The sequence below is a fragment of the Streptomyces sp. NPDC001851 genome (assembly GCF_040297165.1).
GTDB lineage: Bacteria > Actinomycetota > Actinomycetes > Streptomycetales > Streptomycetaceae > Streptomyces.
On sequence record NZ_JBEOYR010000006.1, the window covers coordinates 194,414 to 250,897 of the forward strand.

General features: G+C 70.9%; 51 protein-coding genes, 2 tRNA genes and 2 pseudogenes (1 of these 55 running past the window's edge). 30 read left to right on the top strand and 25 right to left on the bottom strand.

Going from position 1 to position 56,484, the window contains the following annotated elements; translation table 11 throughout:
* Positions 1-552: 552 nt before the first annotated feature.
* Positions 553-1,254: a DUF5324 family protein gene (locus tag ABT171_RS10900; protein ID WP_351242092.1), complete on the bottom strand. Its 702-nt coding sequence runs from the start codon at positions 1,252-1,254 to the stop codon at positions 553-555.
* Between the two features lie 280 nt (positions 1,255-1,534).
* Here ABT171_RS10900 and ABT171_RS10905 point away from each other — a divergent pair, with 280 nt between their 5' ends.
* Both ABT171_RS10905 and ABT171_RS10910 read left to right on the top strand, forming a co-directional pair.
* Positions 1,535-2,065, top strand: coding sequence for a peptidylprolyl isomerase (locus ABT171_RS10905; protein WP_351242094.1), 531 nt, complete (start codon positions 1,535-1,537; stop codon positions 2,063-2,065).
* 107 nt (positions 2,066-2,172) lie between these two features.
* Positions 2,173-3,060, top strand: coding sequence for a rhomboid family intramembrane serine protease (locus tag ABT171_RS10910; RefSeq protein ID WP_351242096.1), 888 nt, complete (start codon positions 2,173-2,175; stop codon positions 3,058-3,060).
* A 257-nt stretch (positions 3,061-3,317) separates the two neighbouring features.
* Here ABT171_RS10910 and crgA read toward each other — a convergent pair whose 3' ends face one another.
* A complete protein-coding gene (gene crgA, locus ABT171_RS10915) occupies positions 3,318-3,572 on the bottom strand; it encodes a cell division protein CrgA (RefSeq protein ID WP_351242098.1) in 255 nt (84 codons plus the stop codon).
* Between the two features lie 102 nt (positions 3,573-3,674).
* Here crgA and ABT171_RS10920 point away from each other — a divergent pair, with 102 nt between their 5' ends.
* From ABT171_RS10920 to ABT171_RS10945, 6 genes are read left to right on the top strand one after another with little or no spacing between them, the layout of a single operon-like run.
* On the top strand, positions 3,675-4,463 hold the full coding sequence (locus ABT171_RS10920; RefSeq protein WP_351242100.1) for a DUF881 domain-containing protein: 789 nt from the start codon (positions 3,675-3,677) through the stop codon (positions 4,461-4,463).
* Between the two features lie 25 nt (positions 4,464-4,488).
* A complete protein-coding gene (locus tag ABT171_RS10925) occupies positions 4,489-5,154 on the top strand; it encodes a class E sortase (protein ID WP_351242102.1) in 666 nt (221 codons plus the stop codon).
* A gap of 52 nt (positions 5,155-5,206) precedes the next feature.
* Positions 5,207-5,368 carry a hypothetical protein gene (locus ABT171_RS10930; RefSeq protein ID WP_208875658.1) on the top strand — a complete coding sequence of 54 codons (162 nt, stop codon included), beginning with the start codon at positions 5,207-5,209 and terminating at the stop codon, positions 5,366-5,368.
* Complete coding sequence (locus ABT171_RS10935; protein WP_351242104.1) at positions 5,365-6,003, top strand: aminodeoxychorismate/anthranilate synthase component II; 639 nt, start codon at positions 5,365-5,367, stop codon at positions 6,001-6,003. Before ABT171_RS10930 ends, ABT171_RS10935 begins: the two co-directional genes overlap by 4 nt.
* Positions 6,000-7,067 carry a class E sortase gene (locus ABT171_RS10940; RefSeq protein ID WP_351242106.1) on the top strand — a complete coding sequence of 356 codons (1,068 nt, stop codon included), beginning with the start codon at positions 6,000-6,002 and terminating at the stop codon, positions 7,065-7,067. Before ABT171_RS10935 ends, ABT171_RS10940 begins: the two co-directional genes overlap by 4 nt.
* 37 nt (positions 7,068-7,104) lie before the next feature.
* On the top strand, positions 7,105-7,860 hold the full coding sequence (locus tag ABT171_RS10945) for a class E sortase (protein ID WP_351242108.1): 756 nt from the start codon (positions 7,105-7,107) through the stop codon (positions 7,858-7,860).
* Between the two features lie 92 nt (positions 7,861-7,952).
* On the opposite strand, the gene ABT171_RS10950 is transcribed toward ABT171_RS10945, so the two are convergent.
* The 8 genes and pseudogenes from ABT171_RS10950 to ABT171_RS10990 form a co-directional block, all read right to left on the bottom strand.
* Positions 7,953-8,087, bottom strand: a complete 135-nt coding sequence (locus ABT171_RS10950; protein WP_351242109.1) for a hypothetical protein — start codon at positions 8,085-8,087, stop codon at positions 7,953-7,955.
* 191 nt (positions 8,088-8,278) lie between these two features.
* Positions 8,279-8,562: pseudogene (locus ABT171_RS10960) on the bottom strand (IS630 family transposase); the annotation flags it as partial.
* A gap of 763 nt (positions 8,563-9,325) precedes the next feature.
* Complete coding sequence (gene pknB / locus ABT171_RS10965) at positions 9,326-11,317, bottom strand: Stk1 family PASTA domain-containing Ser/Thr kinase (RefSeq protein WP_351242113.1); 1,992 nt, start codon at positions 11,315-11,317, stop codon at positions 9,326-9,328.
* Between the two features lie 190 nt (positions 11,318-11,507).
* A complete protein-coding gene (locus ABT171_RS10970) occupies positions 11,508-12,971 on the bottom strand; it encodes a peptidoglycan D,D-transpeptidase FtsI family protein (RefSeq protein WP_351242115.1) in 1,464 nt (487 codons plus the stop codon).
* Positions 12,968-14,407, bottom strand: a complete 1,440-nt coding sequence (locus tag ABT171_RS10975; RefSeq protein ID WP_351242117.1) for an FtsW/RodA/SpoVE family cell cycle protein — start codon at positions 14,405-14,407, stop codon at positions 12,968-12,970. The genes ABT171_RS10970 and ABT171_RS10975 overlap by 4 nt, the downstream gene beginning before the upstream one ends.
* A gap of 27 nt (positions 14,408-14,434) precedes the next feature.
* On the bottom strand, positions 14,435-15,991 hold the full coding sequence (locus ABT171_RS10980) for a Stp1/IreP family PP2C-type Ser/Thr phosphatase (RefSeq protein ID WP_351242119.1): 1,557 nt from the start codon (positions 15,989-15,991) through the stop codon (positions 14,435-14,437).
* 132 nt (positions 15,992-16,123) lie between these two features.
* The gene (locus ABT171_RS10985) at positions 16,124-16,654 is read right to left on the bottom strand and encodes an FHA domain-containing protein FhaB/FipA (protein WP_351242121.1); all 531 of its coding nucleotides are present in this window, start codon (positions 16,652-16,654) and stop codon (positions 16,124-16,126) included.
* A 10-nt stretch (positions 16,655-16,664) separates the two neighbouring features.
* Positions 16,665-17,534: an FHA domain-containing protein gene (locus tag ABT171_RS10990; RefSeq protein ID WP_351242123.1), complete on the bottom strand. Its 870-nt coding sequence runs from the start codon at positions 17,532-17,534 to the stop codon at positions 16,665-16,667.
* A 455-nt stretch (positions 17,535-17,989) separates the two neighbouring features.
* On the opposite strand from ABT171_RS10990, the gene ABT171_RS10995 reads away from it, so the two are divergent.
* A tRNA-Leu gene (locus tag ABT171_RS10995) sits at positions 17,990-18,073 on the top strand.
* Between the two features lie 196 nt (positions 18,074-18,269).
* On the opposite strand, the gene ABT171_RS41880 is transcribed toward ABT171_RS10995, so the two are convergent.
* Positions 18,270-18,614, bottom strand: coding sequence for an ATP-binding cassette domain-containing protein (locus ABT171_RS41880; RefSeq protein ID WP_503074735.1), 345 nt, complete (start codon positions 18,612-18,614; stop codon positions 18,270-18,272).
* A 4-nt stretch (positions 18,615-18,618) separates the two neighbouring features.
* Here ABT171_RS41880 and ABT171_RS11005 point away from each other — a divergent pair, with 4 nt between their 5' ends.
* From ABT171_RS11005 to ABT171_RS11020, 4 genes are all read left to right on the top strand, one after another.
* On the top strand, positions 18,619-18,762 hold the full coding sequence (locus ABT171_RS11005) for a hypothetical protein (RefSeq protein WP_351242125.1): 144 nt from the start codon (positions 18,619-18,621) through the stop codon (positions 18,760-18,762).
* Between the two features lie 311 nt (positions 18,763-19,073).
* Positions 19,074-20,498 carry a DUF2252 domain-containing protein gene (locus ABT171_RS11010; protein ID WP_351242127.1) on the top strand — a complete coding sequence of 475 codons (1,425 nt, stop codon included), beginning with the start codon at positions 19,074-19,076 and terminating at the stop codon, positions 20,496-20,498.
* Positions 20,499-20,556: 58 nt separating this feature from the next.
* A complete protein-coding gene (locus ABT171_RS11015; RefSeq protein ID WP_351242129.1) occupies positions 20,557-21,360 on the top strand; it encodes a hypothetical protein in 804 nt (267 codons plus the stop codon).
* Between the two features lie 28 nt (positions 21,361-21,388).
* Positions 21,389-21,718 (top strand): rhodanese-like domain-containing protein, encoded by a 330-nt coding sequence (locus ABT171_RS11020; protein ID WP_351242347.1) that lies wholly within the window; start codon positions 21,389-21,391, stop codon positions 21,716-21,718.
* Positions 21,719-21,884: 166 nt separating this feature from the next.
* Here ABT171_RS11020 and ABT171_RS11025 read toward each other — a convergent pair whose 3' ends face one another.
* The 6 genes from ABT171_RS11025 to paaA form a co-directional block, all read right to left on the bottom strand.
* The gene (locus tag ABT171_RS11025) at positions 21,885-23,027 is read right to left on the bottom strand and encodes an acyl-CoA dehydrogenase family protein (RefSeq protein ID WP_351242349.1); all 1,143 of its coding nucleotides are present in this window, start codon (positions 23,025-23,027) and stop codon (positions 21,885-21,887) included.
* Positions 23,028-23,197: 170 nt separating this feature from the next.
* Complete coding sequence (locus ABT171_RS11030; RefSeq protein ID WP_351242131.1) at positions 23,198-24,262, bottom strand: 2Fe-2S iron-sulfur cluster-binding protein; 1,065 nt, start codon at positions 24,260-24,262, stop codon at positions 23,198-23,200.
* On the bottom strand, positions 24,262-24,789 hold the full coding sequence (gene paaD, locus ABT171_RS11035; protein ID WP_351242133.1) for a 1,2-phenylacetyl-CoA epoxidase subunit PaaD: 528 nt from the start codon (positions 24,787-24,789) through the stop codon (positions 24,262-24,264). Before paaD ends, ABT171_RS11030 begins: the two co-directional genes overlap by 1 nt.
* Positions 24,783-25,514: a 1,2-phenylacetyl-CoA epoxidase subunit PaaC gene (gene paaC / locus ABT171_RS11040; protein ID WP_351242135.1), complete on the bottom strand. Its 732-nt coding sequence runs from the start codon at positions 25,512-25,514 to the stop codon at positions 24,783-24,785. The genes paaD and paaC overlap by 7 nt, the downstream gene beginning before the upstream one ends.
* Complete coding sequence (gene paaB, locus ABT171_RS11045) at positions 25,511-25,798, bottom strand: 1,2-phenylacetyl-CoA epoxidase subunit PaaB (protein WP_014673816.1); 288 nt, start codon at positions 25,796-25,798, stop codon at positions 25,511-25,513. The genes paaC and paaB overlap by 4 nt, the downstream gene beginning before the upstream one ends.
* Positions 25,795-26,832 (bottom strand): 1,2-phenylacetyl-CoA epoxidase subunit PaaA, encoded by a 1,038-nt coding sequence (gene paaA / locus ABT171_RS11050; protein ID WP_351242138.1) that lies wholly within the window; start codon positions 26,830-26,832, stop codon positions 25,795-25,797. The genes paaB and paaA overlap by 4 nt, the downstream gene beginning before the upstream one ends.
* Positions 26,833-27,548: 716 nt before the next feature.
* Here paaA and ABT171_RS11055 point away from each other — a divergent pair.
* The 3 genes from ABT171_RS11055 to ABT171_RS11065 are packed head-to-tail and all read left to right on the top strand — an operon-like array spanning position 27,549 to position 30,360.
* Positions 27,549-28,301, top strand: coding sequence for a DUF5819 family protein (locus ABT171_RS11055; RefSeq protein WP_503074749.1), 753 nt, complete (start codon positions 27,549-27,551; stop codon positions 28,299-28,301).
* A complete protein-coding gene (locus ABT171_RS11060) occupies positions 28,298-29,608 on the top strand; it encodes an HTTM domain-containing protein (protein ID WP_351242142.1) in 1,311 nt (436 codons plus the stop codon). The genes ABT171_RS11055 and ABT171_RS11060 overlap by 4 nt, the downstream gene beginning before the upstream one ends.
* A complete protein-coding gene (locus tag ABT171_RS11065; protein WP_351242144.1) occupies positions 29,605-30,360 on the top strand; it encodes a TrmH family RNA methyltransferase in 756 nt (251 codons plus the stop codon). Before ABT171_RS11060 ends, ABT171_RS11065 begins: the two co-directional genes overlap by 4 nt.
* On the opposite strand, the gene paaN is transcribed toward ABT171_RS11065, so the two are convergent.
* On the bottom strand, positions 30,357-32,048 hold the full coding sequence (paaN, locus tag ABT171_RS11070) for a phenylacetic acid degradation protein PaaN (RefSeq protein WP_351242146.1): 1,692 nt from the start codon (positions 32,046-32,048) through the stop codon (positions 30,357-30,359). The genes ABT171_RS11065 and paaN overlap by 4 nt on opposite strands.
* A 160-nt stretch (positions 32,049-32,208) precedes the next feature.
* On the opposite strand from paaN, the gene ABT171_RS11075 reads away from it, so the two are divergent.
* Positions 32,209-33,726 (top strand): 3-hydroxyacyl-CoA dehydrogenase, encoded by a 1,518-nt coding sequence (locus ABT171_RS11075; RefSeq protein ID WP_351242148.1) that lies wholly within the window; start codon positions 32,209-32,211, stop codon positions 33,724-33,726.
* Positions 33,723-34,310, top strand: a complete 588-nt coding sequence (locus ABT171_RS11080) for a TetR/AcrR family transcriptional regulator (RefSeq protein ID WP_351242150.1) — start codon at positions 33,723-33,725, stop codon at positions 34,308-34,310. The genes ABT171_RS11075 and ABT171_RS11080 overlap by 4 nt, the downstream gene beginning before the upstream one ends.
* A 44-nt stretch (positions 34,311-34,354) precedes the next feature.
* On the opposite strand, the gene ABT171_RS11085 is transcribed toward ABT171_RS11080, so the two are convergent.
* Positions 34,355-34,852 (bottom strand): Lrp/AsnC family transcriptional regulator, encoded by a 498-nt coding sequence (locus tag ABT171_RS11085; RefSeq protein WP_351242152.1) that lies wholly within the window; start codon positions 34,850-34,852, stop codon positions 34,355-34,357.
* A 175-nt stretch (positions 34,853-35,027) separates the two neighbouring features.
* Here ABT171_RS11085 and pdhA (ABT171_RS11090) point away from each other — a divergent pair, with 175 nt between their 5' ends.
* The 6 genes from pdhA (ABT171_RS11090) to ABT171_RS11115 all read left to right on the top strand — a co-directional run bounded on the left by pdhA (ABT171_RS11090) (position 35,028) and on the right by ABT171_RS11115 (position 41,954).
* Positions 35,028-36,182 carry a pyruvate dehydrogenase (acetyl-transferring) E1 component subunit alpha gene (gene pdhA / locus ABT171_RS11090; RefSeq protein ID WP_351242154.1) on the top strand — a complete coding sequence of 385 codons (1,155 nt, stop codon included), beginning with the start codon at positions 35,028-35,030 and terminating at the stop codon, positions 36,180-36,182.
* On the top strand, positions 36,179-37,183 hold the full coding sequence (locus tag ABT171_RS11095; RefSeq protein ID WP_351242156.1) for an alpha-ketoacid dehydrogenase subunit beta: 1,005 nt from the start codon (positions 36,179-36,181) through the stop codon (positions 37,181-37,183). The genes pdhA (ABT171_RS11090) and ABT171_RS11095 overlap by 4 nt, the downstream gene beginning before the upstream one ends.
* The gene (locus ABT171_RS11100) at positions 37,183-38,553 is read left to right on the top strand and encodes a dihydrolipoamide acetyltransferase family protein (protein WP_351242158.1); all 1,371 of its coding nucleotides are present in this window, start codon (positions 37,183-37,185) and stop codon (positions 38,551-38,553) included. The genes ABT171_RS11095 and ABT171_RS11100 overlap by 1 nt, the downstream gene beginning before the upstream one ends.
* Before the next feature lie 93 nt (positions 38,554-38,646).
* Positions 38,647-39,546: an NTP transferase domain-containing protein gene (locus ABT171_RS11105; RefSeq protein WP_351242160.1), complete on the top strand. Its 900-nt coding sequence runs from the start codon at positions 38,647-38,649 to the stop codon at positions 39,544-39,546.
* Positions 39,546-40,904, top strand: a complete 1,359-nt coding sequence (locus tag ABT171_RS11110; protein WP_351242162.1) for a molybdopterin molybdotransferase MoeA — start codon at positions 39,546-39,548, stop codon at positions 40,902-40,904. The genes ABT171_RS11105 and ABT171_RS11110 overlap by 1 nt, the downstream gene beginning before the upstream one ends.
* 69 nt (positions 40,905-40,973) lie before the next feature.
* A complete protein-coding gene (locus tag ABT171_RS11115) occupies positions 40,974-41,954 on the top strand; it encodes an NAD(P)H-quinone oxidoreductase (RefSeq protein WP_351242164.1) in 981 nt (326 codons plus the stop codon).
* Positions 41,955-42,028: 74 nt separating this feature from the next.
* Here the strand turns inward: ABT171_RS11115 and ABT171_RS11120 are convergent, their stop codons facing one another.
* Entirely contained in the window at positions 42,029-42,721 is a 693-nt protein-coding gene (locus ABT171_RS11120) for a hypothetical protein (protein ID WP_351242166.1), read from the bottom strand.
* Positions 42,722-42,895: 174 nt separating this feature from the next.
* Here ABT171_RS11120 and ABT171_RS11125 point away from each other — a divergent pair, with 174 nt between their 5' ends.
* On the top strand, positions 42,896-43,441 hold the full coding sequence (locus tag ABT171_RS11125; RefSeq protein WP_351242168.1) for a bacterial proteasome activator family protein: 546 nt from the start codon (positions 42,896-42,898) through the stop codon (positions 43,439-43,441).
* Positions 43,442-43,564: 123 nt separating this feature from the next.
* On the opposite strand, the gene ABT171_RS11130 is transcribed toward ABT171_RS11125, so the two are convergent.
* Positions 43,565-45,193, bottom strand: coding sequence for a protein kinase domain-containing protein (locus tag ABT171_RS11130; RefSeq protein WP_351242170.1), 1,629 nt, complete (start codon positions 45,191-45,193; stop codon positions 43,565-43,567).
* Between the two features lie 343 nt (positions 45,194-45,536).
* Here ABT171_RS11130 and ABT171_RS11135 point away from each other — a divergent pair, with 343 nt between their 5' ends.
* Complete coding sequence (locus tag ABT171_RS11135) at positions 45,537-47,189, top strand: protein kinase domain-containing protein (protein ID WP_351242172.1); 1,653 nt, start codon at positions 45,537-45,539, stop codon at positions 47,187-47,189.
* Positions 47,190-47,272: 83 nt separating this feature from the next.
* Here the strand turns inward: ABT171_RS11135 and ABT171_RS11140 are convergent, their stop codons facing one another.
* Complete coding sequence (locus ABT171_RS11140) at positions 47,273-48,316, bottom strand: phosphotransferase (protein ID WP_351242174.1); 1,044 nt, start codon at positions 48,314-48,316, stop codon at positions 47,273-47,275.
* A gap of 594 nt (positions 48,317-48,910) precedes the next feature.
* On the opposite strand from ABT171_RS11140, the gene pdhA (ABT171_RS11145) reads away from it, so the two are divergent.
* Genes pdhA (ABT171_RS11145) through ABT171_RS11155 form a run of 3 tightly spaced genes read left to right on the top strand, consistent with a single transcriptional unit; the run spans position 48,911 to position 52,497 of the window.
* Positions 48,911-50,119 (top strand): pyruvate dehydrogenase (acetyl-transferring) E1 component subunit alpha, encoded by a 1,209-nt coding sequence (gene pdhA, locus ABT171_RS11145; protein WP_351242176.1) that lies wholly within the window; start codon positions 48,911-48,913, stop codon positions 50,117-50,119.
* Between the two features lies 1 nt (position 50,120).
* The gene (locus tag ABT171_RS11150) at positions 50,121-51,098 is read left to right on the top strand and encodes an alpha-ketoacid dehydrogenase subunit beta (protein ID WP_351242178.1); all 978 of its coding nucleotides are present in this window, start codon (positions 50,121-50,123) and stop codon (positions 51,096-51,098) included.
* A gap of 10 nt (positions 51,099-51,108) precedes the next feature.
* A complete protein-coding gene (locus tag ABT171_RS11155; protein WP_351242181.1) occupies positions 51,109-52,497 on the top strand; it encodes a dihydrolipoamide acetyltransferase family protein in 1,389 nt (462 codons plus the stop codon).
* 119 nt (positions 52,498-52,616) lie between these two features.
* On the opposite strand, the gene ABT171_RS11160 is transcribed toward ABT171_RS11155, so the two are convergent.
* From ABT171_RS11160 to ABT171_RS11170, 3 genes are all read right to left on the bottom strand, one after another.
* Entirely contained in the window at positions 52,617-54,968 is a 2,352-nt protein-coding gene (locus ABT171_RS11160) for a serine/threonine-protein kinase (RefSeq protein ID WP_351242183.1), read from the bottom strand.
* A 2-nt stretch (positions 54,969-54,970) separates the two neighbouring features.
* A tRNA-Pro gene (locus ABT171_RS11165) sits at positions 54,971-55,042 on the bottom strand.
* Positions 55,043-55,196: 154 nt separating this feature from the next.
* Positions 55,197-55,766: a hypothetical protein gene (locus tag ABT171_RS11170; RefSeq protein ID WP_351242185.1), complete on the bottom strand. Its 570-nt coding sequence runs from the start codon at positions 55,764-55,766 to the stop codon at positions 55,197-55,199.
* A 358-nt stretch (positions 55,767-56,124) separates the two neighbouring features.
* Between ABT171_RS11170 and murJ the strand changes: the two are divergent.
* Positions 56,125-56,484: pseudogene (gene murJ / locus ABT171_RS11175) on the top strand (murein biosynthesis integral membrane protein MurJ); it runs 1,208 nt beyond the window's last position.

Consider the following 56,484-nt stretch of genomic DNA (forward strand, 5'->3'; position numbering starts at 1 on the left):
CCGGGGTTTTGTCCGGGTCCTGCCCGGGGGGCGGGTGTTGTGCCGGTCGCGGGGCCCGGCCTTCGCTGGGGTCCTGCCCGAGGGGCGGGTGCCGGGCGGGTGCGCTGTCCGGCCTTGGCCCGGGTCTCGCCTGAGGTGCCGGCGCCGTAACCGAGACATCGCCAGGCCGGGGCCATGCCCGTGAGGGGCAGGTGCCGTGCCGGGCACGGCGTCCGGCCTTGCCCCGGTCTCGCCCGAAGGGCAGGCGCCGTAACCGGCATCGCCCGGCTTGCGCGGGTCCGGCCCGAGGGGCAGGTGCCGGTGGCGGGTGCACCGTCCGGGCTTTCGCCGGGTCCGGCCCGAGAGGCGGGTGTTGCGCTGGTCGCAGGGCCCGGCCTTCGCCGGGGTCCTGCCTGAGCGGCAGGCGTCGTGGCGGGTGCGCCGGCCGGTCCTTTGTCCGGGTCCCGCCCGAGCGGCAGGTGCCGTGACGCCGGGCCCCGGTGAAGCCCAGCAGGGCCCTCCGGTCACCGTGAAGTGGCCGGAGGGCCCTGGCCTGCTGCGGAGCGCCGACCGCTACTGGTCGTCCCGGTCCGCGGCGTCCTCCTCCGCCTGCTTCGCCTGCACCTCGGGGTCCAGCCCCGAGGCACCGCTGCCGTCCACCGAACTGAGCCGGCCGCCCGACTCGGGCACCTCCGTCGCCGCGGGCGGTTCCACCAGCCAGTCCGGGTTGGCCTGCTTGTCCCACCACTTCCATGCCGCGAAGGCACCACCGGCCAGCGCGGTCAGCACCGCCAGCACCTTCACGACCCGGCCGGCCCTGGACCGGCGAGCGTTCCTGCGGGCCAGCTTCTGGATGTCCTCCGCCGAGACCTGACCGCGCAGTGCGGCCAGGGCGGCGGCACCGCGCGAGGCGGCCTCGTCGCGGACCGGACCGGTCGCGGCCACGGCCTGCTCGATCTTCGGACGCGAGTACTCGGCGGCCTGCCGGGCCGCCTTGCGGGCGCGCAGCGCGGCCTCGTGCGCCGCCAGGTCCACCTTCGGCGGCACATGCGCGCGGGCCTGTTCCAGACGTGGGGCGAGCCGGGCGTCGTACTGTTCGCGGGCCTGTTCGGCGGCCTGCGACACCACGGGCGCCAGCCGTACGCGTGCCTCCTGCGCGTAGAGCGCGGCACGCTCCTTGGCCGTGTCGGCGTAGGGCGCCACCACTTCCGCGGCGTGCAGCACGCTGTCCTTTGCCGAGCCGGTCGCGGCGCGCACGCTGTCGATGCGGGTCACGGGTTCCTCCTCCTCGGTGGCGTACGGTATTTCGACTTTCCACCCTTTTACGGATCATGCCTGTCCGCGGTCCACGCGGCATGCGAGGACGGGCATATGGGTGCCGGTCACCCCTATAGGATCGATCCGGGACATATCCGGGCAACCTGAGCCTGCCTCGACCCTGCCACGAAACACCGCCCAGCGCTGCCTTCCGGGCGGAACCCGTGGCCGTCGGACGACGTACGGGCCCGGCCGTGCGAGGATCGGGGAGTCACAGGAAGACAACGGAAGGCAGATCGTGGCCGAGCAGCTTTACGCCACCCTCAAGACCAACCACGGCGACATCGTGGTCCACCTGTTCCCGGACCACGCGCCCAAGACGGTCGCGAACTTCGTCGAGCTGGCCCAGGGTGAGCGCGAGTGGACGCACCCCGGCACGGGTGAGAAGAGCAAGAAGCCGCTCTACAACGGCACGATCTTCCACCGTGTCATCAGCGGCTTCATGATCCAGGGCGGCGACCCGCTGGGCAGCGGCATCGGCGGCCCCGGCTACAAGTTCGGGGACGAGTTCCACCCGGACCTGTCCTTCAACAAGCCGTACCTGCTCGCCATGGCCAACGCCGGTCCGGGCACCAACGGCTCGCAGTTCTTCATCACCGTCTCCCCGACGACGTGGCTGAACCGCAAGCACACCATCTTCGGCGAGGTCACCGACGCGGCCAGCCAGAAGGTCGTCGACGCCATCGCCGGCGTGCCCACCGGCCGCAACGACCGCCCGGTCGAGGACGTCGTCATCGAGTCGGTCGTCGTCGAGAAGCGCGAGGGCTGAGCGCCCCAGCGCATCCCTCGGGGAACCAATCGCCCCGCTCGTCCGTACCAAGGATGAGCGGGGCGGGGCATTGCCGGGGGCAGTCCCACGACGAGCAAGGGGAACAGATGGACGAGGCCGCAGCCGGCACACAGGGCGCCCACCAGGTGCCCATGTGCTACCGCCACCCGGACCGCGAGACCGGCGTGCGCTGCACCCGCTGCGAGCGCCCCATCTGCCCCGAGTGCATGATCAGCGCCTCGGTCGGCTTCCAGTGCCCCGAGTGCGTGCGCGCCGGCAGCGGCACCGGACACGCCCCGACCGCCGCCCAGCCGCGCACGATCGCCGGCGGCACGCTCACGGCCGACCCGCGCCTGCTCACCAAGGTCCTGATCGGGATCAACCTCGCGGTGTTCCTGGCGCAGATCGCCCTCGGCGACCGCTTCACCAACCGGTTCGAACTGATCGGACAGGCCTACGCCCCCCTGCTCCCCGGGGTCCAGGGCATCGCCCAGGGCCAGTACTACCGCCTGCTGACCGCGATGTTCCTGCACGGCGGCTACGCCCACATCCTCTTCAACATGCTCAGCCTGTGGTGGATCGGCGGCCCCCTGGAGGCGGCCCTCGGCCGCGCCCGCTATCTCGCCCTCTACTGCGTCTCGGGCCTCGCCGGCAGCGCCCTCACCTATCTGCTGGCCGCACCCAACCAGCCCTCTCTCGGCGCCTCCGGAGCGATCTTCGGTCTCTTCGGTGCGACCGGCGTGCTGATGCGCCGGCTCAACTACGACCTGCGCCCGCTCGTCGCCCTGCTGGTGATCAACCTGATCATCACCTTCACCTGGGCGAACATCGCCTGGCAGGCCCACATCGGCGGTCTGGTCGCCGGTGTCGTCACCGGGTACGCCATGGTCCACGCCCCGCGCGAGAGGCGGACACTGGTCCAGTACGGCACCTGTGCCGTCGTACTCGCCGCCGTGGCGGTTCTCACGCTGGTCAGGACCGCACAGCTCACCTGATACCGAACCGTTGTCCACAGGCTGTGGCGAATCTTGTGCACGGCGTGCGGGTACAGCTGCGCCCCCTGTCGCTCGGATGCGTTTCCGCAGGTCAGACAGGGGGCGAACAGATGTATAGGGAACGTCGGGCCAGTCACACCGGCGTCAACGCCCGATGAGTTATCCACAGATGGTCGTTCTTTTTCCCCAGGTGTTGTCCCCAGGTACCTCTCCCAGGTGGACAACCTGTGGATAACTCAGTGGACCACTTCCGTGGACTACTTCCACTGCGTGGAGACGCCGAAGCCGGCGGCGATGAAGCCGAAGCCGACCACGATGTTCCAGTTGTCCCACGAGTCGATGGGCAGCGAGCCGTCGGTCACATAGAAGACGACGATCCAGGCCAGGCCGATGACGAACATGGCCAGCATGACTGGTGCGACCCAGGTGCCGCTGTTCAGCCTGATGGCCTGTGCCTGCTTCGCCGGCGGCGGCGTGTAGTCGGCCTTCTTGCGGATACGTGACTTCGGCACGAGGGTCTCTCCTGTCGATGCGCTGCGTGGCCGCGCAGGTAACTGGGTCGGGCGCGTCCGTTAGCGTAGTGCTTCCGTGGCGCCGAAGGAGATAAGAGTACGTTGAGCAATTCTGCCGACTCCCCCGGGACGGGGGCAACGGGCTCCGGCCCAGGCCGCGGCCGGCGCTTCCGTCCGGTGCGGGTGCTCACCGCGGCCGTGTTCGCCCTCGCGGGCCTCATCTTCTTCACCAGCTTCAACACGGCCAAGGGCACGGACATCCGGCAGGACGGCTCCCTGCTGAAGCTGTCGGACCTGATCCAGCAGCGCAGCCGCAAGAACAAGGAACTGGACGAGTCCAACGCGGCCCTGCGCGGGAGCGTGGAGTCCCTCGCCGAGAGCGACGACGGCAGCACCAAGGCGCAGGACCGCAGGCTCAGCGGGCTGGAGAAGAGCACCGGCACCCAGAAGCTCACCGGCCGGGCCGTCACCGTCACCCTCAACGACGCCCCGCCCAACGCCACGGCCAAGCTCCCCGGCTATCCCGAGCCGCAGCCCGACTACCTGGTCATCCACCAGCAGGACCTGCAGGCCGTGGTGAACGCGCTCTGGCAGGGCGGCGCCCAGGGCATCAAGGTCATGGACCAGCGGCTGATCTCCACCAGCGCGGTGCGCTGTGTCGGCAACACCCTGATTCTCCAGGGCCGTGTCTACTCTCCGCCGTACAGGATCACGGCGGTCGGGGACCCGGACAGGCTGCAGCAGGCACTCGCGGCGAGCAAGGCGATCCAGACCTACATGGTGTACGTCAACGTCTACGGCCTCGGCTGGAAAGTCACCGACGACGGGACGGTGACTCTTCCGGGTTACTCGGGCACAGTGGATCTGCACTACGCGAAGCCCGTGCAGTAGCCAGCCGTCCGTCGCGGAGGCGCCGGTGCGCGTGATCGTCCGGACCGTCAGCGAGCTGTGCATCACCGTCGGCGCCCTGATCGTGCTCTTCGTCGCCTACGTACTGTTCTGGACGGGCGTGCGGGCCGACAGCGCCATGAACGACCAGATCGATCAGCTGCACCGGCAGTGGTCGAAGGGGAGCGCGCGGCCGGTCGCCGTGACGAAGCCGGAGCGCCACCGCTACGGCAGCGCCTTCGCGATCATGTACATCCCGCGGCTCGGTTTCACGTGGAACAAGCCGGTCCTGGAAGGCACCGGCCGCGATGTGCTGGCCAGGGGGCTCGCCCACTACCGGGGGACCGCCCGGCTCGGCCAGACGGGCAACTTCGCGGTGGCCGGTCACCGGCGGACGTACGGCGACCCGTTCCTGGACTTCCCGAAGCTGCGGCCCGGGGACGCCGTCGTCCTCACGGACGGGACGACCTGGTTCACGTATCGGATCGACAAAGGCCCCTACAAAACCGTGCCGACGGACGTTGAGGTGATCGACCCTGTGCCACGTAAGTCCGGGTACACGCGTCCCGGCCGCTACCTGACGCTGACCACGTGCGATCCGGAATGGGGCCACAGCCACCGGCTGATCGTCTGGGCGCACCTGGACTCCACGCAGTCTGTGGAGGCAGGCGAACCGGCGGCGCTGCGCCGTTAGTCTGTTGGCGTACGGCGTGCGTCTGGTGCCGTGGGGATACGGAAGGAACGGCATGTACGGCTGGATCTGGCGGCATCTGCCGGGAAACGCCTGGGTGAAGGCGCTGATCTCCCTAGTCCTGATCCTGGCCGTGATCTACGTCCTCTTCCAGTACGTCTTCCCGTGGGCCGAACCGCTGCTGCCCTTCAACGATGTGACGGTGGACAACCAGTGAGTGCGCGGATTCTCGTCGTCGACAACTACGACAGCTTCGTCTTCAACCTCGTCCAGTACCTGTACCAGCTGGGTGCCGAGTGCGAGGTGCTGCGCAACGACGAGGTGTCGACGGCGCACGCCCAGGACGGCTTCGACGGTGTGCTGCTCTCGCCCGGACCGGGAACGCCGGAGCAGGCGGGCGTGTGCGTGGAGATGGTCCGCCACTGCGCCTCGACCGGCGTGCCCGTCTTCGGGGTGTGCCTCGGCATGCAGTCGATGCAGGTGGCGTACGGCGGGGTGGTGGACCGGGCGCCCGAGCTGCTGCACGGCAAGACCTCGCTGGTGGAGCACGAGGGCAAGGGCGTCTTCGCGGGCTTGCCCTCCCCCTTCACGGCGACCCGCTACCACTCGCTGGCCGCCGAGCCGGGCACGGTCCCGGCCGAGCTGGAGGTGACCGCCCGCACCCACGACGGCATCATCATGGGCCTGCGGCACCGGGAACTCCCGGTCGAGGGCGTGCAGTTCCACCCCGAGTCGGTGCTGACCGAGCACGGTCACCGGATGCTGGCCAACTGGCTGGCGGAGTGCGGCGACCAGGGTGCCGTGGCGAGGTCGACGGGGCTGGCCCCGGTGGTGGGCAGGGCCACGGCGTGACCGCACTGCGCCCGGAGCGCGAGACCGATGCCTCGTACGGGGATCAGTCGTACGAGGCTTCCGGTGCGCTTGGTGAATGGGACGCGGCGGGCGCGGGGTACCAGGAGTCGTACCGGCCTGTTCCGGACGACGAGACGATGGCGCTGCGGATCACCGACCCGCCGCCGGGTCCGCGGAGCGGCTCCATACGCGCCTCTGCGGCCGCTGCGGCCCCTTCCGGCTCCTCCGCCACCGGAACCGCGGGCGGAGGGCGTGCGGCCCGCAGAAAGGCCGCCAAGCGGCGCGGTGGGCGCCATGGAGGCGGCGGCCGGGAGGCGGCGCCCGCCGAGGCACCGGAGCCCGGCCGGCCGCTGTCCCGGGTGGAGGCGCGGCGGCGGGCGCGGCGGCGCAAGCCGAGCCCGGCCGTCGTCGCGAGCCGGGCGATCGGCGAGGTGTTCATCACCACCGGTGTGCTGATGCTGCTGTTCGTCACCTACCAGCTGTGGTGGACCAACGTCCGCGCCCACGCGCAGGCGGGCAGTGAGACGCACCAGCTCCAGGACGACTGGGCCAGCGGTAAGCGCAGCCCGGGTGTCTTCGCGCCGGGCCAGGGCTTCGCCATCCTGCACATCCCCAAGCTGGACGTGGTCGCCCCGATCGCGGAAGGCGTCAGCAACCGGAAGGTGCTCGACAAGGGCATGGTCGGGCACTACGGCGAGCCCCCGCTGAAGACGGCGATGCCCGGCGACAGGACCGGCAACTTCGGACTCGCCGCCCACCGCAACACGCACGGTGAGCCGTTCCGGTACATCAACACGCTCAAGGCCGGCGACGCGGTCGTGGTCGAGACACAGGACACGTACTTCGTGTACAAGGTGACCTCGATGCTGCCGGTGACCTCGCCGTCCAACACCAGCGTGCTGAACCCCGTCCCGAGGGGCTCGGGTTTCACCGAACCCGGCCGCTACATCACCCTCACCACCTGCACACCGGAGTTCACGAGCAAGTACCGGCTGATCGTCTGGGGCAAGATGGTCGAGGAACGCCCGCGCAGCAAGGGCAAGCCGGACGCGCTCATCGAGTAGGGCATCGTAGGGCCGAAGCGAGTAAGGGCAAGGAACTGTGGCAGCGACCGCCGACGACACCGAAGAACACACGGACGCGTCCGATCCGGATCCCACCCCGCGCGGCCGGCGTCCCGGCCGTGTCGCCACGGCGGTCAGCGTCCTGGGTGAAATCCTCATCACCGCAGGCCTGTTGCTCGCCCTGTTCGTCGTCTACTCCCTGTGGTGGACGAACGTGATAGCGGATCGCAAGGCGGACAAACGGGCCGACCAGGTCCGCGCACACTGGGCCCACGCCACGGACTCCACTCCGGGTGCGCTGGACACCAAGGACGGCATCGGCTTCCTGCATGTGCCGTCGATGCGCAACGGCGAGGTCCTGGTCGAGAAGGGCACGGGCACAGACGTCCTCAACGACGGCGTGGCCGGCTACTACACGGACCCGGTCAAGGCGACCCTCCCCATGACCGGCAAGCCCGGCAACTTCACCCTCGCCGCCCACCGCGACGGCCACGGCGCGAAGTTCCACAACATCGACAAGATCGAGAAGGGCGACCCGATCGTCTTCGAGACTCGGGACGACTGGTACGTCTACAAGGTCTACTCGGTCCTGTCGGAGACCTCGAAGTACAACGTCAAGGTCCTCTCCCCGATCCCGAAGGAGTCCGGCAGGAAGAAGCCGGGCCACTACATCACCCTGACGACCTGCACCCCCGTCTACACCTCCGAGTACCGCTACGTGGTGTGGGGCGAACTGGTCCGGGTGCAGAAGGTGGACGGCAAGCGGACGCCGCCGGCGGAGCTGGGTGACTGAGTTACTTGCAGCAACTCAGTCACCCAGCATGAAGGAGGCCCGAAGCCGCAACTTCGACTTGCAGCTTCGGGCCCCTTTGCGTCACGTCGTAACTACTCCAAGACCTTCAGCAGCTCCCCGGCGCTCCACTCCTCCAGCATCCCACGGTGCACGGCGGTGATCCCTGCCTCGGCGGCGATGCGCAGAGCCTCAGGGGCGAAGGGGCAGGTCGCCACAAAGAGTGCCACTTAAGCGCTGTGCAGCACCTTGGCGGACCCGACGAACTTCTGCACGTCGGGGCTTGTGATGTTGAGGCAGGGCGCGAACCGCTTGCACTGGGCGGCGAGGCGTCGACCGTCGGCCGTGAGCCTGATGATGCCGACGCCCCGGTCTCCAGGACCGCCCCGCACGACGCCGGTGCATCCGTCACGGCTCAGAACGCCGCCAAACGATCTCGGTGACTCACCTTCCACCGCCAGCGCAGGCAGGCGTGCAGAGCCCGGGTCTGCACGGTGTGTCGGCGCCCTTGTGGGCGGACAGATTGCCCAGGATCACGTAGATCGGGGCGCCGTCCGGGCGGGCGGCACGGACCGACTTCCGCGCGGTAAGCGTGTTGGCGGCACCCTTCCTGCGGCAGTTGACGCCCCACAGAGTGTCCTCGCCGACCGAGTAGCAGCCATGGAAGTAGCGCACTCCATGGGGGCGCCTGCACCACCTGGGCAATCACCGGAACGGTTTCCGCCGGCCTGGCCAGCAGCATCATCGCGCGCCTATAGCGCACCGAAATGGTGCTGCCCGGCGCATGACATCCCCCTGACGGCGTGCACCACGTTTGCACCTCGGAGTACCGCTACATGGTGTGGGGCGAGCTGGTGCGCGCGGAGAAGGTGGAGGCAGGGCATCTACAGGTCGTTGTCTGAATAACGACGCTTGTCCTTGAGGGGAAGTTCGGGGTGAAGATACGTTCCTTCTTGCGTCGAGATCATTCAGAACTGAGAGGACATCATGCGGACGTTTCTAAAAGGCTGCGGCGTTGGTGTAGCGGCACTTGCCCTTACGACTCTCCTCCCAGCCTCGGCTCAAGCTGCCACGCTTACGGCGAGCTGCATGACGACCGGAGCCAACGGCAGCCTGCGTGTCGAAAACTTCTTTGGGGCCACTGATCACATAGCCCTCTCGTTGACGTCGTTTGACTCTCGTTCCGACGGAGCGAGCGCGGCGGTTCGTTTGGTTACGAAGAATGCGCAGGGAAAGACCAGGTACTGGTCGTGGCACGTCAATACCGGTGGGTACGAGAGCATGCAGGACTGGAAGACTCACGCCGATGATGACAGCGGCATCTTCGACGTCGGCGTACAGGTCGGAAGATTCAAGGCAAACAGGCTACTGAACTCTTGTACGGGCTGGTCAACGGCACACTAGGCGTACCTTGCAAGCGAGCCCTGGCATCTACGAGGATGCCAGGGCTCACTTGTAAGGGATGGCATCAGCCGTTGTTGCCGCCGAGGAGGCCGCCGTTGCCGTTCCCGCCGCCGCCGAAGTCGAAGGTGTTCAGGACGATCGGGGTACTCGGATCGGCCTGGGTTCCGGGCGTCGGGTTCTGCTGGATGACCCGTGCCTTGTCGTCGCCCGGCCCGTTGACCTGGAAGTTCGTGTAGCCGTTCTGCTGAAGGATCTGCTCGGCCTCCTTCAGGGTTTTCCCCGTGACGTTCGGGACCTGGCCCTGCGTCTGCTGGCCGCCCTGGAACTTGCCGACGTTGAGCGTGACGGTCGAGTTCTTCGGCACCTGCTGGTTGCCCTGCGGGCTGGTCGAAAGGACCTTGCCGTCCTGGTCCTGGTTGGGCGTGGGAGTGTCGGTGCAGTTGGCGGACAGGCCCTGGTTCTGCAGTTCGCTCTTCGCGTCGTCGCAGGACTTGCCGACGAGGTCGCCGGGAATGGTGACCTTGTCCTCGGGCTTGGCAACCGTGAGGGTGATCGTGGTGCCCTTCTCGACTTCCTTGCCGAGTACCGGGTCCTGTTCCAGTACGGTGCCCGGCTGCTCCGTCGAGACCTTTGTCTCCTTCACGACGTGGAACTGGTATTTGTCGCTCTCCAGCGTCGCCTTGGCCTCCTGGAAGCTTTGGCCAAGGACACTTGGCACGGCAACCTTGGGCGCGCCGGTCGACACGGTCAGGTCGATCGTGCTGCCCTTGTCCACCTTCCCGTTCTTCGGGTCCTGGTCGCAGACGTTGCCCTTCGGCTGGTCGTCGCAGGGCTTCCTGGTGACCGACACCTTCAGGTCGACGTTCGCGGCCATCTTCCGGGCCGTTTTCTCCGGCTGGCCGATGAAGGCCGGCACCGGCACCTTGCCGTCGTCGCCGTTGTGGCTGGTCGCCACCCACTTGCCGATCAGGATCGCGCCGACCAGGACCAGGATGCCCGCGACCACCAGGAGGATCGTGGAGGTGCTGGACTTCTTCTGCGGCCGGCCGCGGCGGCCGGAGCCGTCGTCGTAGCCGAAGCCGCCGTCGTCCGGGTTCATCGGCGGGAGCATGCTCGTGGCGCCCGCGCCGGCGTCGGCGCGCAGGGCCGTCGTCTGCTGGTCGTCGGGGTAGCCGCCGTAGCCCACCGCGCCCAGCGCGGCCGTCGCCGCGACCGGCTGGCCGTCCAGACAGGCCTCGATGTCGGCGCGCATCTCGTCGGCCGACTGATAGCGGTAGTTCGGGTCCTTGACCAGCGCCTTCAGGACGATCGCGTCCATCTCGGGGGTGATCTCGGGGTCGAAGACCGACGGGGGCTGGGGCTCCTCGCGGACGTGCTGGTAGGCCACCGCCACCGGGGAGTCGCCCACGAAGGGGGGCCGTACCGTCAGCAGCTCGTAGAGCAGGCAGCCCGTCGAGTAGAGGTCCGAGCGGGCGTCCACCTGCTCGCCCTTCGCCTGCTCCGGCGACAGGTACTGGGCCGTACCGATCACCGCGGCCGTCTGGGTCATGGTCATGCCGGCGTCGCCCATGGCGCGGGCGATGCCGAAGTCCATCACCTTGACCTGGCCGTTGCGGGTCAGCATGACGTTGGCCGGCTTGATGTCGCGGTGGACGATGCCGTTGCGGTGGGCGTACTCCAGGCCCTGGAGGATGCCGATGGTCATTTCCATGGCACGCTCGGGCAGGAGCTTCCGGCCGGAGTGGAGCAGCTCACGGAGCGTGGAGCCGTCTACGTACTCCATGACGATGTACGGGATCGAGACCCCGTCGATGTAGTCCTCGCCCGTGTCGTAGACCGCGACGATCGCGGGATGGTTGAGCGAGGCGGCCGACTGGGCCTCCCGGCGGAACCGGGCCTGGAAGGACGGATCACGCGCGAGGTCCGCGCGCAGCGTCTTCACCGCCACGGTGCGGCCGAGCCGGGTGTCATGCGCGAGGTAGACCTCCGCCATGCCACCACGGCCGAGCACCTGGCCCAGCTCGTACCGGCCGCCGAGGCGACGCGGCTCTTCCATAGTTCCCTACCAGCCCTCTCCGTCGGTCCCGGCCGCACAGTCGTGTGGCCGGAGGCTGCCGTCCGGGCCTACCGTACCCGGCTCGCTTTGTGTGACCTGGCCAAGCCCGCAACCCGATACAGGACCGGTATCGCAACGTGCGGCGATGTGAAGGAGACGTGACGGGTGTCACTCTCTGGTACCGGCGAGATCACTTCTTGGAGCGGATGACCGCCTGCATGACGTTCTTCGCGATCGGCGCCGCCAGACCGCCACCGGAGATGTCGTCACGGTTGGCGCTCTCGTCCTCGACCACCACGGCCACGGCGACCGGCGCGCTGCCGTCGGGCAGCTTGGCGTAGGAGATGAACCACGCGTACGGGTTGGCGCTGTTCGCCACACCGTGCTGCGCGGTACCGGTCTTGCCGCCCACCGTGACGCCGCTGATCCGGGCGTTCGTACCGGTGCCCTTCTCGACCACCGTCTGCATCATGTCCTGCAGGATCTGCGCGTTCGCCGAGGACAGCGGCCGGCTCATCTCCTTCGGCTCGGTCTTCTCGACGGTGTCGACGTTGGACGACTGGAGCTCGTCGACCATGTACGGCCTCATCAGCTTGCCGTCGTTGGCGACCGCCGACGCGACCATGGCCATCTGCAGCGGGGTCGCGGCGGTGTTGTACTGGCCGATGGAGGACAGCGCGGTCTGCGAGGGGTTCATGTTGTCGGAGAACACCGAAGCGTTGGAGCGGACCGGGGTGAACTGCTCGGAGTCGAAGCCGAACTTCTTCGCTTCCGCCAGCATCTTGTCGTTGCCGAGGTCGGAGCCGATCTTGCCGAAGACCGAGTTGCAGGACCAGCGCAGCGCCTCCTTCAGCGAGGCGTTCTTGCAGGGGATGTTGCCCTCGTTCTTCAGCTGGGTCGTCGTGCCCGGCATGGTCCACGGCAGCGGCGAGTTCGTCTGCTCGGTGTCCGACTTGTACAGCCCGTTCTCCAGCGCCGCCGCCGCGGTGACCACCTTGAAGGTGGAGCCCGGCGGGTAGGTCTCGCGCAGCGCCCGGTTCAGCATGGGTGCGGCCTTGTCGGTGGTCACGCTGGTCCAGTTCTTGCCGTCCGACTGGCCGGCGATGGCGGAGGGGTCGTACGACGGGTAGGAGGCCATCGCGAGGATCTTGCCGGTGGACGGCTCCAGAGCGACCACGGCACCCTTGCCGCCCTGCTGCTTCAGACCGTCGAACGCCGCCTTCTGCGCCGCCGCGTTGAGGGTCGTGACGACGTTGCCGCCCTGCCTCTGCTTGCCCGTGATCATGTCCAGGGTATTGCGGAAGAAGAGCCGGTCGTCGTTGCCGGTGAGGATGCTGTCCTCGACGCCTTCCAGGTAGTTGCTGCCGTAGACCTGGGAGGAGTAGCCGGTGACCGGGGCCCACATGGCCCCGTCCTTGTAGGTGCGCTTGTACTTGAAGTCGCCGTGCTTGACCTGGACCGACCCGGTTATCGGGTTGCCGTCGACGATGATGTCGCCGCGCGGGTGGGCGTAGCGCTCGATGGGGACCCGGCGGTTGTCCTTTTCGGTGGCGAGCTGGCCGGCCTTGACGTACTGGAGGTAGTTGTCCCGGATCAACAGGGCCAGGATGAGCAGGCCGCAGAAGATCGCGATCCGGCGCAGGGGCTTGTTCATGAGGGGCGGACCACCTGGGTCATCTCGGCGTCGGGGTTCGTGGCGGGTGCGGGCGCCGGGCGGCGGGCGGTGTCGCTGATGCGGATCAGGAGGCCGATCAGCGCCCAGTTCGCGATCACGGATGAACCGCCGTACGCGAGGAACGGCATGGTCATACCGGTCAGCGGGATGAGCCCCATCACACCGCCGGCCACGACGAAGACCTGGAGCGCGAAGCCACCGGACAGGCCGATGGCCAGCAGCTTGCCGAACGGGTCGCGGGCGGCGAGGGCGGTACGGATGCCACGCTCGGCGATCAGGCCGTAGATCAGCAGGATCGCCATGATGCCCGCCAGGCCCAGCTCTTCGCCGAAGGTGGCGAGGACGAAGTCGGAGTTGGCGGCGAAACCGATCAGTTCGGAGTGGCCCTGGCCCCAGCCGGTGCCGAGGGTGCCGCCGGAGCCGAACGCCCACTGGGCCTGCATGAGCTGCTCGGAGTGGCCCTGGAGGCCCTGACGGCTGAGCTTGAACTCCTTCATCGGGTCGAGCCAGGCCTGGACACGCTGCTGCACGTGCGTCTCGAAGCTTGCCACGCCGACTGCGCCGGCTGCGGACATCAGCAGACCGAAGACGATCCAGCTGGTCCGCTCGGTGGCGACGTACAGCATGATCACGAACATGCCGAAGAACAGCAGCGACGTACCGAGGTCGGTCTCGAAGACGAGGATGAGGATCGAGATCGCCCAGACGACGAGGATCGGGCCGAGGTCACGGCCGCGCGGCAGATACAGCCCCAGGAAACGGCGGCTGGCCAGGGCCAGCGCGTCTCGCTTCACCATCAGATAGCCGGCGAAGAACACCGCCAGCACGAGCTTGGCGAACTCACCGGGCTGGATGGAGAAGCTGCCGACGTGGATCCAGATCTTCGCGCCGTACACGTTCAGGCCGAGGCCCGGGACCAGCGGCAGCAGCAGCAGGACCAGCGCGCCGACCATGGAGATGTAGGTGTAGCGCTGGAGCGTGCGGTGGTCCTTGAGGAAGATCAGCACCACGGCGAAGAGCGCGATGCCCAGCGCCGTGTAGAGCAGCTGGTTGGCTGCCTTGCCGCCGGCGGCGTGCATCTGCTGCAGCAGCTTCGACTGGTCCAGCCGCCAGATCACGACCAGACCGAGCCCGTTGAGCAGCGTGGCCAGCGGCAGCAGCAGCGGGTCGGCGTACGGGGCGAACTTCCGTACGGCGAGATGGGCGACGCCGGCCAGCAGGCCGAGACCGAGGCCGTACTCCAGCAGCCCGGCGGGCACCTTGCTGCTGATGGCCAGGCCCACGTTGGCGTAGGCGAACACCGGGATGACCACGGCGAAGACCAGCAGGGCCAGCTCGGTGTTGCGGCGGCTCGGAGCGCCGATGGCGCCGATCGTGGACGTGTGGTGCGTCGGCGAGTTAGTCGTACTGCTCATCGTGTGACAGGGCCTCTCGCGGCTCGGCTACTGCTTGCCGCACTGATCGACGACCTTCTTCTCATCCTCGGAGAGGCTTGGGCCGGGGTTCGGAGTGTGGGACGTGGACGGCGGCTTCGACGGCGATGTCGGGGGCGTCGTCTTGGACGGCGTACCCGTCGACGGGTTCGGCGTCGGCGATGCCTTGGACGTGAAGGCGGTACGGGTGGTTCCCGTGGTGCCTCCGGCCTCGCCCTGGCCCGTCTTCGCGTTCCGCTGGGACTCGGCGGCCAGGTGCTCCGCCCGCTTCCTGCACGCGGAGGCCTGCACGGACAGCGCCTCGATCTTCGCCTGGGCCTGCGGCAGACCGCCCGCCGTGATCGTGTTCTTGACCTGCTTCTGCTGGTAGGGCGGCAGGTACTTGAGTTCGATCTCCGGGTGGTCCTTCTCCACCTTCGACAGCGACACCCAGGCCAGGTCCTGGCTGATCCCCCGGTACAGGGCCACGTGCTCGCCCTTGGCGCCGACGTAGTACTGCGTCTGCGTCCAGCGGTAGCCGCCGTAGAGGCCGCCGCCGATGACGGCGAGGGCGAGGGCGCTGTAGAGGGATCTCTTCAGCCACTTGCGTCCGCCGCGCGGCTTGGTGAAGTCGCCGTCTGCGTAGTCGCCGAAGCTGCCGGCCGGGGTGTACCCGGTGGTGTCGCCGGAACCGGGCGGGCCGAACTCGCCGCCGCCGTGCCCGTGGTGCTGCCGGCCCAGGTGGGAGGCGCGGCCGGCCGGGGTCTGCATGATGCCGTTGTCGTGCAGGTGGTGCTGGTTCTCGGCGACCGCGCCGACCACGACCGGCTGGTCGGACAGCTGCCCGGCCATGGTGTCACCGGTGTCCAGGTCGAGGACGTCGGCGACGATGACGGTGATGTTGTCGGGGCCGCCGCCGCGCAGCGCGAGCTGGATCAGCTCCTGCACGGTCTCCTGCGGGCCCTGGTAGCTGGCGAGGGTCTCCTCGATCGTCTGGTGGGAGACGACGGTGGACAGCCCGTCGGAGCAGATCAGATAGCGGTCGCCGGCCCGGACCTCGCGGATCGACAGGTCCGGCTCGACGTGGTCGCTGCTGCCCACGGCGCGCATGAGGAGGGACCGCTGCGGATGCGTGGTCGCCTCCTCCTCGGTGATCCGGCCCTCGTCGACGAGCCGCTGCACCCAGGTGTGGTCCTGGGTGATCTGGGTGAGCACCCCGTCCCGCAGCAGATAGGCCCGGGAGTCACCGACGTGCACGAGGCCGAGCCGCTGCCCGGTCCACAGCAGCGCGGTCAGGGTCGTCCCCATGCCTTCGAGCTGGGGGTCCTCCGCGACCATGGCGCGCAGCTGGTCATTGGCGTGCTGAACGGCAGTGCCGAGGGAGGTGAGGATGTCGGAGCCGGGCACGTCGTCGTCGAGCGTGACCAGGGTGGAGATCACCTCGGAGGAAGCGACCTCGCCGGCGGCCTGGCCGCCCATGCCGTCGGCGATCGCGAGCAGCCGCGGACCGGCGTAACCGGAGTCCTCGTTGTGCCCGCGGATCATTCCTTCGTGCGATCCGGCGGCAAAGCGCAGTGACAGACTCATGCGCACCTCGCCCGTCGGCTCCGAATGCAGCCGGTCGTGTCGAGCCACACTGCCCACCCTCCGGTCGGGAGCGCGCCGGAGACCCGGGTGCGGCCTGCCGCTGCGTGCTCGCTCCGCTCGCTCATTGTCGTACTACTTCCGCAGCTCGATGACGGTCTTGCCGATGCGGATCGGCGCGCCCAGCGGGATCGGCGTGGGAGTCGTCAGCCGGGACCGGTCCAGGTAGGTGCCGTTGGTGGAGCCGAGATCCTCGACGATCCACTGGCCGTCGCGGTCCGGGTAGATCCTGGCATGGCGGCTGGAGGCGTAGTCGTCGTCCAGCACGATCGTGGAGTCGTGCGCCCGGCCCAGCGTGATCGTCTGGCCCTGCAGCGCGACCGTGGTGCCGGTCAGTGTGCCTTCCGTCACGACCAGCTTGCTGGGGGCGTTGCGGCCGCGCCGGCCGCCGCCCTGCTGGCCGCGCTGCTGGTTTCGCTGCTGCGGGGGCGCGGCGGCCTGCTGCCGGGGCGCCTGCTGCTGGCGGCCGGCCTCCCTACGCGATCCGCGCTGGGTGACGCGCGTACCGAACAGGTCGCTCCGGATGACCTGCACGGCCACGATCACGAACAGCCACAGTACGGCCAGGAAACCCAGCCGCATGACCGTGAGGGTCAGCTCTGACATTGCCCCCGCTTCACCCTTCGGCTTGCCTATAGATAACGGTGGTGCTGCCCACGACGATCCGCGAGCCGTCGCGGAGCGTAGCGCGGGTGGTGTGCTGCCCGTCCACCACGATGCCGTTGGTGGAGCCGAGATCCTGGATCGTCGAGGGCGTGCCGGTCCGGATCTCGCAGTGCCGGCGCGAGACGCCGGGGTCGTCGATCCGCACGTCGGCGTCGGTGCTGCGGCCCAGCACCAGCGTCGCGCGGGAGATCTGGTGGCGGGTGCCGTTGATCTCGATCCAGTAGCGGGTGTGCCCGCCGCTCATCGGGGCGGCCGCGGGCCGCTGGGTGGCGGGCTGGGGGTAGCCGTAGCCGCCGGGGCGGGCGCCGGGCGGTGGCGCGGACGGCATGGGGGGCGCTCCGGCGGGCGCGCCCGGCGGGTAGCCGGGGCCGCCGCCCGGGACACCCTGCGCGGGGCGGCCGGGAGCCGGGGCCGCGGGGGCCTGGGGCGCCGCCTGCTGGCTGCTGGAGGAGGCGAGGGTGCGCGAGCGCACCCGGTACAGGCCGGTGTCCAGGTCGTCGGCCTTCTCCAGGTTGACCTTGATCGGGCCCATGAAGGTGTAACGCTGCTGCTTGGCGTAGTCACGCACCATGCCGGCCAGCTCGTCGCCGAGCTGCCCGGAGTAGGGGCTGAGGCGCTCGTAGTCCGGCGCGCTCAGCTCCACGATGAAGTCGTTGGGTACGACGGTCCGGTCGCGGTTCCAGATCGTGGCGTTGTTGTCACACTCACGCTGGAGCGCGCCGGCGATCTCCACGGGCTGGACCTCGGACTTGAAGACCTTGGCGAAGGTGCCGTTCACCAGACCTTCGAGACGCTGCTCGAACTTCTTCAGGACTCCCATGGGGCACCTCCTCCGTCCCTGCCGTTGCCTTGCCCTGCTGTGTGCGCTGCCTTGCCCGGTTGTGCTGGTACTGCTTACTGATCGTATCTACGCGCCCGGCAATCAGCCGGTTCCCCCAGCGACTCCCCTTCGAACTCCCGGCGCGCACTCCTGCTGCCATGGATCGTAGAGGCGGGCGAAGACCAGTGTCCCGCACCCGGCTGTGGACCTGGCCCGCCTCCTGGGCAGATGCCCGGGACCGGTACGAGGTTGATACGCGAAGCGGGTCTCCCTGATACCTGGGATGCCTGGCATACCCGGGGAGGGGCGGACGCGGACGCGGTGTGAGGCGGCGGGTGCGGGGCCGCCGGGCGGTGGGCGGGAACGGATGTGAACCCACCCCGTACGACGTGCTAATGTTCTGGATGTCGGAAGGGGCCAGCCCGAAAGGGGCGGAGCCGGAAGACACACCCAATGCGCGGGTGGCGGAATAGGCAGACGCGCTGGATTCAGGTTCCAGTGCCCGCAAGGGCGTGGGGGTTCAACTCCCCCCTCGCGCACAGACGGAATGAGCGGCATCGTGATCACGATGCCGCTCATTCCTGTTGTGCCGTGGACCTTCGGCCGGGCTTGGCCGGAGGTGTCTGTTGCGTGAGGAAGGTCTCAGGCTTCGGAGCGGTACCGGAGGGCACCCGGTCGTGACCTCGGTCACGATAGGATTTTTTAATCTTTCTTGGGGTGTGGCTTAACGTTTCGTCAGCTCACCCGGCCTGACCGAGCCGCGGGGGCGGAAACCGGGGGAGAAGGCACGGGGGCCACTTCCGGGAAACCTCCTCTCCTTCCTGGACCTGCCCGAACGCGAAGTGGCCAGTGGCGACCGCCCGTTCCCCTCTCCGCCTTCGCCTTCGCCTTCGCCTCCGCCTCCGCCTTCGCCTTCGCCTTCGCCTTCGCGGCCGCGGCCGCGTCGATGGCGGCGGCCGGCTCGTCGAGCACCACCACCGGCGCGTCCCGCAGGAAGGCGCGGGCCAGGGCGGCCCGCTGCCACTGGCCGCCGGACAGCCGCGTGCCGCCTGCGAACCACCGGCCCAGCTGGGTGTCCATTCTCGTGACCCGCGAAGCCACCTTCGTCTTCTTCGGCGGCGGTGCGTGGTGCCTGGTGCGCGCGGGGAAGCAGCGCGTACGAGGACGCCCCCGGGTGCGGGCGCGCATCGCCGTGGTCCGGGACCCGCCCGTCTCTACCCCGACGTGACGGTACGTCAGCACCCGTCGGGGAACAGCGTGATCGCGGCATACGTCAGGCAGCAGACGACCCCCTGCAACCGGCGCACCGACCGGCAACGGCCGCACCTGCTCGTGGCGGGTCTACGTCCACCTGCTCGTGGCGGGTCTACGTCACGGACGTCAACGCGGTACTGAAGGCCACCCGCACCCGCCTGCCGGGCGCCGGTCTCCCTCGTCCACAGCACGTTGTCCACAGGGCCTGACGCGTTCCGGGCGCCGGCTGTACGGTCTGCACGAGTTGATGTTCGTGCCGAAAGGCGTACGGGGGAGGCGGTCGCGGTGACCGGAACCGGTGCAGAAGTGATCGAGGACGGGCAGACGCGCCGGCTGCCGCAGGTGCGCGGATTCGCCCGGTGGCCGCGCCAGGGCTCCCCCAAGGAGGCGGGCAAGGCGCTGCGGACCAGCGTGCCGCGCGCCGCCCACCGCATGCTCGACCTGGACTCCTCCCGCCCCGACGCGGTGAGCGCGGTCATCGCGTCCAACGCCGGCCGCATCCCGGAGCTGATCCCCATCCGCGTCGGGCGGATGGCGGCCACCCCGTTCGCCTTCCTGCGCGGCTCGGCCGGACTCATGGCCTACGACCTGGCCCGCACGCCCACGACCCGGATCCGCACCCAGATATGCGGCGACGCACACGCCGCCAACTTCGGCCTGTACGGCGACGCCCGCGGTGACCTCGTCATCGACCTGAACGACTTCGACGAAACCGTGCACGGCCCCTGGGAGTGGGACCTGAAGCGGCTCGCGGTCTCGCTGGTGCTCGCCGGACGAGAGGCCGGCGCCGACGAGGACACCTGCCGCGCCGCCGCCCAGGACGCGGTCGGCTCCTACCGCCGCACCATGCGGCTGCTGGCCAGGCTGCCCGTGCTCGACGCGTGGAACGCCATCGCCGACGAGGAACTGGTCTCCCACACCGACGCCCACGATCTGCTCGGCACCCTGCAGCGCGTCTCGGAGAAGGCCCGCGCCAACACCAGCGGCCGGTTCGCGGCGAAGTCGACCGAGGCGGTGGCGGACGGCGGACGCCGGTTCGTGGACGCCTCACCCGTCCTGCGCCGCATCCCGGACGCCGAGGCCCACGCCGTCGCCGCGTCCCTGGAGGAATACCTGACGACCCTCTCCGAGGACCGGCACCCCCTGCTCGCCCGGCACGCGGTGCACGACGTGGCCTTCCGGGTCGTCGGCACCGGCAGCGTCGGCACCCGGTCCTACGTCGTGCTGCTCCTCGACCACCGTGAGCAGCCGCTGGTGCTCCAGGTGAAGGAGGCCAGGCCCTCCGCGCTCGTCCCGCACCTGGCCACGGCCGGGTTCGAGGCGCCGCCCGCCCAGCACGAGGGCCGCCGGGTGGTCCTCGGGCAGAAGCGCATGCAGGTCGTCAGCGACATCCTGCTCGGCTGGACGACCGTCCACGGGCGCCCCTTCCAGGTGCGCCAGTTCCGCAACCGCAAGGGCAGCGTTGACCCCGCCGCCCTCCCCGCCGACCAGATAGACGACTACGGCCGCATGACCGGCGCCCTGCTGGCCCGCGCCCACTCCCACAGCGCCGACCCACGGCTGATCGCCGGATACTGCGGCAAGAACGAGGAACTGGACGAGGCGACCGCCGCCTTCGCCGTCGCCTACGCCGACCGCACGGAGGCGGACCACACCGACCTGGTCAAGGGAATCAAGGAGGGACGGATCGCCGCGGAGCTGGGGGTGTGACGCCCGGCCGGGGTCGTCTCCCCGAGGGGCGCGGGGCCACATCCCCTACCCTGGTCGCGTGACGACCCCGGAAGCCGATCAGCCCCCGCGGCCCGAAGAACGGCTTGAGCAGGCCGTACGGGCCGCCGAGCAGGCGTTGATCGAGTACGAGATCGCCGTCGAGACGTTCCGTGTCGAGGTCGAGAACTTCTCCCGGCTGCACGAGCAGAGACTCGGCCCGCTCTACGCCCGCATCGAGGAGCTGGACGCCGAGATCGCCGAGGCGAAGGCCGCCCGCACCGGCGACCCGGAGGACATCCGCCGCGCCGAGGAGGCCCGCGCCCGGGTGACGCCGATCCCCGGCGTGGAGGAACTGCTGCACGGCTGGATGGACGGCCACGGCCTGTTCCCGGAAGCCGCCGCCATGCTGACCGACCAGGCCGTACGGCCCCCGCAGCGGGTGCGGCCCAGCGAGGAGGCCCGCAAGCTCTACCGCGAGCTGGCCCGCAAGTCCCACCCCGACCTCGCACAGGAGGAAGAGGAGCGCCGCCGGCGTGAGGAATTCCTCACCCGCCTCAACGCCGCCTACGCCCGCGGTGACGAGGCACTGCTGAGGGAACTGGCCGAGGAATGGGCGGCCGGCCCGGTACCGCCCGAGCGACGCCCGAGCCCCGCCGAGGAGCTGTACGCCCGCCTCGAATGGCTCGCCCAGCGCAAGGAACTGCTCACCCTCGTCGCCCGCGAACTGGAGGAGGGCGCGATCGCCGGCATGCTCCGGCTCGCCCCCGACGACCCCGACGGGCTGCTCGACGAGATCGCCGCCAGGCTGCGCGCCGACATCACCCAGCGGGAGGGGGAGCTGGCGGCCCTGCAGAGCAGGTAGCGTCGGGGACATGAATTTCGCAGCTCGTGTGCCCACGGTCGAGATCACGGACCTCAAGGACGGCGACTTCCTGCTGGACGTCCGCGAGGACAACGAGTGGCAGGCGGGCCACGCCGAGGGAGCAGTGCACATCCCCATGAGCGAGTTCGTCGCCCGCTACGGCGAGCTGACCGACGCCGCTCCGCAGGACGGCCGCGTCCACGTCATCTGCCGCTCCGGCGGCCGTTCGGCGCAGGTCACCATGTATCTGGTCCAGCAGGGTATCGACGCGGTGAACGTCGACGGCGGCATGCAGGTCTGGCAGGCCGCGGGCCGCCCGGTGATCACGGACGACGGCAGCCCCGGCTTCGTGCTGTAACCCACGCCGACGGCCGGCCCGATTTCGTGCCGGGGCCCATCCCGACGGGGCCTGGTTTCGTGCTGCGGCCGGCCCTGGTGATGGGCTCGGCTCGTTTCTGCGGCCGGCCCTGGTGGTCGGTCGGTTCCGTCCTCCTGCAGTCCGTCCCGGCGGCCGGGACCGCGCGTCAGCCCAGCGGATGAGCGGCCAGCAGATCCCCGAGCCTCTCCTCGTGTGCCGCCGCCGGGCCGAGCGCCAGCTCCAGGTGCTTGGCCCAGGCGTGATAGCGGTGCAGCGGATAGTCCGTGTCGGCACCGAACCCGCCGTGCAGATGCTGCGCCGTCTGCACCACCCGGCGTACCCCCTCCGCCGCCCAGATCTTCGCCACCGCCACATCCCCGGCCGCGGGCAGCGCTCCTGATGTCCCCGAGGCGATCCGCCAGGCGGCCTGCCAGAGCGTGGCCTCCATGGCACGCAGATCGATGTACCGGTCCGCGGCCTGCACGGCCACCGCCTGGAAGGTCGCGATCGGATACCCGAACTGCTCCCGCTTGCCGGTGTACTCGGCGGTCATGCGCAGCACCCGCTCGCCCAGACCGAGCGCCAGCGCGCAGGTGCCCGTGGCGAGCAGCGCATACAGCCACTCCCAGGCGCCGTCGGCCTCGATGACCTCACCCACCTCGATCCGTACCGAGGCGAGCCGTAGTTCGGCCAGCCGCTCCCCGCTGGTGGACACCTGCTCGGCAAGGACCACCCCGTCCCGCTCACGCGGTACCAGCGCGAGGACGGTCCGGTCGGCGGCCGTGCCCTCGACATGGGCGGGTACGACGACGAGGTCCGCGTCGTACGCCCACGGCACCGCGGTCTGCACCCCGTCCAGTACCCAGACCGAGCCCTCCCGCCGTGCGGTGACGGCCAGTTCGGCCGGGTCATGGCCACTGCGGCCGTTCGCCGCGACGGTCAGCACCAGCTCGCCGCGTCCGGCGCGGGCCAGCAGGCGTTCCGCCGACTCCGCACCGCCGTAGGCCTGTACGACCGCTGCCGCCGCGCTGTGCTCCAGCAGCGGCACCCGGGCGAGGACCTTGGCGGACTCACGCAGCACCAGGCACAGCGCGATCGCGTCCAGACCGGAACCGCCGTGCGCCTCGTCGAGCAGCAGACTCAGCAGGTCCGCCCCGGCCAGCCGGGACCAGAGTTCCCGGTCGAAGCCCTCGGCCACGGCACCGGTGGTGAGCGCCGGGCTGGGCACCGCGTCCGGTACCACGTCGGCGAACACCCCGCGCGCCGCCTCGGCCGCCGCCCGCTGTTCCTCGGTGAAGGTGAAGTCCACGGCCTGTCCCTCCGACGGTGCGGTCATCCATCTGACGGGGCGTCAAGATAGAACAGGTTCTAGGAGAAGGGAACGGGTCGGCGGCGGTGTTCCTGGGGGCCATCCCTCCCCCTCCCCCTCCCCCCACCCACCCCTCCCCACCCCCACGCCGAGGCGGTCCCGTGCAGGCCTCAGCGGTCGAAGTCCAGCTCCACCTGCTCCGTCAGCGGATGCGACTGGCAGGCCAGTACATATCCGGCTTCCGTCTCTTCCGCCTCCAGCGCGAAGTTGCGGTCCATGCGGACCTCGCCGGAGACCAGGAAGGCCCGGCAGGTCCCGCACACCCCACCCTTACAGGCATAGGGCGCATCGGGGCGGTTGCGCAGGACCGTCTCCAGCAGGGACTCGCCCTCCTGTACCGGCCAACTGCCTCCGCGTCCGTCCAGCCGGGCGGTGACGGTGCTGTGGGCGGGCGTCCGGGCGGTGGCGGCCGGTGGCGAGCCCGCGTCCACATGGAAGATCTCCTGGTGTATACGGGACCGGTCCACGCCCAGCTCGCGCAGCGCCTTCTCCGCGCCCTGCACCAGCCCGAACGGCCCGCACAGGAACCAGCCCGCGACCTCACCGACCGGCAGCAGCGCGGGCAGCAGCCCGGTGAGCCGCTCCCGGTCGAGCCGGCCGGACGGCAGACCCGCCTGCTGCTCCTCGCGGGAGAGCACGGTCACCAGCTGAAGCCGCTCGGGGTAGCGGTCCTTCAGATCGGCGACCTCTTCCAGGAACATCGTCGAGGCGGCCGTGCGGTCGCTGCGTATCAGGCAGAACCGGGACGCCGGCTCGCGTGCCAGCAGCGTGGCGACGATGGACAGCACCGGGGTGATGCCGCTGCCGCCGACGACCGCCGCGTACAGTCCCGGCGCCGGTTCCAGGGTGAAGCGGCCGGCCGGGGTCATCACCTCCAGCTCGTCACCGACGTTGATCTCCTTCAACGCGTAGGTGGAGAAGGCCCCTTCTTCCACCAGCCGCACGCCCACTCTCAGGCTGTCCGGGCCCGGGCCGGCCGGGTCGGGCGCGGGGGAGCAGATCGAGTACGTGCGCCGGATCTCGGTGCCGTCGACCCGTCGGCGCAGCGCCAGGTGCTGTCCGGCCGTGTGCCGGTACTCCTCGCGCAGTCCGGGCGGGACCGTGAAGGTCAGGGCGACGGAGTCGTCGGTGATCCGGTCGACCGCGGCCACCGGGAGCGGGTGGAAGCGCGCCATCACAACTCCTTGAAGTGGTCGAACGGTTCACGGCAGGCGAGGCAGCGGCGCAGGGCCTTGCACGCGGTGGAGGAGAACCTGCTCAGCAGCTCGGTGTCGGCGGATCCGCAGTGCGGGCAGCGGACCGGTTCGGTCTCCGTCGCGTGGGTGTGTATCGGGCCGAGGGTGAGCGGTACCGGGCCGGAGGCGCTGCGTGCGCGCGGGGGAGCGATGCCGAACTCCTGGAGCTTGCGGCGCCCTTCGGGGCTGATGTCGTCGGTCGTCCAGGCCGGTGTGAGCACCGTGCGGACCGTGACCTCGCGCATGCCGTGGGCCCGCAGTACCCGTTCGATGTCCACGCTCATCGCCTCGATGGCGGGGCAGCCGGTGTAGGTGGGGGTCAGATCGACCTCGGCCGTGTCGCTGCCGTGGAGACGCACCGCGCGCACCACGCCCAGCTCCTGGAGGGTGAGCACCGGCAGTTCGGGGTCGGGCACCGAGCCGGCCAGCTCCAGCAGCTCCGCCTCCAGGGCGGTGGCGGTCACCATGACGCCCCCGGGTGGCTGCGGTGCAGGTGCTGCATCTCGGCGAGCATCCGTCCGAACGGTTCGGTGTGCAGGCCCTGCCGGCCGGCACCGGCCGACCAGGCACCGGTGCGCGGGCCCTCGGGGAGGGGGAGGGTCGCGCGGGCGAGGACGTCTGCGACGGACTCCTGCCAGCGTGCATCCAGGGCGGCCCAGTCGGCGTCGAGGCCCTCGACCGGCTGGAACGGCTCACCGGTGAACCTCCACAGCGCCTCGCAGGCGTGGCGCATCCGCTCGTGGCTGGCTTCCGTGCCGTCACCGAGGCGGAGCGTCCACTGCTCGGCGTGGTCGCGGTGGTAGGCGACCTCCTTGACCGCCTTCGCGGCGAGGGGTGCGAAGGGGCCGTCGCCGGCGGCCAGTTCGGCGTAGAGCAGCTGCTGGTAGGTGGAGAAGTACAGCTGGCGGGCGATCGTGTGGGCGAAGTCGCCGTTCGGCTGCTCGACCAGCTGGAGGTTGCGGAAGGCACGCTCCTCGCGCAGGTAGGCCAGTTCGTCCTCGTCGCCGGCCAGGGACAGCAGCACCCGGGCCTGCCCGAGGAGGTCGAGGGCGATGTTGGCGAGGGCGACCTCCTCCTCCAGGGCGGGGGCGTGCCCGGCCCACTCCCCCAGCCGGTGGGAGAGCACCAGGGCGTCGTCGCCGAGGGCGAGCGCGGCGGTCACCGGGACGGTGGCGGGGCCGGTGGCGGTCACAGGTGCTTCACCCCTTCCGGGATCTCGTAGAAGGTCGGGTGCCGGTAGGGCTTGTCGGCGGCCGGTTCGAAGAACGGGTCCTTCTCGTCCGGTGAGGACGCGGTGATCGCGGCGGCGGGGACGACCCAGATCGACACGCCCTCGCCGCGGCGGGTGTACAGATCGCGGGCGTTGCGCAGGGCCAGCTCCGCGTCGGGGGCGTGCAGACTGCCGGCGTGGGTGTGGGAGAGGCCGCGCCGTGAGCGCACGAAGACCTCCCACAGGGGCCAGTCGGTGGTGCTCATGCTCGCTGCGCTCCTGTCTCCTGTGCTGCCTCACCGGTGCCGTCCGTGCTCCCGGTGTGCTTGGCCGCGTAGGCGGCGGCCGCTTCCCGCACCCATGCGCCCTCGGCGTGTGCGCGCCGGCGCTGGGTGATCCGCTGTTCGTTGCACGGGCCGTTGCCCTTGAGGACCTCCCAGAACTCCGTCCAGTCGATCGGGCCGAAGTCGTAGTGCCCGCGTTCCTCGTTCCACCGAAGGTCCGGGTCGGGGAGGGTGAGGCGCAGGGACTCGGCCTGGGGGACGCAGATGTCGACGAAGCGCTGGCGCAGTTCGTCGTTGGAGTGGCGCTTGATCTTCCATTCCATCGACTGTGCCGAGTGCTGGGACTCGTCGTCGGGTGGGCCGAACATCATCAGCGAGGGCCACCACCAGCGGTCGACGGCGTCCTGTGCCATCGCGTGCTGTTCCGGGGTGCCCTTGCTGAGGGCCAGCAGCAGCTCGTAGCCCTGGCGCTGGTGGAAGGACTCCTCCTTGCAGATCCGCACCATCGCGCGGGCGTACGGGCCGTAGGAGCAGCGGCACAGCGGCACCTGGTTGGTGATCGCGGCACCGTCCACCAGCCAGCCGATCGCGCCGACGTCGGCCCAGGTCAGCGTCGGGTAGTTGAAGATCGAGGAGTACTTCTGGCGGCCGCTGTGCAGTTTGTCGAGCAGCTCGTCGCGGCTGGTGCCCAGGGTCTCGGCCGCGCTGTACAGATACAGGCCGTGGCCGGCTTCGTCCTGGACCTTGGCCATCAGGATCGCCTTGCGCCGCAGGGAGGGCGCGCGAGTGATCCAGTTGGCCTCCGGCTGCATGCCGATGATCTCGGAGTGGGCGTGCTGGGCGATCTGCCGGACCAGCGTCGCGCGGTAGGCGTCGGGCATCCAGTCGCGGGGTTCGATGCGTTCGTCTGCGGCCACGGCCGCGTCGAAGGCGTGCTGGTAGGCCGCCGTGTCGACGGTGTTCGGTGCGCCGTCCGCCTCCGTGCGGGCCGTGCGCTGTGCGGCTGCTGTGGCCATGCGGTCCCCCTGACCTCGGGCTCTTCGGTGAAGCTGTCCCGACCGATCGTTCGGTCCGTGCGGAATCAATGGTGTGACGGGCCGCCGTGGGTGTCAACCGCTGTGGAAAACTCGGTGGGCGGCCTGTGGGCAGCCTGTGGACAGGGGAGTCGCAGGGAGGGCCAGGGCCGGCACCGCGGCGGCACGGCGTGGCGAGGACCACGGCCGGTGGCCCGTACCCGGGGCTGCGCCCGGTGGCCAGGGCTGAGTACCGTTCCGTGGACGCCGAGAGCGGCGTACGTGAATCATGGGACGTTCGTGGCGGCGCCGTTCACGGAGCTGGACCACTGAGCCGAACGACTGAGCCGGAACACTGAGCCGGAACACTGAGCCGAAACGGGGTACGGGGCGAAATGGACGCGTACGACGAGGACCCGGGGGCCCGGCCCGGGCCCAGTGGGTCGGCGGGGGCGCGTCTCCCGGAGAAATCCCCGGCCGAAGCCGGCGCCCCGGAGGAAGCGGGTACGCCGGCCCGTGAGGGTGCGGTGCCGGGCGACGAGCCTCGTGACGCGGACAGCGCGCACCCGGCCCGGGCGGAGCGGGGAAGGCGAGAGGTCGCGGCCGCCCTGCCTTCTCAAGCGGCCCGGAGGAACCAGGCGGCTCTGCGGGCCCAGGCGGGGCGGAAAGACGACCACCCGGCCATACCGGCCACGCCAGCCACACCGGCCACTTCTGACATGTCTGCCGCGTCGGCGCAGGCGGTCCGGACGGACGTGCCCGGTGCCGCCGTACCGCCGGTGACAGTGGCCGCGTCCGATGCCGCTTCGCCGCCCCCCGCCCCCCGTACCGGCGTAGCCGCCCTCTCCCCTCGCTATCAGGTCGCCGCTGCACTGGCGCTCGCGGTGGTCGCTGTCGCCGCCGGTGTGCATGTGCTGATGGTGTTCCTCAGCCTCGCCCCCGCGAACACGGTCACCAAGCAGCACGGCAAGGCGGTGGAGCAGTGGGTGTACCCGGAGTTCGAGCAGAACTGGAAGCTGTTCGCCCCGAACCCGCTGCAGCAGAACATCGCCGTACAGGTGCGGGCCGAGGTGCGGATGAAGGACGGCAGCCTGCGCACCACCGGCTGGACCGACCTGTCCGCGCAGGACGGCGCCGCCATAGCCGGCAACCCGGTGCCCAGCCACACCCAGCAGAACGAACTGCGCCGCGCCTGGGACTTCTTCGCCGCCACGCACACCGCGGACAACCGACCCGTCGGCATGCGCGGTTCCCTCTCCGAGCAGTACGTGCGCCGGATTGTGGTGATGCGCCTGCACCGGACCGATCCGATCAGCAGGGACGGCGTCATCCAGCGGGTGCAGGTCCGTTCCAGCACCACCAATGTGCAGCCGCCCGCCTGGAGCCGTGAACGGGTGTCCGACAAGCCGGTCTACCGCGTGGTGCCCTGGTGGACGGTGCCCGCCGACGAGGCCGCCGGAGGTGCGCGGTGAACCAGTTCTCCCTGAGCCTGTCGAGGGGGATCGCCCGCGCCACCGGGGCGGCCCTGGGGCCGTACCAGAGCGCCGTGATCCGCATCGGCTTCGCCGGGACCTGGCTGCTGTTCCTGCTGCGCGAGTTCCCCCACCGCCAGGAGCTGTACGGCCCGGCCGGGCCGTGGGGCTGGAACCTCGCCAAGGAGCTGACCGCCGACAACCACGCCTTCACGGCTCTGCTGTGGTCCGACGGGCAGCTGTGGTTCGAGTGCTGCTACGCGCTGGCGGTCCTCGCCAGTGCGGCGCTGCTGCTCGGCTGGCGTACCCGGACGGCGTCCGTGCTGTTCATGGTGGGCGTGCTGTCGCTGCAGAACCGCAGCGTCTTCGTCGGCGACGGCGGCGACAACGTCCTGCACCTGATGTCCTTGTATCTCGTGTTCACACGGTGCGGACAGGTGTGGTCCCTGGACGCACGGCGGGCGGCGCGCGCCGGGGCGGCACGCGCGCGTGGGGAGCGGGTTCCCGCCGACCGGGTGGGGCCGGCCCTGTGGGCGGTGCTCGGCCTGGCGCTGCTCCTGGCGACGTTCACCGGCCGCTTCGACAACGGCTGGCTGATCCCGGCGCTGCTGTGGACGGTCTGGGGCGTACTCGGCCTGTGGTGGGCCGTCGGCCGCTGGACGAAGTCCCCCGAGCCGCGGTTGCTGTTGGACGTCATCGCCAACGTCCTGCACAACGGCGCCCTGTTCGTGATCATGGCGGAGGCCTGTCTGATCTACGCGACGGCCGGCTGGTACAAGATCCAGGGATCGCGCTGGCAGGACGGCACCGCCGTCTACTACCCCCTCCACCTGGACTACTTCTCGCCCTGGCCCGGACTCGCCGACCTGATGTCCTCCAGCGGCACGATCATGATGGCCGTCGCCTACGGCACTGTCATGGTGCAGGTCGCCTTCCCGTTCACCCTGTTCAACCGGCGGGTCAAGAACGTCCTGCTGGTGGTGATGATGCTCGAACACGCGGTGATCGCGGTCGTCCTCGGGCTGCCGTTCTTCTCGCTGGCGATGATCACCGCGGACGCGGTCTTCCTTCCCACGTCGTTCCTGCGCCGGCTGGGCGCGCTGGTGGCACGCGCGCGTGCGCGGATGGTCCGGCGCGGCGACCGTACGGTGCCCGCGCCCCGCTCCCCCGAAGAGGCACCTGAAGGGACGCCTGAAGCGACGCGCGAGGAGACACCCGAAGAAGCCACGCCCGAGGAGAGCGCGCAGGGCCGACGTGACTCCCACCGCGCGAGCGCGGCCGAACGTGGGGGAGGGTTGACCGCATGACCGACCCGCTGACCCGCTGGCGCGACCACGCCGGTGCCGCCGTGCTGCTCGACGGCTTCCATGCCCTCAAGCACGCGCTGCGCTTCGGGGCCCAGGTCCCGGTGGCGGTCACCACCGACCGGCAGGCCGCGCTCGCTCTCGCCGGGGAACTGGCCGAAGACGTACGGGACGCGCTGGACGAACTGCTCAAGGAAGTGTCCGCGGAGACCTACGCCTCCCTCGTCCCGCGGCCCCACCCGACCGGCGTGGCCGCGCTCGCCGTACGGCCGTCACGCGAGGCCAACCTGCGCACGCTGGCCCGCACCCCGCGCACCGCGCCGGTCGTGGTCCTGGACAACCCCCGCAATCTGGGCAACGCCGGTGCCGTGATCAGGCTGGCCGCCGGCTTCGGGGCGACCGGGGTCGTCACCACGGGCACACTCGACCCCTGGCACCCCACGGTGGTCCGCGGCGGCGCCGGCCTGCACTTCGCGACCGCCGTGGAACGCCTCGGCGTCGACGAGCTGCCGGCCGGGCCGCTGTTCGCGCTGGACCCGGAGGGCGAGGACATCCGTGGCAGCAGACTGCCCGACGACGCCGTGCTCGCGTTCGGCTCGGAGCGCAGCGGACTGTCGGCCGAGCTGCGCGCGCGTGCCGACCATCTGCTGGCCCTGCCGATGCGCCCCCAGGTCTCCAGCTACAACCTCGCCACCAGCGTGGCGATGACGCTGTACCACTGGAGCGCCACCGGGGGCGCCGTACCGGCTCCCTAGACCTCGCGCCGCACCTCGACCACCCGGAACCGGTTCGCCACGAACGCGCCGTCGCACAGCGCGGCGTTCGCCGCCGGGTTGCCGCCCGAGCCGTGGAAGTCCGAGAACGCCGCCGTCTGGTTGACGTACACCCCGCCGGTCAGGTTGAGCGACAGCTGGGCCGCCTCCTCCAGGCACACCTCCTCGATGGCCTGCTCGACCTCGGGGTCGGTGGTGTAGGCGCCGACCGTCATCGCGCCCTTCTCGCGGACCGTGCGGCGCAGCAGCTCCACCGCGTCGGTCACCGAGTCGACGGCGACGGCGAAGGAGACCGGGCCGAAGCACTCGCTCATGTAGGCGGCCTCGTCGTCCGGCTTGGCGCCGTCCAGCTTGACGAGAACGGGCGTGCGGACCACCGCGTCCGGGAACTCCGGGTTGGTGATCTCGCGGGAGGCGAGGGCCACCTCGCCGAGGCCGGCGGCGGCTTCCAGGCGGGCCTTGACGTCGGGGTTGACGATGGCGCCCAGCAGCGCGTTCGCACGCGTGTCGTCGCCGAGCAGGCCGTCGACCGCGCGGGCGATGTCGGCGCTGACCTCGTCGAAGGTCCTGGTGCCCTGCTCGGTCCGGATGCCGTCCCGGGGGATCAGCAGGTTCTGCGGGGTGGTGCACATCTGGCCGCTGTACAGGGACAGCGAGAACGCCAGGTTGGAGAGCATGCCCTTGTAGTCGTCCGTGGAGTGCACGATCACCGTGTTGACGCCGGCCTTCTCGGTGTAGACCTGCGCCTGGCGGGCGTTGGCCTCCAGCCAGTCGCCGAAGGACGTCGACCCGGTGTAGTCGATGATCCGGATCTCGGGGCGGGTGGCGAGGGTCTTGGCGATGCCCTCGCCGGGGCGCTCGGCGGCCAGCGCCACCAGGTTGGGGTCGAAGCCGGCCGCGGCGAGCACGTCCCGGGCCACCTGCACGGTCAGGGCGAGCGGCAGCACCGCGCGCGGGTGCGGCTTGACCAGGACCGCGTTGCCGGTGGCCAGGGAGGCGAACAGGCCCGGATAGCCGTTCCAGGTCGGGAAGGTGTTGCAGCCGATGACCAGGCCGATGCCGCGCGGTACCGGGGTGAACTGCTTGCTGAGGACGAGCGGGTCGCGCTTGCCCTGCGGCTTGTTCCACTCCGCCGTCCCGGGCGTGCGGACCTGCTCCGCGTAGGCGTAGGCCACCGCCTCCAGGCCGCGGTCCTGGGCGTGCGGGCCGCCCGCCTGGAACGCCATCATGAACGCCTGGCCGCTGGTGTGCATGACCGCGTGCGCGAACTCGTGCGTCCGGTCGCTGATCCGCTTGAGGATCTCCACGCAGACCGCGGCCCGCAGCTCGGCGCCCGCGTCCCGCCAGGCCCGCTGCCCCGCCTTCATCGCGGGCAGCAGCGTGTCGATGTCGGCGTGCGGGTAGGTCACGCCCAGCTCGATGCCGTACGGCGAGACCTCACCGCCCACCCAGTCGTCCGTGCCGGGCTGGCCGAGGTCGAGGCGGGTGTTCAGCAGGGCGTCGAAGGCGGCCTTGCCCGCCGCCGCGTCCAGGCTGCCGTTCTCGCCGTAGGCCTTGGGATGCTCCGGATGCGGGGACCAGTACGCGCGTGTACGGATCGCTTCCAGCGCCTGGTCCAGGGTGGGCCGGTGCTTGGCGATCAGCTCGGGCACGGTCAGTTCGGCGGCCATACGGGACCAACTCCTCGTCTGGAGAACTCTTCGTCGAGTTCATCGGCCTGGCAGAAAGAGCAGCGGGATGGGACGGTCAGAGCTAGAGTAACCGAACGATCGGTCGGGACAAGGGGGTCCGCCGCATCTGTGGAAAACGCCGTGCGGGAGGATCGCGCACATGACAGCACTCGACCTCAGCAGCCCCGTGGCCGTCGTCGGCACCGGCACCATGGGCCAGGGCATCGCCCAGGTCGCGCTGGTCGCCGGCCACCCCGTGCGGCTGTACGACGCCGTCGCCGGGCGCGCCCGGGACGCGGCCGCAGCGATCGGCGCCCGCCTCGACCGGCTCGCGGAGAAGGGAAAGATCACCGGCGCCGCCCGGGACGCCGCCCGCGCCCGCCTCCAACCCGCGGAGAGCCTTGCCGGGCTGGCGGACTGCGGCCTGGTCGTCGAGGCCGTCGTGGAGCGGCTGGACGTCAAACGGCAGCTCTTCGGCGAGCTGGAGGACACCGTCGCCGAGGACTGCCTGCTCGCCACCAACACCTCCTCGCTGTCGGTGACGGCCATCGGCGGCGCCCTGCGCCATCCCGGCCGCTTCGTGGGCCTGCACTTCTTCAACCCGGCGCCGCTCATGCCGCTGGTCGAGGTCGTCTCCGGGTTCGCCACCGACGTCACGTCGGCCACGCGCGCGTACGAGACCGCCCGCGCCTGGGGCAAGACCCCGGTGGCCTGCGCCGACACCCCCGGTTTCATCGTCAACCGGATCGCCCGGCCGTTCTACGCCGAGGCCTTCGCGGTCTACGAGGCCCAGGCCGCCGACCCGGCCACCATCGACGCGGTCCTGCGCGAGTCCGGCGGCTTCCGGATGGGCGCCTTCGAACTGACCGACCTGATCGGGCAGGACGTCAACGAGTCCGTGACCCACTCCGTGTGGCAGTCCTTCTTCCAGGACGTGCGCTTCACCCCGTCCCTGGCCCAGCGCCGGCTGGTGGAGTCCGGCCGCCTCGGCCGCAAGACCGGGCACGGCTGGTACGACCACGCCGAAGGCGCCGAGCGGCCCGAGCCGCACACCGCCGACAAGGAGCAGCCGCCCGCGTACGTCGTCGCCGAGGGCGGCCTGGGCCCCGCGGCCGAGCTGCTCACGCTGATCCGCGAGGCGGGCATCCAGGTCCGCGAGGAGGACGAGGACAACGGCACCCGCCTGGTGCTGCCGAGCGGTGGCCAGCTGGTCCTCGCCGACGGGCAGACCTGTGTGGAGTTCCGGGACGTCGTCTACTTCGACCTCGCCCTGGACTACCGCGCGGCCACCCGCGTCGCGCTGTCCGCCTGCCACGACACCTCGCCGCAGACCCTCGCCGAGGCCACCGGCCTCTTCCAGGCCCTCGGCAAGGACGTCAGCGTCATCGGCGACGTCCCCGGCATGATCGTCGCCCGTACGGTCGCCCGGATCATCGACCTCGCCCACGACGCCGTGGCCAAGGGCGTCGCCACCGAGGAGGACGTCGACACGGCCATGCGCCTCGGGGTGAACTACCCGCTCGGCCCGTTCGAGTGGGACCGCAGGCTCGGCCGCGAGTTCGCCTTCGACGTCCTGGACGAGATGCACGAGCGCGACCCCTCCGGACGTTACGCACCCTCCCTCGCGCTCTACCGCCACGCGTACGCCATCGACGACAAGCGGGAGGGCACCTCATGACCACGGCCAGGCGCGACACCTACACGCCCGAGACGCTGCTCTCGGTGGCCGTGCGGGTCTTCAACGAGCGCGGCTACGACGGCACCTCCATGGAGCACCTGTCCAAGGCGGCCGGCATCTCCAAGTCGTCGATCTACCACCACGTCAGCGGCAAGGAAGAGCTGCTGCGCCGCGCGGTCAGCCGCGCCCTGAACGGCCTGTTCGCCATCCTGGACGAGGAGCACGCGTGCGTGGGGCGGCCCGTCGACCGGCTGGAACACGTCGTGCGCCGCATGGTCGAGGTGCTCATAGGCGAGCTGCCGTACGTGACACTGCTGCTGCGCGTGCGCGGCAACACGGAGACCGAGCGGTGGGCGCTGGAGCGGCGGCGCGACTTCGACCACCGGGTCGCGGAACTGCTGAAGGCCGCGGCGGCCGACGGGGACGTACGCGGCGACGTCGAGGTGCGCCTGGCCACCCGGCTGGTCTTCGGAATGATCAACTCGATCGTGGAGTGGTACCGGCCGGACCCCCGGGGCGCCGACGAGCGCGAGGTGGCCGACGCGGTGGTCCAGCTGGTCTTCGCGGGTCTCAGACAGAGCTGACCCGGCCCGCGGGCACACCTTCACGCCTCCGGCGCACCCCTTCCTTACGCCTCCGGCTCCAGGTCCTCCTCCTCGAACACCAGCAGCGTGCGCGTGCTGAGCACCTCGGGGATCGCCTGGAGCCGGGTGAGGACCAGCTCGCGCAGCGCCCTGTTGTCGGGTGTGTGCACCAGCAGCAGTACGTCGAAGTCGCCGCCCACGAGGGCGATGTGGGAGGCGCCCGGCAGCTGTCTGAGCTGCTCGCGGACCGTGCGCCAGCTGTTCTGGACGATCTTCAGCGTGATGTACGCCGATGTACCGTGGCCCGCCCGCTCGTGGTCCACGCGCGCGCTGAACCCGCGGATGACGCCGTCCTCGACGAGCCGGTTGATGCGCGCGTAGGCGTTGGCGCGTGAGACGTGGACGCGTTCGGCGACGGACCGTATCGAGGCGCGGCCGTCGGCCTGGAGGATCTTCAGGATGTCCTGGTCGATGGCGTCCAGTGGCCGCGGCTGCAGCGGGGCGCCGTTCTGCGGTCCGTCGGCCATTTGTTCAGCTGCCATTGCCCCCCGCTCCCTCGCCGTGGACGTCCTGCGTTCATTCCAGGCTGTGGAGAACCGTTTGTCCACAGCCTGGACGTGCCTGTAGCCAAAATGTGCCGACGACCGAACAATCGGTTGGTGAGGCGCCTCACAGCCGACGCGCCTCCCGTAGCCGCTCCCACGAGGAGGTGCCGTCATGACGGTTCTGGAGCAGCGGGGCGCGTACCGGCCTTCGCCGCCGCCCGCCTGGCAGCCCCGTATGGACCCCGCGCCGCTGCTGCCCGACGCCGAGCCCTACCGCGTCCTCGGCACCGAGGCGGCCGCCAAGGCCGACCCGGACCTGCTGCGCCGGCTCTACACCCAGCTGGTGCGCGGCCGCCGCTACAACACGCAGGCCACCGCGCTCACCAAGCAGGGCCGCCTCGCCGTCTACCCCTCCAGCACCGGCCAGGAGGCCTGCGAGGTCGCCGCAGCCCTGGCACTCGAAGAGCGCGACTGGCTCTTCCCCAGCTACCGCGACACCCTCGCCGTCGTCGCCCGCGGCGTGGACCCCGTCGAGGCGCTCACCCTGCTGCGCGGCGACTGGCACAGCGGCTACGACCCCCACACCCACCGCGTGGCCCCCCTCTCCACCCCGCTGGCCACCCAGCTCCCGCACGCCGTCGGCCTCGCGCACGCCGCCCGCCTCAAGGGCGACGACGTGGTCGCGCTCGCCCTGGTCGGCGACGGCGGCACCAGCGAGGGCGACTTCCACGAGGCGCTGAACTTCGCCGCCGTGTGGCAGGCTCCGGTCGTCTTCCTCGTGCAGAACAACGGCTTCGCCATCTCGGTCCCGCTCGCCAAGCAGACCGCCGCGCCCTCCCTGGCCCACAAGGCCGTCGGATACGGCATGCCGGGCCGGCTGGTCGACGGCAACGACGCGGCGGCCGTGCACGAGGTCCTCAGCGACGCGGTACGGCACGCGCGTGCGGGCGGCGGTCCGACCCTGGTGGAGGCGGTGACGTACCGGATCGACGCCCACACCAACGCCGACGACGCCACCCGCTACCGCGGCGACGCCGAGATCGAAGCCTGGCGTGCCCACGACCCGATCCACCTGCTGGAATGCGAGCTCACCGCGCGCGGGCTGCTCGACGAGGCCGGGATGGAGGCCGCCCGGCAGGACGCCGAGGCGATGGCCGCCTCCTTGCGTGAACGCATGAACCGCGACCCCGAACTGGACCCCATGGCCCTCTTCGACCACGTCTACGCCGAGACCACCGCGCAGCTGCGCGAACAGCGCGCCCTGTTGCGCGCCGAGCTCGAAGCCGAGCAGGAGCAGCACGGCGCGCAGGAAGGCGGCGCCCGATGACCACCGTCGCCGTCAAGCCCGCCACCATGGCGCAGGCCCTCACGCGCGCGCTGCGCGACGCGATGGCCGCCGACCCGACCGTGCACGTCATGGGCGAGGACGTCGGCACCCTCGGCGGTGTCTTCCGGGTCACCGACGGCCTCGCCAAGGAATTCGGCGAGGACCGCTGCACCGACACCCCGCTCGCCGAGGCCGGCATCCTCGGCACCGCCGTCGGGATGGCCATGTACGGCCTGCGCCCGGTGGTCGAGATGCAGTTCGACGCGTTCGCCTACCCGGCGTTCGAGCAGCTCATCAGCCATGTCTCCCGGATGCGCAACCGCACCCGCGGGAGGATGCCCCTGCCGATCACCGTCCGCGTCCCCTACGGCGGCGGCATCGGCGGCGTCGAGCACCACAGCGACTCCTCCGAGGCCTACTACATGGCCACCCCGGGCCTGCACGTGGTCACGCCCGCGACCGTCGCCGACGCCTACGGCCTGCTGCGCCAGGCCATCGCCTCCGACGACCCGGTCGTCTTCCTGGAGCCCAAGCGGCTGTACTGGTCCAAGGACGCCTGGAACCCCGAGCACCCCACCGACGTCGAGCCCATCGGCCGCGCGGTGGTGCGCCGCCCCGGCAGCAGCGCCACTCTGATCACCTACGGCCCCTCCCTGCCCGTCTGCCTGGAGGCCGCCGAGGCCGCGCAGGCCGAGGGCTGGGACCTGGAAGTGGTGGACCTGCGCTCGCTGGTGCCGTTCGACGACGAGACGGTCTGCGCGGCCGTGCGGCGCACCGGGCGCGCGGTCGTCGTCCACGAGGCCACCGGGTTCGGCGGGCCGGGCGGCGAGATCGCGGCCCGGATCACCGAACGCTGCTTCCACCACCTGGAGGCGCCGGTGCTGCGTGTGGCCGGCTTCGACATCCCCTACCCGCCGCCCATGCTGGAGCGGCACCACCTGCCCGGCGTCGACCGCATCCTGGACGCCGTGGCCCGGCTGCAGTGGGAGGCCGAGGGCTGATGGCACAGGTGCTGGAGTTCAAGCTCCCCGACCTCGGTGAGGGACTCACCGAGGCGGAGATCGTCCGCTGGCTGGTCCAGGTCGGCGACGTCGTCGCCGTCGACCAACCGGTCGTCGAGGTCGAGACGGCCAAGGCGATGGTCGAGGTGCCCTGCCCCTACGGCGGTGTCGTCACCGCCCGCTTCGGCGAGGAAGGCGCCGAACTGCCGGTCGGCGCACCACTGTTGACGGTAGCCGTGGGTGAACCGGCCGCGCACACCGAGCCGCAGGGATCCGGCAACGTCCTGGTCGGATACGGCACCTCGGAAACGCCGGCCCGGCGCCGGAGGGTTCGGCCGACGCCGGCTGCGGCCTCCCCGGCGGGGCGACCGGACGGAACGGCGTCCTTCGCGCGTACGGCACTCAACGGGACGGCCCGGGCGCGCGTGGGTGCCCTGCACACCGAAGGTCCGGTGCCCGTGATCTCCCCGCTGGTGCGCCGGCTGGCCCGCGAGGGCGGTGTGGACCTGCGACAGCTGGCGGGCTCCGGCCCGGACGGGCTGATCCTGCGCGCGGACGTCGAGGACGCCCTGCGGACCAGGGCGGCCCTGGGCAGCCGTACGGCCGAGGCGCCCGCCAGCACGACGCACAGGCCCGCCGAGGCCCGGCCGGCAGCCGCCACCGCTTCGGATACGCGCGACGCGGGCATCCGCATCCCCCTCAAGGGCGTGCGCGGTGCCGTCGCCGACAAGCTCTCCCGCAGCCGCCGGGAGATCCCGGACGCCACCTGCTGGGTCGACGCCGACGCGACCGAACTCATGCGCGCGCGTGCCGCGATGAACGCCTCGGGAGGGCCGAAGATCGCCCTGCTTGCGCTGTTCGCCCGCATCTGCACGGCCGCGCTCGCCCGGTTCCCGGAGCTGAACTCCTACGTCGACGCCGAGGCCCGCGAGGTCGTCCAGCTCGACCAGGTCCACCTCGGGTTCGCCGCACAGACCGAGCGCGGGCTCGTCGTACCGGTCGTGCGCGACGCCCACGCGCGGGACGCCGAGTCGCTGACCGCCGAGTTCGCCCGGCTCACCGAGGCCGCCCGCGCCGGAAAGCTGACACCCGGGGAACTCACCGGCGGGACCTTCACGTTGAACAACTACGGGGTCTTCGGAGTCGACGGCTCCACGCCCATCATCAACCACCCCGAGGCCGCCATGCTCGGCGTCGGCCGGATCGTCCCCAAGCCATGGGTTCACGACGGGGAGCTTGCGGTGCGTCAGGTCGTCCAGCTTTCGCTCACCTTCGACCACCGGGTGTGCGACGGCGGCACAGCGGGCGGATTCCTGCGGTACGTGGCGGACTGCGTGGAACAGCCGGCGGTGCTCCTGCGCACACTGTGACGCCCGCGGGGCCCGGAAGGAAGGCCCCGCGGGAGATACAACGGGAACGGCGACGGCACATACAGGCAGGGCCCCTCGGGACATACTCGGGGGGTGACCGACAACGCCCTCGCCACCCCCGCAACGCCGGTGCCCTACGACGCCGTCGTGCTGGCCGGCGGCGCCGCCCGGCGGCTCGGCGGGGCCGACAAGCCCGATCTGCGGGTCGGCGGCCGGGCGCTGCTCGACCGGGTCCTCACGGCCTGCGCGGGCGCCCGTACGACCGTCGTGGTGGCCGACCGGCGGCCCACCGCGCGGCCGGTGCGCTGGGCGCGTGAGGAGCCGCCCGGCGCCGGACCGGTCGCCGCGCTGGCCGCCGGTCTCGGGCTCACCACCGCCGCGCACACCGTCGTCCTCTCCGCCGACCTGCCCTTTCTCCGGCCGGACACGCTGCGGCGCCTGCTGACCGCCCTGTGCGGCACCGGGGCCGACGGCGCGATGCTCACCGACGCCGACGGCCGCGATCAGCCGCTCGTGGCCGCCTACCGCACCGCCGCGCTCCGCCGCGAGCTGGCCGCCCTCGCGGCCGGCCCGGACGGCCTGACCGGACTGCCCCTGCGCCGGCTGACCGGCGCTCTCCGCCTCACCCGCGTCCCGGACCCGCTGGCATCCTTCGACTGCGACACCTGGGACGACATCGCCGACGCCAGGGCACGCATCAGGGAGCATGGGCACGTGTTGGATGAATGGATCTCCGCAGTCAAGGACGAACTGGGTATCGAGCTGGATGTCGACACCGGCGTCCTGCTCGACCTGGCCCGTGACGCCGCGCACGGCGTGGCCCGCCCCGCCGCCCCGCTGACCACCTTCCTCGTCGGCTACGCCGCGGCCCGGGGCAAGGGAGGCCCCGAGGCCGTCGCCGAGGCCGCACGCAAGGCCGCCGCGCTCGCGCTGCGCTGGGAAGAGGAGAACAACCAAGGCGACAGCGGGGGCCCGAGCGCCCCGGACGCCTGATGACCGCCCCCGGAACGCGGGCCGGAGCGCCCGCCGAGGACAGCGACGACCTCGATGTCGAGGAGGCCCTGGCCCTGGTGAGGGAAGCCAAGGACGACGACCACGGCGGCCACGGCCAGGTGCCCGCCCCGGCGCCTGACGCACACGGCGAGCGGCACCGGGCCACCCCCTGGCCCCAGGCCCGCGAGATCGCCGCTCGCGCCGCCCGCGCCCGCGTGCGCCCCGCCCCCGTCACCGTGCCGCTCGCCGACGCCCTCGGCCTCGCCCTGGCCGCTCCTCTCGACGCGCTGACCGACCTGCCCTCCTTCGACACCTCCGCGATGGACGGCTGGGCGGTCGCCGGACCCGGCCCCTGGGAGGTACGGGACGAAGGAGTGCTCGCCGGGCATGCGCAGCCCGAGCCGCTCACCGACGGCGAGGCGGTCCGCATCGCGACCGGCGCCCGCATCCCGGCCGACACGACGGCCGTCCTGCGCAGCGAGCACGGCCGGGTCGACGCCCAGGGCCGGCTCCACGCCACCCGCGAGATGGCACACGGCCAGGACATCCGCCCGCGCGCCCAGGAGTGCCGCAGCGGCGACCAGTTGCTGCCCCTCGGCACCGTGGTCACCCCTGCCGTCCTGGGCCTGGCCGCGGCGGCCGGGTACGACACCGTCACCGCCGTACCGCGTCCGCGTGCCGAAGTCCTCGTGCTCGGCGACGAATTGCTGACCGAGGGCCTGCCGCACGACGGGCTGATCCGGGACGCGCTCGGCCCCATGCTGCCGCCCTGGCTGCACGCGCTCGGCGCCGAGGTCGTCGCGGTGCGCCGGATCGGTGACGACGCCGAGGCCCTGCACCGGGCCGTCACCGGCTCCGAAGCCGATCTCGTCATCACCACCGGCGGCACGGCGGGCGGCCCCGTCGACCACGTCCATCCCGTCCTGGAACGCATCGGCGCCGAACTCCTCGTCGACGGCGTCAAGGTACGGCCGGGCCATCCCATGCTGCTGGCCCGCACCAAGGAAAGCCAGCACCTCGTCGGCCTGCCCGGCAACCCTCTCGCGGCCGTCTCCGGCCTGCTCACGCTCGCCGAACCGCTGCTGCGCACCCTCGCCGCCCACCCGGCCCCCGAGCCGTACACGCTGCCGCTCAGGGAGGCGGTCCAGGGGCACCCGTACGACACCCGGCTCATCCCCGTGGTGCTGCGCGGCGACCTTGCCGTGCCGCTGCACTACAACGGTCCGGCCATGCTCCGTGGCATCGCCGCGGCCGACGCGCTGGCCGTCGTACCGCCGGGCGGGGCCCGGCAGGGCGAGGAGGCGGAGCTGATCGATCTGCCGTGGGCGGCGGCCGGAATCGGGGTGTGTTTCACGTGAAACACCCGGCATCCGGGAGGAAGCGGGTCCACCCCGAAGACGCCATGGGTGGGGAGTAGCGTCACGAGCATGCATGCGATCACGATTCCTGAACCTGGTGGTCCCGAGGCGTTGGTGTGGGCGGAGGTCCCCGACCCGGAGCCCGGCGAGGGCGAGGTGCTGGTCGAGGTGGTGGCCAGCGCCGTCAACCGCGCCGACATCATGCAGCGCATGGGCTTCTACGACCCGCCGCCCGGGGCCTCCCCCTACCCCGGCCTGGAGTGCTCCGGCAGGATCGCCGCGCTCGGCTCCGGTGTGTCCGGCTGGGCCGTCGGCGACGAGGTGTGTGCGCTGCTCGCGGGCGGCGGGTACGCCGAGAAGGTCGTCGTACCGGCCGGGCAGCTGCTGCCCGTGCCCGAGGGCATCGACCTCAAGCAGGCGGCCGCGCTGCCCGAGGTGGTCTGCACGGTCTGGTCCAACGTGTTCATGATCGCCCACCTGCTGCCCGGCGAGACGCTGCTCGTGCACGGGGGGTCCAGTGGCATCGGGACCATGGCCATTCAGCTCGCCAAGGCCGTCGGGGCCAAGGTCGCGGTCACGGCGGGTACGAAGGAGAAGCTGGAGCGCTGTGCCGGGCTGGGCGCGGACATCCTCATCAACTACCGCGAACAGGACTTCGTCGCCGAGATCAAGCAGGCCACCGGGGGTGCGGGGGCCGATGTGATCCTCGACAACATGGGGGCGAAGTACCTGGACCGCAATGTCCAGGCGCTCGCCGTCAGCGGACGCCTCGCGATCATCGGCCTGCAGGGCGGCGTCAAGGGCGAGTTGAACATCGGCACACTGCTCGGCAAGCGGGCCGCGATCAGTGCGACCTCGCTGCGGGCGCGGCCGCTGAGTGAGAAGGCGGCCATTGTGGCTGCGGTGCGGGAGCATGTGTGGCCGTTGCTTGCCGGGGGGCATGTCCGGCCGGTTGTGGACCGCGAGCTGGCGATGCCGGAGGCGGCTGAGGGCCACCGGGTGGTGGAGGAGAGCGGGCATGTCGGCAAGGTGCTGCTGGTGACGCCGTAACGCCGGTGCTGGTACGGCGCCCGGTGCCGCGGCCGGCTGAGGCACGGCTGTCCGCGGCTACGGCGGGTGCCGGCTCAGTCTCTGCGGAGTCTGAGGGCCAGGAAGGCCAGGGCGAGGCCGAGGCCGATCAGGACCAGGCCGCTGCCCAGGGGGAGGATCTGCAGGACCGGCTCGGTGGTGTCCTCGTTCTGCCGGGCGGCGTTCTGGGCGGGGGCCCTGGCGGGATCGAGGCCCGCCTCGTGGGGGGCGGCCGACGGCGTCGCGGCCGGGAGGTCCGCGGTCTCCGGCTCCTCCGGCCGGCCGGAGTCCGGTGTCCGGGGAGGCAGCACGGGGTCGTCGTCGCCCTCCACCTCGGCGGCGGGCCCGTCCGGCCGGCCCGGCCGCATCCGGCCCTCGCCGGCGCGGCTGCCCGCACGGGTCGGCTCGACGGCCGCCGGGCGGTACGAGGCGGAGGCGGAGTCGGAGGGTATGGGGATGAGCGCGGGGCCGGCGGTGGGCAGGCCCGGGTGGCCGTGATCGTGACCGGGTTGCTTCGGGCGCTCCGGGTGCCCGGCGCCGGCACTGGCGCTGGCACCCGCCGAGTGTTCATGGACCGAGGGCGGGGAGGGCCCCACGTGCCCCGAGTCCGCCGAGTGCTCCCCGGGAGCGGGGTCGGCAGCGTATGCGGCCGTGGCGTACTGGGTGACGGCGCCGTACGCGGGAAGCGCCGCCCCGAGGGCGAGCAGCAGCCGTGCGCAGGGGAACGTGATGCGCAGCCATGGAGTCACGTCGGTGACCTCCCGGAGCCCGGATGACCTGATCGATGAATAACCGACGGAAATAAGCCTCACATTTGACGGCAAACAGGGCATTTCAGAATGCGCCGTTGGGTCTAAACGGTGGATCAGCCCCACGAGGGGGCACCACGGTGATGAGGTGTACGGGTGCGAGAGAATGGCGGCATGGAGATGCCGAGGAACGAACGGTCGCCGGAGAATCCCCAGATCCTCGTCGTGGGCCAGGACGGGATGGCGCTCGGCGGCGGCAACGGGGACGACGACTCCCGAGAGACTCCGCTGACGGAGCAGGTCGAGCAGCCTGCCAAGGTCATGCGGATCGGCAGCATGATCAAGCAGCTTCTGGAGGAGGTGCGCGCGGCTCCTCTGGACGAGGCGAGCCGGGTGCGGCTGAAGGAGATCCATGCCAGCTCGGTGAAGGAGCTGGAGGACGGCCTGGCGCCGGAGCTGGTCGAGGAACTTGAGCGGCTCTCCTTGCCGTTCACCGATGACGTGACCCCGAGCGATGCGGAACTGCGGATCGCGCAGGCGCAGTTGGTGGGGTGGCTGGAAGGGCTCTTCCACGGGATCCAGACGACGCTGTTCGCCCAGCAGATGGCCGCGCGGGCCCAGCTGGAACAGATGCGCCGCGCGCTCCCGCCGGGCATGACCGGCCCCGAGGGCGGCGACGAGCACCGCGCCGGCGGCCGTTCGGGCGGACCGTACCTGTAACCACCCGGCCGTACCCGGAACAAGTGGGGCCCGGCACGGAAAGTGCCGGGCCCCAGGCTTCGGACGGGAGGCCTCTGTGTCCGTCGGCCTCTGTTCCGTGGCGTTCTCTGTTCCGTGGCGTTTTCAGGCGGGGTTGCCGGTCGAGACGCTCAACTCGATGGTGCCCGGCTTCTTCGGGTCCACATCCGTGCCCGCGGAGGGGAACTGGTCCAGCACCGTGCCGTCGCCCCAGGTGTTGTCGGGCTCGGGCTTGATCTTGTACTCCCACTTCGCGGCCTGGAGGCACGCCTTCACGGAGTTGATGTCCTTGTACTGGAAGTTGGGCACTTCGACCTTGGAGGGGTCGATGGCGGACTCTTCGGGCTCCGTGCACTTCTCCTTGTCGATCACCCGGCTGGTGTCCGGACCGCGGTAGCCCGGCTTGTGGGAGCTGGACGAGGAGGCACTCGCCCCGCCCTGGCCGCCCTTGTCGTCACTGCCGCTGTTCAGGGTCAGGGCGACCACCAGGGCGATGACCGCGACGAGTGACACCGTGACCGAGCCGATGATCACCGGCTTGTTGCTCTTGCCCGCGCCGGAGCCCGGCGCGGACGGCTGCGGCGAGATCGTGTACGGCGGCGGGGTCGGGGCGGCCTGCGGAGCCTGCGGGCCGTAGCCCATCGCAGCCGGCGTCTGGTAGCCGCCCTGCTGCGGGTAGCCGTAGGAAGGGGCGGGCGTCTGCGGCGCACCGTACGGGCCCGTCGTGTACGGCGTCTGGACCGGTCCGGGGGCCGCCTGGGCGCTCTGGTCGACCGGCGGGAACACCGCGGAGCCGACGCCCGCGCCGCTCTGCGTCGGCGCGGCGCCCGGCACGATGCTGGGCGCGGCCGCCTGGAAGGAGGCGGCGACGCGCAGGCACTCGTCCCGCATGGCCTCGGCCGTCGGGAAACGCTCGTTCGGATTCTTCTTCAGCGCACGGGCGATCAGGGCGTCCACCGCCGGCGGCAGGGACCGGTTGATCGAGGAAGGAGCCACCGGCTCCTCCTGGACATGCGCGTAGGCGATCGCCAGCGGCGAGTCCGCCTCGAACGGCAGCCGCCCGGTGACCAGCTGGAACAGCATGATGCCGACCGAGTACAGGTCGGAGCGGGCGTCCACGCCGCGGCCGAGGGCCTGCTCCGGCGAGAGGTACTGCGGGGTGCCGACGACCATGCCGGTCTGCGTCATCGACGTCACACCGGACTGCATGGCGCGGGCGATACCGAAGTCCATGACCTTGACCACGCCGCGCTTGGTCACCATCACGTTGCCCGGCTTGATGTCGCGGTGGACCAGCCCCATCTCGTGGCTGATCTCCAGCGCCGCCAGCACGTCCGCGGTGACCTTGAGCGCCTTGTCGGCCGGCATCGCGCCGTACTGCCGGACGTCCTCGTCGAGGACCGAGCCCAGCGGACGGCCCTCGACGTACTCCATGACGATGTAAGGAGTCGTCAGACCGCCGAGGTCGTCCTCGCCGGTGTCGAAGACCGAGACGATATTGGTGTGCGTGAGCTTGGCCACGGCCTGGGCCTCGCGGCGGAAGCGCTCGCGGAAGGCCTGTTCCCGGCCGAGTTCCGTGTGGAGCGTCTTGATCGCGACCTGGCGGTCGAGCACGGCGTCGTACGCCAGGTGCACCGAGGCCATGCCGCCCTCGCCGAGCAAGTCGCGCAGCTGGTAGCGGCCGCCGGCCAGCGCCTGCCCCGCGTACCGCCCGTGTGCGCCGTCCTGGCTCATCTCTCCGCGTCCCCCACTGGCCGTCCGGCGTGTTCACTCATCGCACGGGCCTTGATCGAATGTGTCATTCCCGGCCAAGTCTGCCCCAGGGCACTGACACGTCAAGCGCGGTGCCCGTTCCGTGACCGTACGCGCAAGAAGCGTCGCGCAAGCGTTACAGGGGGCGTACGACGGGTGCACAGAATTTGCACGACAGCGCGTGCTACGGGTTTCATGGCCGGTCAGGCTCCGGCCGGTCCGGGTTCCGGTTCCGAACCGGTGGCTCGCGCTCAGGCTGTAGCGTGGCCGACGGAGACCGTGACAACACCGCGCGCACCGCGGGCAGAAACGACGGCGAGGACTGATGGCACAGACGCAGCGCGCCCAGGGCCCGTCCGACCCCGAGGCGAGTGGCGGCGGCATGTCGGACGCGCCGGAGATGTGGGGCAACGGCGGGCTCGTCGGCGACGGCCGGTACCGGCTGACCCACCGGCTGGGCCGGGGCGGCATGGCCGAGGTGTTCGCGGCCGAGGACGTCCGTCTGGGCCGTACGGTCGCGGTCAAGCTGCTCCGTGCCGACCTCGCCGAGGACCCGGTCTCCAAGGCCCGCTTCACGCGTGAGGCGCAGTCCGTCGCCGGCCTCAACCACCATGCCATCGTCGCCGTGTACGACTCCGGCGAGGACTTCGTCGGCGGCCAGTCCGTGCCGTACATCGTCATGGAGCTGGTCGAGGGCCGTACCATCCGCGATCTGCTGCTGAACGCCGAGGCGCCGGGTCCCGAGCAGGCGCTGATCATCGTGTCCGGGGTGCTGGAAGCGCTTGCCTACTCGCACCAGCACGGCATCGTGCACCGCGACATCAAGCCCGCCAACGTGATCATCACCGACAGCGGCGCCGTCAAGGTGATGGACTTCGGCATCGCGCGCGCCCTGCACGGCGCCTCGACAACGATGACGCAGACCGGCATGGTCATGGGCACGCCGCAGTACCTCTCCCCGGAGCAGGCGCTCGGCAAGGCCGTGGACCACCGCTCCGACCTGTACGCGACCGGCTGTCTGCTGTACGAACTCCTCGCGCTGCGGCCCCCGTTCACCGGTGAGACCCCGCTGTCGGTGGTCTACCAGCACGTCCAGGACATCCCGACCCCGCCCTCGGAGGTCTCCGAGGGCTGCCCGCCGGAGCTGGACGGCCTGGTCATGCGCTCGCTCGCCAAGGAGCCGGACGACCGGTTCCAGACGGCCGAGGAGATGCGCGGACTCGTCCAGTACGGCCTGCAGATGCTCTACGAGGCGGGCGGCCACACCGGCACCTGGAACACCGGCCCGGTGCAGGCGCACGACGGCCGGCACACCCCGGCGGGCGGTTTCACCGGCACCACCGCCATGCAGCACCCGGGCGAGTTCGGCTCGGGGACCGCGCAGATCCCGCAGCCGATCCTGCCGCAGGGCTACGGCAACGGCGACGACGGCGGCTTCGAGGGACACGGCAACCGGGGCAGCGGCCGCGGCAAGGTGTGGATCCTCGCCGTTCTCGCGGTCATCGCGATCGCGGCGGGCGTCGCGATCGCGCTCAAGAGCACGGGCGCCCACACCGGCCCCGGCACGGACACCAAGCCCCCGAAGACGCACTCGAAGCCCGCGAAGACGCACTCGGACTCCCCGACCCCGTCGGACGACAGCACCGACCAGCCCTCGGACCCCACCACCGAGAACGGCTCGGACACGGGCTCGGGCGGCTCCGACTACACGCCGACGGACCCGGAGACCTCGCAGTCGCAGTCCACGGGGCCCACCGACGAGCCGACGGACCCGCAGACCTCCCCGTCGCAGTCCACGGATCCCACGACCGGCGGCACGATCGGGGGCGCCGACGCCGGCGGCACGGACGCGGGGACCACCGACGGCGGCACCACCGCCGGGAACACGACGGACGGCGGCACGGACGCGGGGACCACCGACGGCGGCACCACCGCCGGGAACACCGCGGACGGCGGCACCGGCGCCCCCACCGGTTGAAGGACACCCACCGCGCCCGTGACGGCGTCACCGTGAGGTGACCCCGGTCGCGGCCGGGTGCCCCGGCCGGTGGCCGCAGGCGCTCACCGGACGAACGCGTCGCAGACCGCCTCGTACTCGCGGGTCCACCACACCGCGAGCGCCGACGCGGCCGGGAACTGGCAGTCCGCGCGCGTGTCACCGCGTTCGTAGTGCCAGCGCAGCATCCAGAAGTCGTTCAGCCGCTCCCACCACACCCGGTGCACGGCCGCCGCCAGCTCCGAGGGGGCGGCGCCGGCCGCGCGCCGGTACGCGCGCGCGTAGGCGCGTACTTTCGGCAGGTCCAGGGCGCCGGCGGGCCGTACGAAGAAGATCGCGGCGGCGCGTACGGCCTCCTCGGCGCGGGGCTGCACGCCGAGCCGGTCCCAGTCGACGATGGCCGCCGGGGCGTCGTCCTTGTAGAGCAGGTTGAACGGGTGGAAGTCGCCGTGCACCCAGCCCACCGAGCCGCCGCGCGGCGGGCGCCGGTCCGCGTGCTGCTCCAGGAGCGCCCGGCGTTCCAGCAGGCGGTGCCGGGCGAGTTCGTCGAAGGCGTCGGCGGGGCGGTGCCGGCGTACCTGGGCGAGCAGATCGTCGATGAGGGCGAAGGTGTCCTCCGGGTCGGCGCTCTCCACGGGGTGGGGGCTCGTGGCCGGCCGTGTGCGCCCCTTGGGCGGCATCACGCGCTCCAGACAGGCGTGCACCGCGCCCAGGAGCGCCCCGAGCCGTGCGCTCTCCCCGCGCGTGAGCTGGCCGCCGTGGCGGTGCCTGCCGTCGATCCAGGGGTGCAGGGCGTAGGCATGACCGCCGACGACGGCGACCGTACGGCCCTCGCGGTGCGCGAGCGGCACGGAGACCGGGACGCCGAGGTCGGCCAGGCGCTGGGTGGCGCGGTTGCGGCGCTCGATGGCGGCCGGGTCGGCGGTGTCGGGGTCGAAGTGGTGCTTGAGGAAATAGCGGCCGCGGGTGGTGCACAGCCGGTACCCGCGGTTCAGCAGGCCCTGGTCGACGGGTTCACAGGTGAGTGCGGTACCGGCGGCGTACAGGCGGAGCAGGGCGCTGAGAGGGGGCGCGTGGGGTACGGCGGGTGGTACACAAGAGCGCGGCACGCCGCAGATGCTAGGGCACGAAAAGCCGCTGTGAGCTGGGCCTTGTCACGGGCGGTCGCCGATGATCGCTTTCGGTCACGCGGCAGGCTTTCTCAGAGAGTTCTGAGTTTGGAAAGCAGACCCGACAGGAATTCTTGATCGTCTTCTCGGCCGGATGCAAACGCCGGCGATCAGTCCGAGGTCGGGCCGGGGACCGGGCCGAAGACCGGGTCGAGGGTCGGGTCGAGGGTCGTGTCGAGCGGAAAAAAGCTGATATTTCCCCCTTCTTGCACGGAATCAGTCTCGCCCACAAACTCTTCCCGTGACCTGGGTCAGCGAGATAACGTGCCGGTGCTCCGGCCTTTCGCAAGGCTGTGACCAGCGCGCTTCCAGCCTTCTCCGATTTACTTGGAAATCCAAGCAAAATCGCAGGTCAGGTGGGGTTTCACAGAAATGTGGAGCACTGGGTAACGTGATGGTTGCAGGGCGCTCGCCGGGGCACCTGTCACGCCTGTTCCCGGCCGAGTGGCACCCACCCCGTGCCCCGTGGTCGAAACAGGTGAGCCGCACTGGCCTACCGGCAACCCCGGGGGCCGGAACGACGGAGGAGCACACGTGACCGTGGACAGCAGTGCCGCGCGCAAGCCGCGACGCAGCGCCGCAGGCAAGGCCGGTACCACCGGCACCAAGACCGGCACCCGCAGCACCGCCGGGCGCGCCACGCGCGCGAAGAACAACAGCGAGCCGGAGCTTGTACAGCTGCTGACGCCCGAGGGCAAGCGGGTCAAGAACGCCGAGTACGACGCCTACGTCGACGGCATCACCCCCGAAGACCTGCGCGGCCTGTACCGCGACATGGTGCTCACCCGCCGCTTCGACGCGGAGGCCACCGCCCTGCAGCGCCAGGGCGAGCTGGGCCTGTGGGCCTCCCTGCTGGGCCAGGAGGCCGCCCAGATCGGCTCCGGGCGAGCGCTGCGCGACGACGACTACGTCTTCCCGACCTACCGCGAGCACGGCGTCGCCTGGTGCCGCGGGGTCGACCCGACCAACCTGCTCGGCATGTTCCGCGGTGTGAACAACGGCGGCTGGGACCCCAACGGCAACAACTTCCACCTGTACACGATCGTCATCGGCTCCCAGACGCTGCACGCCACCGGCTATGCGATGGGCGTCGCCAAGGACGGCGCGGACAGCGCGGTGATCGCCTACTTCGGCGACGGTGCCTCCAGCCAGGGCGACGTCGCTGAATCGTTCACCTTCTCCGCGGTCTACAACGCGCCCGTGGTGTTCTTCTGCCAGAACAACCAGTGGGCGATCTCCGAGCCGACCGAGAAGCAGACCCGCGTCCCGCTCTACCAGCGCGCGCAGGGCTTCGGCTTCCCCGGCGTGCGCGTGGACGGCAACGACGTGCTGGCCTGTCTGGCGGTCACCAAGTGGGCGCTGGAGCGCGCCCGCGACGGCGAGGGCCCCACCCTGGTCGAGGCGTACACCTACCGCATGGGCGCCCACACCACCTCCGACGACCCCACCCGCTACCGGGGCGACGAGGAGCGGCTGGCCTGGGAGGCGAAGGACCCGATCCTGCGCCTTCGCCGGTACCTGGAGGCCTCAAACCACGCGGACGAGGGATTCTTCGCGGAACTTGAGGCCGAGTCCGAGGCGTTGGGCAAACGAGTGCGCGAAGCGGTCCGCGCCATGCCCGACCCGGACCACTTCGCCATCTTCGAGAACGTGTACGCGGACGGGCACGCGCTCGTCGACGAGGAGCGAGCCCAGTTCGCCGCCTACCAGGCGTCGTTCGCGGACGCAGAAGGGGGTCACTGAGATGGCCGAGAAGATGGCGATGGCCAAGGCCATCAACGAGTCGCTGCGCCGCGCCCTGGACACCGACCCCAAGGTCCTGATCATGGGCGAGGACGTCGGCAAGCTCGGCGGCGTGTTCCGGGTGACGGACGGCCTCCAGAAGGACTTCGGCGAAAGCCGCGTCATCGACACCCCCCTCGCCGAGTCCGGCATCGTCGGCACCGCGATCGGCCTCGCCCTGCGCGGCTACCGCCCGGTGGTGGAGATCCAGTTCGACGGCTTCGTCTTCCCCGCCTACGACCAGATCGTCACCCAGCTCGCGAAGATGCACGCGCGCTCGCTGGGCAAGGTGAAGATGCCGGTCGTCGTCCGCATCCCCTACGGCGGCGGCATCGGCGCGGTCGAGCACCACTCGGAATCCCCCGAGGCCCTGTTCGCGCACGTGGCGGGCCTGAAGATCGTGTCCCCGTCGAACGCCTCGGACGCGTACTGGATGATGCAGCAGGCCATCCAGAGCGACGACCCGGTGATCTATTTCGAGCCCAAGCGCCGCTACTGGGACAAGGCGGAGGTGGACGTCGAGGCGATCCCGGCGCCCCTGCACAAGGCGCAGGTCGTCCGCGAGGGCACCGACCTGACCCTGGCCGCCTACGGCCCGATGGTGAAGCTCTGCCAGGAGGCGGCCGCCGCGGCGGCCGAGGAGGGCAAGTCCCTGGAGGTCCTGGACCTGCGCTCGGTCTCCCCCCTCGACTTCGACGCCGTCCAGGCCTCGGTGGAGAAGACCCGCCGCCTGGTCGTGGTCCACGAGGCCCCGGTGTTCTTCGGCTCCGGCGCGGAGATCGCCGCCCGGATCACCGAGCGCTGCTTCTACCACCTCGAAGCCCCCGTGCTCCGGGTCGGCGGATACCACGCCCCGTACCCGCCGGCGCGCCTGGAGGAGGAGTACCTGCCGGACCTGGACCGCGTGCTCGACGCCGTCGACCGCTCGCTGGCGTACTGAGGAGAGGGTCGTGACGACGATGACGGAAGCGTCCGTACGCGAGTTCAAGATGCCGGACGTCGGCGAGGGACTCACCGAGGCCGAGATCCTCAAGTGGTACGTCCAGCCGGGTGACACGGTCACCGACGGGCAGGTGGTGTGCGAGGTCGAGACCGCCAAGGCGGCCGTCGAACTCCCCATCCCCTACGACGGCGTGGTCCGCGCCCTGCACTTCCCCGAGGGCACCACGGTGGACGTGGGCACGTCCATCATCGCGGTGGACGTGGCGGGCGGCACGGCGGCACCGGTGGCGGAACAGCCCGCGGCCGAGCCCGCTCAGCCGGCCGAGGAGGAGCCGAAGCCGCAGGGCCGCCAGCCGGTCCTCGTCGGCTACGGCGTGGCGACCTCCTCCACCAAGCGCCGCCCCCGCAAGGGCCCGGAGGTCACCGTCCCGGCCCCCGCCCAGGCGATCCAGTCCGAGCTGAACGGCCACGCGCCGGCCACCGAGAAGCCCCGCCCGCTGGCCAAGCCGCCGGTGCGCAAGCTGGCCAAGGACCTCGGCGTCGACCTGCACACGGTCACCCCGTCCGGCCCCGACGGCATCATCACCCGCGACGACGTCCACGCGGCGGCCACGCCGAAGGCGGCTGAGCCGGTGGCGGCTCCGGTCGCTTCGGCCCCCGCCGTGACGCCGGCGCCGGTCGCCTCGTACGACGGCGCACGCGAGACCCGCATCCCCGTGAAGGGGGTCCGCAAGGCCACGGCGGCGGCGATGGTCGGCTCGGCGTTCACGGCTCCGCACGTCACGGAGTTCGTGACGGTCGACGTGACCCGCACGATGAAGCTGGTCGAGGAACTCAAGCAGGACAAGGAGATGCAGGGCCTGCGGGTCAATCCGCTCCTGCTGATCGCCAAGGCCCTGCTGGTCGCGATCAAGCGGAACCCGGAGATCAACGCGTCCTGGGACGAGGCGGCCCAGGAGATCGTGCTCAAGCACTACGTCAACCTGGGCATCGCGGCAGCCACCCCGCGCGGCCTGATCGTGCCGAACATCAAGGACGCGCACGACAAGACGCTCCCCCAACTGGCCTCCGCACTCGGCGAGCTGGTGGCGACGGCGAGGGAGGGCAAGACCTCGCCCGCGGCCATGCAGGGCGGCACGGTGACGATCACCAACGTCGGTGTCTTCGGCGTCGACACCGGCACGCCGATCCTCAACCCCGGCGAGTCGGCGATCCTCGCGGTCGGCGCGATCAAGCTCCAGCCGTGGGTCCACAAGGGCAAGGTGAAGCCGCGTCAGGTGACCACGCTGGCGCTGAGCTTCGACCACCGCCTGGTCGACGGAGAGCTGGGCTCGAAGGTGCTGGCGGATGTGGCGGCGATTCTGGAGCAGCCGAAGAGGTTGATCACCTGGGCGTGACGGTCCGGCACCAGTAGCATTGGAAAGCACGAGGGAGCGGCCGCAACATTCATGTTGCGGCCGCTCCCTCCTCTTCCAGGTTCGGCTTTCAGGCCTGATGCCGGCTGCGATCCCGATATTCACGATTGAGGATGAAGCCTGCCGGAAACGGCAGACAGCGGGCCTGGATCCGCACAGAACCAGTGGCCCCCGGTGCTCCAGCCCAGCAGGCGGCGGCCCGTGCCGGCGTCGGCCGGGTCGCCGGCCATGGCCTGGCGGAGCCCGGTGAGGGCAGGGGCGAGGCGGCCGGCGATGTGCCCCGGGCGACGAGTGCTGTCCTCGGTCAGGCGGTCCAGGACGCGCAGCTGTTCCCGTGGGGCGCACATCGACAGGTGGAACACCATCTGGCGCCAGGCGTAGGCGACGTCCTTGATGGTGCCGAGCGGTCGCGGGTTGTGGTGTACGCGCCCGGTCAGGAGGCACACGGTGTCGAAGCAGCGCAGCGCCAGCTCGTCCCAGCCGGCGCCGGGCCGGATACCGACCCGGTGGACGAGCGTGGCCAGGTTGTGCGTGGTGAGGATCTGCGCCTGCTCGATCACCGTGCCGTTCTGCGCGACCCAGGAGCCCGACGTCCCCGTGCCCGGTGCGAACCGCGCGGCCCGCTCCCGGCACAGCGTGGCGAACCCGGGCGACGTACGCGCCCCGTGGGACCGCAGGGCCGCATCCCCCGCCTCGACGACGGCGAGGTTGCGCACCGCCCGGTAGTCAATGGCGTAGTACCGCTCGTACAGCGAGCCGCCGCCGAGGAGTTCGGCCGCGATCCGCGCGGCCGTCAGGAACTTGGGGGTGAAGGTGCCCATGAAGATGTCCGCCGCGAGCTCCTCGACGAAGGGCGCCCCCAGTTCGGCCTGGCGGGAGAGCACGGACAGTTCGCGGATCAGCGGGTTGGGCAGAATCGTGCCGGGGAAGGCCCGCACCGCGAGCCCGCCCAGTTCCCGCAGCGCGCCGGCCGCCACCTCCTCCGCCCCCGCGTCGGCACGCTGGGCGGCGATGGCCCGCACCCACGGCAGCTCCTCCACCCTCACCTGCCGCTGGAGGTTGAGCAGCAGCAGGGAGCGGCGGTTACGGAACGCGCGGTACTGCGCGGCGGCCAGCGTGCGCAGGGCCGGGTCGGGGTGCGCCGCGGCGGTGGTGGCGGCGACGAGCTGGGGGACCAGCTCGGCCAGGACTTCCGCCGAGGGGACGACGCCGCGCTCCACGAGCGTGCCCACGGGTGCACTGAGCGCCGCCTCGACGGGCCGGCGTACGGCGGGAGGTATCGCCGCTCCCGCGGGCACCCCGGTCGCGCGGGCCTCCTCGGCGCTCACCGGCGCGATGAGCGGCGGGGTGTCGGTCACCCCGCCGTCCTGCGGGAGAGCGGACAGCCGTCCCAGCACCACGCGGGCCAGCGCGTGGTGTGAGGGCAGCGCGGCCTGGACGGCCTGCTCACGGCGCAGCGCGATGTGCTCCGCGGAGCCGGGCCGGCCGCGCCGCCGGACCATGGCGGCGACGGCGTGCCGCAGCAGTCCGAGCCGCCGTGGCCGCAGTTCCCTCCCGGCGACGGTCTCCTCCAGCGCACCGCGCAGGATCCCGAGGTTCTCCTTCGGCTTGCGGTGCTTGGTGCAGTGGACGTGGCACCGGGCCAGATCGCGGTAACGGCGCAGCAGCTCGGCGGAGCGAGCATGCCACGCGCGGTCTTCGGCGGGGCCGGGTACACGGACGTACCCCTCCTCGTCCGTCACCTCCAGCCAGTGCAGCAGCAGTTCGTCGCCGAAGGGCTGCCAGACGGCGAGGGCCTCGCGCTGGGTCTCGACGGCCGTGCTGGGCCGCCGGCGCGCGAGTGCCGCGGAGGCGTCGGCGACGGTGGAGCGGTGCACAGCGTCGGGGCGGGGCGCGGGCCGCTCGGCCGGCCGCGGGCTGAACCGCAGCCGGTCCGCGAACGGTGCGAGCTCCTCCACCAGGTCCAGGGCGGCGTCCGGCTCCCCGGCCCGTACCAGCCAGGCCACGGTGAGCAGGGCGGCCTCCTCGGGGACGGTCACCTCGTAACGACCGCTGTCCAAAAGGCCGTAGAGGTCGGCGAGCCCCTGCTCGGACAGGTAGTAACCGAACAGCGCGCGCCGCTCCTCCGGCACACCGGCCCGGCGCGCTGCCGTGACCTCGAAGTCGAGCAGGGGGCCGCCCGCGCTCGGCTCACCGGTGGCGAAGCCGCCCCGGACGACTTCCGGGGTGACCCATGCGGGCAGTCCGGCGACGGGTGTGCGGGAACCGATCGCCAGCAGGCCGTTCGCCATGCCCTCCAGGACCGCACGCCACCGGCGGCTGCGTTCCTCGCCGCGTCGGCGGGTCGCCGGGTCCGGGTGTGCGGCGGCCGTACGCAACGCGGCGGCCAGCTGACCGGCCGCGTATCCGGGGTTCGCCTGGGCGAAATGCTGCTGCTCAGCGTCGTCGTTCATAGCCGACGTGGCGGGTTCCGCCCCCGCGCCCTCCGGGTCCCGAGCCCGGTGCTCTGCTGCTGAGCTACACGTCGATGGACTGACGGTAGAAGGCGGGGCTGCGTCCGTACAAACGTGTTTTCCTTCCAGGGCAAGCAGCTCATCGACGAGCCAGTGGTGGATGAGCTCTTCGCGGTGACGACCTGTTGGGTGGCCCACTGGGCGGATTCACGGTTGGGGGGCGTCAGATCAGTAGGTGTTGAATCGCCAGAAGACGCCGACCTCCGCCGACGAGACGACAATGAGCCCGAGGTCCGACATGTAGTCGGTGACTCCGAAGCCACCGGTGACGGAATGGAAGAAGTCCACATTCCGGTCGCCGCTTGCATTTCCCGCCGTGGTATAGAAAGTGCCGCCAGGTGAATACCGGCTCAGCAGCGTACGGGCATCGGTGAGCAACGCCTCCCTGCGGGCCCGGAAGTCTGGGATGTTCTTCGCCTGGAACCACTCGTCCGTCATCGCCACGAGCAACTGTGCGGCCGGCTCGAATGCCACCTCGTGAAGAACTTCTCCCATCCTGCTTTCGGTGGTGATGACGAACGGAAAACAACGTCCCCGTTGCGGATCCGCCGCGTTTTCCTCCGCGTCCCGGTCCAGCCTGACCCAGCCGCGCGGGTCATCACAGGAGCGGGCCATGACGGCCAGGGCGTCGGTGCGCCAGTCGGCGTGGTCGTGCGGGCCCGTGGCCACGAAGGCGTACTCGTCCTCGAACAGGCGCAGTGCCGCCGCTTCCCATTCTTGCTGCGTGGGTGGGTACATCACGGGAATTCCGGTCGATGTTGTGCTGGGTCAGTTCTTGTGCTTTTTTCGGCGTGCGAAGGTCGTGTTTGTCGGGGGTGTGCCCGGCGTCGTGCCACTCCATGCTCGCCAGATTCGAATGCGTACGGCGCCCTTGGCCGCCCCGCGGTGGAAATGCCGGTACGCCGTCGCCGCCGGGCCACGCAAGTGGGGGCAGATCCTGGGACGACACACGAAGGCCGGCGCCCCGGTTCGCTGGGCCGCTTGCAAGCGAGTGTCCCAACTGCCGTAGCTTTACGGCATGGTAACGGGGGAGAAGACCACAGCCAGGCACGCGAAACCCAAGGCTGAAGCGGGGGTGGGGCGGGCCTCTGTGCTCATGGCCGGCGGTACCGTCGTATCGCGGGCCAGTGGGCTGGTCCGGACGGTGCTGCAGGGGCCGCGCTCGGGACCGGGCTGCTGGCCACCACGTACAACACCGCCAACACCGTGCCGACCAGCCTGTACACCCTGCTGATCGGCGGTGCGCTGAACGCCGTGCTGGTGCCGCAGCTGGTGCGGGCCCGGGCCACGCACGCCGATGGCGGGCGGGCGTACGAGCAGCGGCTGGTGACCCTCGTCGTCAGCGTGCTGGCCGTCGGGACCCTGCTCGCCGTGTGGGCGGCGCCGGAGATCGTGAGCCTGTACCTGAGGGATACGCCGAAGGGGCACGCGGCGTTCCGGCTGACCGTCGTCTTCG

What these genes read in the sequence shown, in the direction of transcription:
- ABT171_RS11130 (WP_351242170.1), bottom strand. Translation starts at nt 45,193, where the DNA reads ATGAGCCAGGACGGCGCACACGGGCGGTACGCGGGGCAGGCGCTGGCC.
- ABT171_RS11150 (WP_351242178.1), top strand. Translation starts at nt 50,121, where the DNA reads ATGGCCGAGAAGATGGCGATGGCCAAGGCCATCAACGAGTCGCTGCGC.
- ABT171_RS11160 (WP_351242183.1), bottom strand. Translation starts at nt 54,968, where the DNA reads ATGAACGACGACGCTGAGCAGCAGCATTTCGCCCAGGCGAACCCCGGA.
- ABT171_RS11080 (WP_351242150.1), top strand. Translation starts at nt 33,723, where the DNA reads ATGACCACGGCCAGGCGCGACACCTACACGCCCGAGACGCTGCTCTCG.
- ABT171_RS11075 (WP_351242148.1), top strand. Translation starts at nt 32,209, where the DNA reads ATGACAGCACTCGACCTCAGCAGCCCCGTGGCCGTCGTCGGCACCGGC.
- paaN (WP_351242146.1), bottom strand. Translation starts at nt 32,048, where the DNA reads ATGGCCGCCGAACTGACCGTGCCCGAGCTGATCGCCAAGCACCGGCCC.
- ABT171_RS11065 (WP_351242144.1), top strand. Translation starts at nt 29,605, where the DNA reads ATGACCGACCCGCTGACCCGCTGGCGCGACCACGCCGGTGCCGCCGTG.
- ABT171_RS10970 (WP_351242115.1), bottom strand. Translation starts at nt 12,971, where the DNA reads ATGAACAAGCCCCTGCGCCGGATCGCGATCTTCTGCGGCCTGCTCATC.
- ABT171_RS11125 (WP_351242168.1), top strand. Translation starts at nt 42,896, where the DNA reads ATGGAGATGCCGAGGAACGAACGGTCGCCGGAGAATCCCCAGATCCTC.
- ABT171_RS11055 (WP_503074749.1), top strand. Translation starts at nt 27,549, where the DNA reads ATGTCTGCCGCGTCGGCGCAGGCGGTCCGGACGGACGTGCCCGGTGCC.
- paaD (WP_351242133.1), bottom strand. Translation starts at nt 24,789, where the DNA reads ATGGTGACCGCCACCGCCCTGGAGGCGGAGCTGCTGGAGCTGGCCGGC.
- paaA (WP_351242138.1), bottom strand. Translation starts at nt 26,832, where the DNA reads ATGGCCACAGCAGCCGCACAGCGCACGGCCCGCACGGAGGCGGACGGC.
- ABT171_RS10975 (WP_351242117.1), bottom strand. Translation starts at nt 14,407, where the DNA reads ATGAGCAGTACGACTAACTCGCCGACGCACCACACGTCCACGATCGGC.
- ABT171_RS10990 (WP_351242123.1), bottom strand. Translation starts at nt 17,534, where the DNA reads ATGGGAGTCCTGAAGAAGTTCGAGCAGCGTCTCGAAGGTCTGGTGAAC.
- ABT171_RS10985 (WP_351242121.1), bottom strand. Translation starts at nt 16,654, where the DNA reads ATGTCAGAGCTGACCCTCACGGTCATGCGGCTGGGTTTCCTGGCCGTA.
- ABT171_RS11085 (WP_351242152.1), bottom strand. Translation starts at nt 34,852, where the DNA reads ATGGCAGCTGAACAAATGGCCGACGGACCGCAGAACGGCGCCCCGCTG.
- ABT171_RS41880 (WP_503074735.1), bottom strand. Translation starts at nt 18,614, where the DNA reads ATGGACACCCAGCTGGGCCGGTGGTTCGCAGGCGGCACGCGGCTGTCC.
- ABT171_RS11095 (WP_351242156.1), top strand. Translation starts at nt 36,179, where the DNA reads ATGACCACCGTCGCCGTCAAGCCCGCCACCATGGCGCAGGCCCTCACG.
- ABT171_RS11030 (WP_351242131.1), bottom strand. Translation starts at nt 24,262, where the DNA reads ATGGCGCGCTTCCACCCGCTCCCGGTGGCCGCGGTCGACCGGATCACC.
- ABT171_RS10910 (WP_351242096.1), top strand. Translation starts at nt 2,173, where the DNA reads ATGGACGAGGCCGCAGCCGGCACACAGGGCGCCCACCAGGTGCCCATG.
- pdhA (WP_351242154.1), top strand. Translation starts at nt 35,028, where the DNA reads ATGACGGTTCTGGAGCAGCGGGGCGCGTACCGGCCTTCGCCGCCGCCC.
- ABT171_RS11135 (WP_351242172.1), top strand. Translation starts at nt 45,537, where the DNA reads ATGGCACAGACGCAGCGCGCCCAGGGCCCGTCCGACCCCGAGGCGAGT.
- ABT171_RS10930 (WP_208875658.1), top strand. Translation starts at nt 5,207, where the DNA reads ATGTACGGCTGGATCTGGCGGCATCTGCCGGGAAACGCCTGGGTGAAG.
- pknB (WP_351242113.1), bottom strand. Translation starts at nt 11,317, where the DNA reads ATGGAAGAGCCGCGTCGCCTCGGCGGCCGGTACGAGCTGGGCCAGGTG.
- ABT171_RS11100 (WP_351242158.1), top strand. Translation starts at nt 37,183, where the DNA reads ATGGCACAGGTGCTGGAGTTCAAGCTCCCCGACCTCGGTGAGGGACTC.
- ABT171_RS11170 (WP_351242185.1), bottom strand. Translation starts at nt 55,766, where the DNA reads ATGTACCCACCCACGCAGCAAGAATGGGAAGCGGCGGCACTGCGCCTG.
- ABT171_RS11110 (WP_351242162.1), top strand. Translation starts at nt 39,546, where the DNA reads ATGACCGCCCCCGGAACGCGGGCCGGAGCGCCCGCCGAGGACAGCGAC.
- ABT171_RS10980 (WP_351242119.1), bottom strand. Translation starts at nt 15,991, where the DNA reads ATGAGTCTGTCACTGCGCTTTGCCGCCGGATCGCACGAAGGAATGATC.
- ABT171_RS11115 (WP_351242164.1), top strand. Translation starts at nt 40,974, where the DNA reads ATGCATGCGATCACGATTCCTGAACCTGGTGGTCCCGAGGCGTTGGTG.
- paaB (WP_014673816.1), bottom strand. Translation starts at nt 25,798, where the DNA reads ATGAGCACCACCGACTGGCCCCTGTGGGAGGTCTTCGTGCGCTCACGG.